Source organism: Nonlabens xiamenensis, from assembly GCF_003865345.1.
Lineage (GTDB): Bacteria > Bacteroidota > Bacteroidia > Flavobacteriales > Flavobacteriaceae > Nonlabens > Nonlabens xiamenensis.
Genome location: NZ_RMVE01000001.1, coordinates 1,038,086 through 1,095,756 on the forward strand (window position 1 = coordinate 1,038,086; position 57,671 = coordinate 1,095,756).

Here is a 57,671-nt window from a genome sequence, read left to right on the forward strand (position 1 = left end):
GATGATCAGATATTTTTTGTTTTTTTCAGTTTTTGCTTTGGTGATAATTTTATCCGCAACAAATCTTCTTTTTTCATTTGATGGCGCGTTACTAAATTCATTCAGTAGGTCGTTGTAAACTCGATCATTTCCCTTAGGTGTTTCAAGTTGTCCCCATAAGAACAGCGGTACAATTAATATTAAATAAGTGATGATGTATTTATATCGTTCCATACCTCGCAATTAATGAATCGTATTTTTTCTTTAAAAAGTCGTAAATCGTCATTTCGTATAAACGTTGTTCTGATCTGAACATCCGATTGATGCTCATGTGGATATAGCTGGCCATCAAATCCGTTATGGGTACATCAAGTTGGTTTTTCGCTTTAAGCGCTTGTATGGCCTGTACAGCCTTTGTAATTTCATGCGCGATTTGTTCTTTTTCATTTTTATTGGTCAGCAGCTGTGATTCAAGATTTTTATATTTAATATTTAACTTTTTGTTGATCACTTTGTCTACCCCAAACTCTGCTCTAAATGATGCTTGCTGCCTAGCTATGAAGTTGCCCTCTGCCTCTTGATCAAGCTCAAAAGATTTAATCAAAAATTCAATCCAAGAAAAGCAATCACAAAACCTATCTATTTCTGAGGAGTTGTTCCGTATGATTTCAACAGCTTGCAGACTGTCCCACCAAAAAATATACTCAGACAGCTCCATACTTACTTGCCCGTATCGCTCTAGCTCCCGCTGGTAGCTATTTAAAGTTAGGTTCCATATAAGACCTTCTGCCAGATGTTGGTTGAACAGCGATCGGAATTCTTGAAGTATCAGGGAGGTATCAAGTATGTTTTTTAATTTCAAGCGTACTCTCAGGTGTGGATATGGGTCTGAATAGCGTAGGTAAAACCATTGTAAGATAGTTCCATCTTTTATGACCTGTTGACAAAATGGTTCAATAATCCTGATTAAAAGATCATCTGCAGTCTGGGGCCCGCAATAAATGTGATAATAGATCCACTCATCCCCAACAAAGAATTGTCGCTGTACCATATCGCTAGTTTCCTGTAAAATCATGTTCATTGTTGACTATTTTGTTTAAATACCTGCACTGCACCTATGGATTCTGATACTGGCAGAGTATCGCTGATGGAGGGAATGTTCTGAGAGAATTTAGTCAGTCGCTCCTGATTGTAAAGGGAAAAGATGAATTCGTTGGCATAAGTATTTCCCTGAGCATCTTTAATTGGACTTCCTTTGTCATAAAATAAATATTCTTGGATATGAAAAGATTTTTTGGTCTTCACGGCATCAAGTAACATTTGCAATCCATCGATATGGGTCATTTTAACCAATAACTGATTATCTCCTTCGATCAATTGAACATATAATGGGATCTTCTTTTCTATGCGCCAGGCAAGCACAGCTGTTAAGATGTCTGCGCTTTCCATCAGCGTCTTGAAGTCCGCTGTTTTAATGGTCCAAGTGGCTTTGGCCAATATGATGTTCTTGAACCTGACTCTTGGCAGAAAATCTGCAGAGTGATAGATATTGTTCCATGAAAAGCCAACATAATCTTGCTCTTTTTGCGACTGAAGGTCACAAAGAAATCTGTATAAAGGCAGGGTGCTACCTTGGTAATTATGTGCATTCCCCAATCGTGGAAGGACAACTTTATTCCATTTTTTTGAGCGCAGCACCAACCTGTTTTCTTTAAGCGAAATCATTAAGTCAGAAATATTGAGTTGATGATTTGCGGGTAAATGCGATTGGCTCAAATAAGGAATTTCAAAACTTCTAAATGTTGGACGTTGAAGAATATTTCCAGCTTTTAAATGCGGTAGATGATTGATTTCTGCTAAGATTGCGTCGGGATTCATTTGTTGTTCCATTAAGGAAATCTTTTCGACCTGTTCCAACAATCCTTTGTTTTTTTGAGCAAATCTCCCCAGTAGGTTTACCGCACTTGTACCCGAGAAGCCTCGTAGGAATAGCGCCGAATCATATAGCTCTATCATACTTGAGAATGTATCTGGTAAGGGCAGATCCTGTTCTGGAAATTGCTCAAAATCTTTGGATGATAATTGTATTTCGTAGTCATTTCGCCCCAACGCGAGATGCAGTTTCAATTGCATCATCATATCCAATTTCGACCATTTGACGCGAATTGCAGAATTTTGACTGAAGTCAGCACCTCTTAACTCGTCCAAAAAGCCTTGACTGTCCCGAATATGTTCGCCGTATCCAATACCAGATTCTGTATCCAATACTAATCCCAATTGAACCTCTTTTGTACCATACCTTTCTAAAAATTCTTTTTTGAATTGATCAAGCACATTATTTTTTGTTCTAACTGTCGTACGGGATAAATAGTTAAACACTTCAATTAGCTCTTTCTTGAACGAATCCGCCAGTTGATTGCTATTTGTTTTTACTTCTAATTCAGTATGAAATATGCTTCTGCCTTGGTGATCCAATCCCATTTTTTTGATTTTCCCCTCCACACACTGAAACAGATTGATGACCTCAGAGTTCGATTGATTAATCTTTTCAATCTTCCTCCACAAAGGAAGAAGTGTTTCCTGGACGATTTCATTATCATGGTATTTATTGATGATCTGGCTTAGAGCGTCGGCGCCGATCGTACCCAAAGCTATATCTGGAATCAACAATTGGTGGTCCTGCAATTGTTGAATAAATGCTGCAACATCGTTTTTGTCATAGTTTTCGCCGGTGAGGATCTGAGTTAAGTTGCTCAAGCTTATTCCTTTTTTAGATTTCTCTATCACCAATCCTAAGGCTTCAGAACATTTGATGCCTTCGAGGGAGTATGATCGGGCTTCATTTTCGGCCATGTGTTCAACATACCTGTAATGATCGTAGACTTTATAAAGACTGTCGTTAGGTGTGTATCTCAACTGTTCAACCAATGCAGGGTTCTGAGACAGTTGCTGGATCATGTTAGCCATAAGGCTAAAATCTAAACGCGTATGTTTTTGATGCGAAGAGGGCGGTCCTATTATTATATGAGTATTCTCGGCGAATTCACCAGAAGAGCAACCTGCAAAAAGACCAAATGGTGTACAGCGGCTACTGATCCTTGTGAAATATTTCAGTAACGTATGTTGGAGGCGTTGAACTTGATCAGTCGATAAATCTGAATTCTTCCAGGCTTGCATACGTTTATATAAGAAAGGAGACGAGACATAAATGGACTGCTGAAAAAGTTCATCTTGTAACAGTTTATTCCAATCAGCTTTATCAAGCTCCTGTCCATCCATAAGCCGATCAAGCATCTCCAAGGGGTAAAGTGGAGTCCGCAAACAGTACTGATTGAGAAGTTGATATGTAGGGTTTGAAGAGTGCTTCAAAAGAGTTGGTTTTAGGTTTTTATATGAACTGTTTTTAATTGTCAAAATAAAGGTAGAAATTATCAGTTGCGGAATAAAAATTATCAACTGTTTTTTATGAATATGCTATCGATATTCATAAATACAGACTTTATCTACTTGTCAATAGGTGTTTTAACGCTATATCTTTAGCCTATCACAATGATAAATTTACAGATTACACACTATTACTATAAACATCAAAACAATCATAAGCATGTAGAATATTATCAAAAAGAAAGCAGTCCTTTACCAGGTAATAGGCGCTCACCGATTCGCTAAAACCAATTCAGATATTTTGATTGACCGTCTAATTGTATCTCTACAAGGTCCCGGCAGTTTGCCATCTGTATTGAAGAGTGTAAGCTAAGACACTTTAAACAGCCGTGATTACCGAAAAACGTATAGAGTAGGTACTACAATTAAATGTTAACATATGAAAATTTCAAAATATTGTCGAATATCCAAATGGATAACTGCATTTTTCGTCTTATTCGCGATTCAAATTCATGCTCAACAACAAAAATTTAGCAATGCCGATCGCTCATTCATCAAAAATGAACTTAGCATAGGAATGGCATCTTTTGTTGACGCTTTAAAACCTTATTATGAGGAGGGAATGAATGAGGAGGCCTTTGTGGAAAACCTCTTGGGTAGACAAGAGGTTAATGACATTCCTGCAGAAGGTAAAGCTCTTCTAAAAAAAGGATTCTATTATTTAGAAAAAGGGGTTGCATCAAAGGATATTATAGATACTGATCCTGGTAAAGAGATGGCGGCAGCAGTCATTTTTCTCCGTTTCAACTCAAATAAATCCGATAAGGATTTATTTGGACTAGATGAAAACGAATTCATTCAAAACAATTTATACAAGGATTCCAAAATGAAAAAGAAGTGCAGATGGTACCAGATTGGCTGTCATCTGCAAAATTTGTTCGATTTTTTGGATAGGAATTGGGATATCATAGTCCGAGTGGTAGTATTCCTAATAGAGATACTAGGGTAATTCATGCTCCTCTGAAAATTTTCAGAGGAGCTAAATTCAGCTATATGAAAAATATTAAAATTTTATTTGTCATTGGAAGTTCGTTTCTAGTTTGCTCGTGTACTTCTCTTTTGTTGATCGGTGTAGGTGCAAACCAGAAAAGGGTCAAGCCTATTCGATTGACCAATAACAGTAAGCAGGTAGTCTTTTTGCCGATGCATCATGTTGGTGTTAAATCATTTTACCAATCGGTATATACTTTAACTGACTCATTGGGTAAACAAGGTTATGAAGTTTTTTATGAAGGGACAGGTAAAAATCTAAAAACGCATCAAGATACAATTTATGAGAAAAAACTCAGAAAGCTTTTTGGGTTCGCTCTACCTAAGAATGGTTACTTGGATAGCGTTGAGCATAAATTACTGGGTCAGTTCAAGGTGCCAGAAAAATACATGAATCAACCCAAGGCCAATTTGTTGTATTCCATTAAGTCAAATCCTAAAAATGGGGATGTTAGTATACAGAAATTGATTGAAGAATATGAAAATAAATACAAAGAAATCGAATTAGACTCTTGCGATTTGATCACACCACTTTCTGAAGAGTATAGTTGCAAATCTAAAAGCGAAGATTTGAAAAAAGCACGGAAAATATTTAATCAGGAATTTATTCTGCAATACAGAAACAAAAGCTTAGCAGAGCAAATTCATCATTCACAAAGCGATAAAATCATTATCGCTTTCGGTAAGAGACATATCTCCGGTACCATTGAAGTGCTGCGGCAGTTGGATTCTAGTTGGCATGAGGATTAAAAGTTGTGTCGACATTTTTTCTCAGATTTAAATATTACGAAACCAGTAAAAATTCAAAAGTTTTTGAATCAATCTTAATTACACAAATTATAATTTATAAACCATCGTTCGTATGAAAAAGCTATTTAGATTTCAAGCACTTATTGCATTGTTTTATATTTCTACCAACCTGTGCGCTCAAACAGGGGATATTGCTACCAATGCCCGTCTCTATCAACAATTGATAAAGGAGGACAGGGGAATACATGTAGAGGGTGCAGTTGAGTATTATTTTGCGCCCAGATTTTCCGTGGAACTGGCTTTCTCTCAAGCCTGGATGGAGCAAGATGAAACTGAAACAAATTATGAATTATTCGGATTGGGCCTGAGAGGAAACTACGCATTTGCTCAATCAGAAAATATCCAACTTGAGAGTATTTTTGGATTTTCTTTCCTGCAATATCCAGATGACTTTTTAAGCGAGGATAATCAAGGGTTGGGATTGGATTTTGGAATCCAGGTACTTTTTCGGAGACAGAAAAAATTCAATTACGGATTTAGAATGCTTACTACCTATAATCACATTGCACCTGGAGGAATTTTGAACGGCGGAGTGTTCGCAAGTTTAAGGTTATGAAAAGCTGTCTCTTTGGATTGTTGGCGATCCTGTGTTCACAATTGGTGATTGCTCAAGCAAATGAAGCTTATTTGGTCACTCGATCCACAGCTGGCAAAAGAAATTTTATCGCCGCAGATTTTAATCTTAAGGATAAATATTCTACCCATATTGGTATTGGAATCAAGCAAAATGATGTGATTCAGATTTATCATGTCAATGTGGGTGCTGCGCCTGGGGAAAGTGCCTTGCAAAAGGAAGATATGCTATCATTTATTTCTGACGCAATGGTTGAGTATTACACTATCTATAAAATCAAATTACCACATGGCGAGGCTGATAGGTTGAACCTTATTTTGAAAAAATGGGAGAAGAAATTCATTTTGTTTGATCATGATTTCCGTTTGGGAAATGGGCTTCAATTCTATTGTTCGGAATTTGTAAAATTAGTGTTGGAAGAGGTCAATCCGGTAAGGTTTGCTTACCTGCCTATTAGGAAGCCGCTGACTAATTTTTATGCCAATGCCCTGCGACGAAAAGAGTTGGTTTATATACCAGTTGATTTTTTCCTCAACATGAAGGATGTTGTTATGGTGCAAAATTTCAACAAACACAGATTTTAAAGGAGTTGCTTTATAGATATGCATAGTTCGTAACCACAAGTTGGTCGTCCATTTGTTTTGTTGCGCTTTCGCGAAAGCGACAACTAGAATAAACTGTTTTTACGCCTAAAAATTAGGGTGGAGACTTTAAGATCAAGAAAAGGAATCAACCCTAGTTTGATCTTTAATCGCTAAAATCATTATTATGAAATATTCACTAACAGTAGCCGTACTGGTCTACCTGATTGGTTTGGTATGTTTAGGTCAAACTGAATTTGACGCTACATTGCATACCAATTATCAATTTGTTGAAGAAGACGCTGGTTATAATTTTGAAGGCTCTATTTCCTACCATATCAATCAGCAAGTTGCTCTAGGTGCTTATGCCGCTTACGCACAGATTTATTCGCCAATTCTTGAAAATAACTATGATTTGAACAAAGGTGGCCTTCAATTGACCTATAGATTCAACCGGGATTCTAATCTACGGGTGGAATCGGTGATTGGTATTTGTTGGGTGGCTTTTGATGACCGATTACAACTAACAAAGGATGAAGGAGGCGGGTTAGATATAGGAGCTAGGCTGGCATGGCGAACCTTCAAGAAGGTAAATTTTGGAGCTCAAGTGATTAATACCTACACCCAAGTCTCACCTGGGGCTATCACAACAGCAGGACTCTTCTTGCGCTACGAACTCAAATAATACCATAGCCTTATGAATAATTACATCGTTCGTAGCGTGTTGAGCGGATTTATCCTGTTTGAGGTGTTTGGCTTCCTCTGGATAAATGATGCCAAGGCAGAAACTCCCGTAAATCTCAAGTTTGGACTCTACTCTGATTGCCTGAGACGTGGAGGTATTTGTAGTTTTAGGATTTCCGAGGATTCTGAGCAGGCTAACGCGTTTGCTAAATACAAGGATGGTGGTACACTGGTACTAAGGCTTAGTGCCAAAACCCATGGCTTGCAAGGCGAATTAGAATATTCCGCAAAACAGGATTCTGACTCCAAATCCACTCACTTTTGGCTAAAAGAGTCTTTGGTCATAGATGCCCTGACAAGTTCCAGGCTTAAAATATCCGATAAGCCTGTGGAGATACCCGCTGGAAAATATTCAGTGGTCCGTGTAGCAAATGAGTGTTTTATCCAATTCAAAACTTTTGTGTTATGAAGTCGCTAAAGCTAATACTGATATTGATGGGTTGTATGATTGTAATGCCTTCAGCCTTTGCGGCTGAAAGTCCAGTTGATGAGGATGTCAATAAGGTAATTGCGTCGCTGATGGATGAGGTACAGGGTATACAACTGAAATTCCATCTCAAAAGAAAACCTTTATCTATAAAAAGAATTCGGCTAGAGCAAGCTTTAAGCTATAATCTGGCGGCCATTGAAAAGATTGACGTTTTATGGCAGCTCAACTACATTAAAAAGAACCTTCATCAATTGTTTGTGGATGAGCAATCTGAAATTAGCAAAGTAAGATATTTAAAAGGACTTCAAATTATCAAAATTTTGTATGAGAAGTCATTGACGCTGGATCATCATTTTGCCTCGGTAAGCACTTTTCACGAGATCAATAAACTGAGCAACCCCAACCAATATCCAGAATTCGTAAAAATGAAGGAAGAATTGGTGCAAAATCAGGATAAAAAATCTGGTTTTCAACTCAAGGGAATTTTAGGGAACAACCTTTATACGTCTGTGGTGCATTCTCTGGTTTCGCTTTTTCATCAACCTGGATCTGATAAAAGGGAAAAACAGGTTTTACTGGATGAGGTGGAATGCATTCTAGATTTTACTTTAAGAATGCATCAAGACTTAAATACCATTTATTTTGAGACTGCTTTCCTGCAAAAAAGCAATGATAATATTTTAATTGAATTACAACAGTTGTTTACTGATTATACAAAGCCGATTGATTACCCGTGGCCATTAAAGGAATGCCGGAAAACTGACGATTGGGAAAATGTCAGGGATCATTTGGGTCAGTATTTAGAACGTATGGATAGGGCATTGAGAGATCCAGACCAACAATATAAAGCCCACAAAATGCAGATTGATTTGGAATTCCCTATTGATCGTCTGTTACAATTTATCTCACTTTACAACGCACATATTGATCAAAGTGCAAAGTTCTATGAAAAATTTTCGATTATGTTGAACAGCTATGAAAATGAAGAACAATGTGCTACCAAAATCCCCATGGAATATGCCAAGATCAAAGAGAACGTTAGTATAAGTATCGAGAAGTTTAATAATGCGTACCGTCCAGTAGAAATTAATGGTAGCAAAATGAAACAGATTTTATACGGAATTAATGAGTATGATTGATAGAAGCATACCAGTCTGATTGATTGTTGTATAAGTTCTGCCTTTCCCAGTGATGTAGTTTCACCAACGGATGAGAAAACATGTAGTATATATTAGCTGCCAATTGGGGAATCTAATCGGTATTTCACGTGGCAGGGCAATCTACTTTAGAGTTTGTTTCAGATCCTGAGGGAAGTCTTGATGGTGCCGTAGAGGGCGTTAAAAATATTCCAAATATTAACTTAGAAAAACATGGGAATCACATTAAAAAGCGGAATGCTCTGATTTTTCAAAATGACTGTACTCCTTGCTATGCCTTTACCTTGGAGGTCTGCAAGAGTTTTTTACTTTGAGAAAATCTCTAAGTCAAGCCGCTGCTACAGGGGTTTCACATTCCTAAATTTTAATTATTATTTGCTGAAAAAAATGTCCGCGTCACTCCGTACGCAATGATAAATTTGTAGGAGTTGCGTAAAAATTCTGATAAATTTGGACCAAAACATCAAGCTTTATGGGTATTAATATTTCAAAATTCAATTTTTAATGCAATTGATAATGTTGTCAGAAGGACAAATGATCCTATTGAATTCGATAAAGCTTTTATGTTTAGGTGGTAATAAATAATATTTTATGCCTCTGAAAAAGCAGATGTATTGCCATCAGTTAAACATTTTTCACAATTATATGATTGATTCAGTTAACCTAGGTCATAAATATGCGATACGTTCTTATCAGGACGATATCTATCTACCTTTGGATATTTTAGCAGAAGATTTTTTCAAGAAATCCGTCAATGAAGTAATTACTATAAAATATTATAGTAGAAATGCAAGTTTCGTTGAACTTTCAGTAGATAAAGATAGCCGTGTTATATATAATATATCGTTCATAACAATCAAAGATGCTATAGTTGATAATTTTGAATTTTTAAATAATCTGACGTCCTATGGAAGAGAAAGGGAATTGATTAGATTGAATTGTAATTTTGATTATGATAATCATAATTACACTAAGGTAGATAATGAAGAGTTATCATTTATTCGTATGAATGAAACTTCTATTGCGATTGTTTTTGGCTACTTAGGACAGCCTAGTTTTTACTCACAAAATGAATTCAATAATGGGGTGGACTATTTAATCGATAGTAACGGAAGTATTGTTGGATTAATAATTGAATTTAAGAGTTCTGATTATATTACTAGTTTGGATGTTAATTAATTGATCCTATCGTACTCATCGCTAGTAGAAAGTTAACAACCTCAATGTAAAGGACGTGATTATAATTTAATTAGAATTGAAAATAATTTTAATCCGACAACTGTTACAGATGAATAAAATGAAAGTCCTTCATCTATTCTTAGTATTCTCTCAAGCATGAAAAAATACGAAGTCTAAAGAGCATTCTAGACTTAAGACTTTAAATTTTTCAAAATGAGAAACTATTTTTTTAAAATAATTAAAATACCGACCACAATTGCAGGAAATATAAAACAGCCAATTAAAGCAATAATACTATGTTGAACATCTTCGAATCGAGTATTTAAGTATTTCAGCATTAGCAAAGTGAAAATTATGAAGAAAATTACATGGTTTTTTGAAAAATAATTACCCTTGTTTAAACTCATATGATGTTGGATTAATAGGTATGAATATAAGCTCCACATTTTTTTTTCTCTTTTTTTGTGTAAATCGACTTGGTTTTACAACTCTAGTATTATCAGTTTTCACTTCAGGTCTTTCTCTATAATTAATCCCTTCTATATCAATCGATTTTATAAAATCTAAATAGCCTTGTTCTCCTAATTGTGCTTTAAGTTCATCTGATTTAACGATTGTGTAGCTTTATCACCTTCACTTATTAGTTTTCGAACTGTCTTTTTATAATTTAATTTCGTTATTTTACTATCCGAGAACTCTGATAAAAAGCCAAATATTAAATCCACACTTATCTCCATTCCATCTCCTTTATTTCTTACCCCATCATGCTCTATCGAAAAACCTATAACTGAGAGTTCGTCTGGAGTTATATCTATGCATGTACTTGCTAGAGTGGAATTTAATTTTCCAATATCCAGTTTTCCTATATAGGCATCTGCTAAATCAATGCTTAAAAATGATTCAATTGCTATCGCTTCCATATCAAAATCTCTCAAATCCTGTTTAACAAAAACGCCGTCAATCAATTCTATTCTTGAATTAATAGCCTGTTGAGATAAAAATTGCTTAGTTAATTCTCTTCTAAGTTCAACCGCCATCTGACCTTTACCAATGACAGTTCCACCAGTTACCGTATACAATAGCCACTTCTCTTATAGTTGTTTAGCTCTAATACAATTCTGCCTATCTAATTTAGAGCTCATTGTAAGTGCCACAGCTATTTCAGGAAATCGTAAAAGGCCAATTACAATACAAGGTGGGCAAAGGAGGCCTTAGGGATCACTACCAAATATCGGCATATTATTAGCGAATGAATATGGTGATTCCTCAGGCAATAATTTGGCTTTCGGATCCATTTCAACCATCTACCGAGCCTTGGATCATCACTTCTCCATGAAGATGAAAAATGTTTAACTTCACCTTTAAACTTTCTCACGCTCAAATCTATTAAACTCATAGCGATACGCGTCGCTATCCACCGATCCATGTCTATCATTCAACAGCATCCCATAAGAAGAGTACCTGATCTATTTAAAAGAACGATTTTACCGCTTTCGCGAAAGCTTAAAAATACAAGCTATACAAGAATGATCTAGTTTTTTATTAGTAAAAAAGCAAAAGCTTGCGCAAAAAAAAACCGCCTATTAAAGGTAGCTTCTCTCATTCCTTTCACTCTTACATGGTCACCTAGTACAACTCGGCGCCAGCGTGGGCCTGAGGCTTCAGAATTCTTACTCTGGCGTGCAAGCCCAGTGCAACTAGGCGCCAGCTGGGAGCGTGGTTGGAGTATTTCATAATTCAAAATCAAAAACGACTTCATTTGGACCTCCATCTCTTCCTGAGAAAAAAGTGAAAGTTTTATTATCTAAACAAACAAACTCAACAATGAATTTAAATAAGTCTCGTTCTGAGGTAGATCGTAATGAAATACTTGCCTCTTCAAGCAAATTATTTCTAAAATACAGTATCTGTTTAAGTTGTACGTTGTCGTAATTTGTTTTTGCAACGAGGGCTTCACAGCATCCACTTATGTCATCCTCATCAGACTTAGTCATAATCAGATTCTTATTTACCGAAAGATTCTGATCTATATTTTCACCAAAAAGTATAGATATTGTATCATTTTCAGTTTTTAAAAAGCATAATTCAACTTTTTCAATTGGGCTAACTTCTGACTTATTTTCAATATCCTGATCATTAATTCCACCCTTTTTACATGAAACGACTGCCAATAATAAAACTATAAGCAATAAAATGACTCTATTTCTCTTCCTGTATAGCATTAAAATAGTTTTTAATTTGTTCAATATCTTTCTTATCCTTTTTAATATCAAACTTTTGAAAATCAGTTCCTAATTCAGGTTAGGCTTAATTAGGCACGATGAAATATCTCCAATGAACACATTTCAATAGGAAACCTTAAAACTCAACATCGTAGATCAGCTCTGGAAAGATAATCACTGAAAGTGCTTTTTCGCACAAGCATTTTTTTAACAAAATCAGATATCATCAATTCCCCGCAGGAATACGATTATCACGCCCCCACCGACACCACCTTAATCTTAGCTTTGACCTCTTCGGCGAGTTCGCGAGCAGCGACTACATCATCGGCTACAATGGTCACATGGCCCATTTTTCTAAAGGGACGGGTTTCTTTTTTACCGTAAATATGCGGTGTTACGCCTGGCAAGGCTAAAATCTCCTCAATCCCCTCATAAAGTACTGGGCCGGTATGTCCTTCGGCACCAACCAGATTGACCATTACACTGCCTACCGTACTGTCTGTAGCGCCCAAAGGCAGGTTGCAAACACAACGTATGTGTTGTTCAAATTGGTCTGTATAGGCTCCCTCTATACTGTAATGTCCAGAATTATGGGGACGCGGTGCTACCTCGTTGACCAATAGTTCGCCAGTCTTGGTCAGGAACATTTCTACGGCCAGTAAACCTACGTGGTCATAGGCTTTGGAAACTTCCAGTGCCAGTGCTCGGGCTCGGTCAGAGATGTCCAGATTGATTCGGGCCGGGCAGATGACATATTCTACCTGGTTGGCCTCTGGATGAAATTCCATCTCTACCACCGGGTAAGTGGTCATCACACCACTGGCATTACGGGCCACAATCACAGCCAACTCCAGATCAAAGTCCACCATGTCTTCATAAATACATTCTTGGGCGGGTAAGTCTTCCAGGTCGGCGGCTGTTCTTATCACTTTTACTCCTTTGCCATCATAACCACCCTCGGCACTTTTCCAGATAAACGGATATTCACGATCGTGCTTGAGCTGAGGTTTTTCATACACTTCAAAAGCTGCGGTTGGAATGTCGTGGGATTGGTAAAATTTCTTTTGGATAGCCTTGTTTCTGATCGTACGCAATACGCGTGCACTGGGAGAAACAGCAACTCCTTTGTCTTCCAGGTCTTGTAGGGCTTGAACATTTATGTTTTCGATCTCGATGGTCAACACATCTACTTGTTCGCCAAATTCCATGACCGCCTCATAATCCATGATGTCCCCTTCAAAATAGACCGTACAGCCTTCAAAAGAAGGTGCCGTATCATCTTTGTCCATGACATACGTAGCTATGTCCCATTTGCGGGTGGTGTAGAGCATCATTTTGCCCAATTGGCCACCGCCCAAAATACCCAATGTAAAATCTGATGAAAATTGTGATTGTCCCATGACCCAAAAATAGGGGCTTGAGTTGAATTATATGTTGCAGCCCTCTTAAAAAGTTGTGCCTTTTTTCAGGCGAGTTGGCTGCATTGCGCCTCGTGTTCATATCCCGTATCTTTGCACCAAATCCTATAGCGGTGATCCAATTACACGATCTGTATTTCAAACCATTTTTAAGCACCCAGGAAATCAGCGATGCGGTCGATAACCTGGCCTACCAGCTCAACCGTGACCTGGCCGATAAACGCCCGGTTTTTATTGGGATACTCAACGGGAGCTATATGGTGCTGGCTGATCTTACGCGTAAGTTTCATCATGACTGCGAGGTCGGCTTCCTGACGGCCAAAAGTTATGAAGGTACCCAATCCACTGGCGAGGTGCGCATAGATGATTCGTTGGACATCGATCTACAGGGACGCACGGTCGTGGTGGTGGAAGATATTGTGGATACTGGATTGACGGTGGTATCGCTTTCGCGAAAGCTACAACAACATCAGCCCAAGGAATTGTTGATTGCCACCTTGTTTATGAAACCAGATGTGTACCAGCAGGAGCAGCGCATCGATTATGTGGGCAAGAATATCGAAAACAAATTTGTCGTGGGATACGGCATGGATTATAACAACCTCGGGCGCAACCTGCCCGAACTTTACGTACAAACTGAACGCATGAAAAACATCGTTTTATTCGGTCCTCCGGGAGCGGGAAAAGGAACCCAGGCCCAACGCCTCAAGGAAAAATACGGACTCGTACATATCTCTACGGGTGATGTATTCCGCTATAACATTAAAAATGAGACCGAACTCGGTGCATTGGCCAAATCTTATATGGATAAAGGTAATTTAGTGCCAGATGAGGTCACCATTAAAATGTTGAAGGCTGAAGTCGAAAACCATCCCGATGCCGCTGGATTTATTTTTGACGGATTCCCACGTACCGATGCCCAGGCCAAAGCATTGGACGATTTGCTCGCTTCAAAAGATACCGAGGTTGCCGGAATGGTCGCCCTTGAAGTAGATGACGAGATCTTGGTGGAACGACTCCTGGCCAGAGGTAAGGACAGTGGCCGTGCCGATGACGCGAATGAAGAAGTCATACGCGAGCGTATCAAAGTGTATTATGATCAGACTGCACCTTTAAAAGATTATTATGCCGGACAAAACAAATACCGAGGTGTGAATGGGGTAGGCCAACTGGATGAAATTACAGAGCGATTGAGTGTAGAGTTTGATCAACTCTAGAGCATGCAGCATTGAGCATGTAGATGGGAGGAATAACCATCGGCTTTTCACTCCATTGCTCTAAATGATATCAGGCCTACTGCTGAACAGGTTGTTGCGTTTCACCCAAATTGCCGATTAAGCATCCTTATCAAATGATGGGCTAAAAAAAGAAATAATGACAGAAGGAAATTTTGTAGACTATACCAAGGTACACCTGGAATCCGGTCGCGGAGGAAAGGGGAGTACCCACCTTCACCGTGAGAAATATGTGGAAAAAGGTGGTCCGGATGGTGGTGATGGAGGTCGTGGTGGTCACATTATTTTAAAAGGCAACCAAAATCTTTGGACACTTTACCATTTTAAATATAAAAGACATTTCAAAGCTGCTCAAGGAGGAAACGGAGCCAAACAGCGACGTACCGGAGAGGATGGAGAGGATATCTATATCGAACTACCTTTAGGAACGGTGGTGCGTAATTCTGATACCGGGGAAGTCATCCATGAGGTCATGGAACACGATGAGGAATTCGTTGTAGCCCAAGGAGGTATGGGCGGAAGAGGAAACTGGCATTTTAAAAGTGCTACCCGTCAAACACCGCGATATGCACAACCAGGTACTGAAGGAGAAGCCCTAGATGTAACTTTTGAACTCAAAGTGCTGGCCGATGTCGGATTAGTAGGTTTTCCCAATGCAGGTAAATCCACTTTATTATCGGTGTTGACCGCAGCCAAACCCAAGATTGCCAACTATGAGTTCACAACACTGAAACCTAATCTGGGTATTGTGGAATATCGCGACTTCAAAACTTTTGTCATGGCTGATATCCCAGGTCTGATTGAAGGCGCAGCCGAAGGAAAAGGATTAGGTCATCGGTTTTTAAGACATATCGAGCGCAATTCGACCCTGTTGTTCCTGATCCCTGCAGATGCTGATGATATCAATGCGGAGTATGAAATATTGGTCAACGAACTCAAAAAATACAACCCTGAAATGTTGGACAAGGAGCGCTTTATTGCTATTTCTAAGTCCGACATGTTGGATAGCGAACTCATGCAGCAGATGAAGGAAGCATTAGATGAAGAGGGAGCCTTTAATGGTGCGCCCTATATGTTTATTTCTTCCATCTCCCAGTTCCAATTGACTGAACTCAAGGACCGACTTTGGTCGATGTTGAATGATTAAATTCTTGGGGAATTTCTCGATGAAATAAGAACGATCACGACTGTGGGTGGTTTTTTTTCATTTTTAGTCCAGTTCTTTATATGTTTGGCATCAACCCAAGACCAACCATATGAATTCGATTAGTTATTATCCGCCTAGTCCAGCGCAAGTTCCACAACGATTTACCAAATTACCTAGCAGTTATAAAATCAAAGCTACGCTGGCTATTGCAGCAGTTATTTTGTTTTTTATGCTTTATGCTGCTTTGGTGACGGCTATGGTATGGTTACTGTATCAAGCGGTGATGTACCCAATCGTATCTATTAACAAGCTCACCATATTGTTAAAAATAGGAGCGGTAGCGGGAGCAGGAATGTTACTTGCTTTCACACTTAAGTTTATCTTCAAGCTCAAAAACATTCAACCAGATAACCGGATTCGGATTGACCTGGACAAGAATCCTGTGCTGAAGGAATTTGTGATGGAGGTGTGTCGGGAAACCGGAGCCCCAAAACCCAAACACGTCTTTGTTGATCCTGATGTAAATGCCTATGTGTCATATTCCAATCTATGGATGAGCCTGATTTTTCCAACCCGTAAGAATCTTACCATCGGACTAGGTTTGGTAGCCTGCCTGAATTTAACCGAATTCAAAGCGGTGATTGCCCATGAATTTGGCCACTTTGCCCAACGCAGTATGCGTATCGGTAGTTATATCATATCAGCCAATACCATCATTCACGATATGATCTATTCCAGGGATTCCTGGGACAATGCGTTGGATAATTGGCGACGTGCGGACCTCAGATTGGCTGTTGCTGCATGGGTGATCACTCCTGTGATCTGGATCATTCGTCAGATCTTGGCCTTGTTCTATCAATTCTTAAACCTGGTGTATTCTTCTTTGAGTCGCGAGATGGAATTTAATGCAGACAAAGTAGCCATCAGTACCACTGGAAGCGAGGCCATCATTTCTTCTCTGTGGAAATTGGATCATGGCGCTGAATGTTGGAATGCTACCTTGAATCACGCCTACCTCGCTGGGCAGAAGGGAATGGGTGTGGATAATGTCTATCACCACAATGATATCGCTTTCTCGAAAAAGAAGGCTCTAATCACAGAATCACTTTCCCAAATGCCACTGGACGAAAGAGGTGGTAAACTATACTTCAGCACGTCTGAGCACTCAAAAGTCGGTATGTACGCCAGCCATCCGCCAAATGATCTTAGAGAGACCAATGCTAAAACACCTTACGTAGAATGTGAATTGGATGAGAGGTCAGCCTGGGAATTATTTGCTGAAAAGGAAAAGATCCAGAAGCAATTGACCACTTTGGTATATGAAAAGTACCTGAATAATACCATCAAAGATCCTGTATCAGCAGATGCTTTTCAGTCATTTATAACCACAGAAAACGCTGGGGCAGAATTGTTAGAGGAATATCATGATGCTTTTGATGATCGGTTTGTATTTCCTCCTACCGAAGAAAAAATGCTTGACTTAGAGGTTGATCATCTAGATCTTAGCCAGCAGGTTTATGAATTAAAATCTCAACTCAAAACGATAATGTATCCCATCAATCAGCTAAAGGATCAATTATCTACCATCCAAGCCATGGCCAGTGGTCAAAGCAAACTCAAAACATTTGAGTATAATAATACCAGCTATCGTAAAAAAGACTTGCCCTTGGCTTACGAGGTGGTTCAAGCTGATCGCGAAGATAGACTGAACAATGATTTTAAGGATTGGGACTTGCGTTATTTTGGGACCCACTATCATTGGGCTAAAGCAAACGGTAAAGACCAGGAATTGCTAAAGAAATACGTTCAGCACGAGCGCATCACCAGTTTCTTTCAATCTGCAATCAAGGTTAGGGCTGATCTTATGCAGGAATTGGCTAAATTACAAGAGCAGGGAGAAGTGACAGAAGCCGTGCTTAATTTATACGCCGATCGGGTAGGGAGAAGCTTTTCTTCACTCAACGCTGATCTAGCCAGATTTACAGCAGAAGATTTTGTCCCTATACCAAACATTGACAGTATTGATGACCTTAAGGAATCTATTGTAACAGGCGGAGCCTTTTCAAACCCTGGTCGAAGCATGTTCCAATCTGGTAAATTTGATCAACTCATGCACGAACTTGAAATGGCAATCAACCATTTGCAACGTATCGATAAACGCAGTATGGCCAGTATTCTTCAATTCCATGAGGAATTAAAGAAGAGCTGAGCATTCAGCCATGGGATTAGTCTTTGTTAGTCAAAGCTTCAGGTAATAAATTCGATGTCCTTCAATGGGTAACCAAATAGTAGAATTAAACCCCAAATTGTCTAAAATGATGGTCCAGGTGCTTGTATTGCATGACGCCCCATTGTTCTTTTGTAAATGAACCGAATACCGGATGTGGTCGTCTATTAGTGTTGTCTCGATCGTACCAGAGTTCCTGCATCCACTGGTCCAACTTTTCTTTTTCACTTTCAAAATCCTTCTTTTTATCTACGACAAAACTGGGAACTGTTGGCGAATTTTTATGGTAGGGACGTGGACTGTACAGCATTTTCTTAAAAAAGAACTTGATCAGCCAGTTGGGTTTTAATTTCATTTTTTCTTTTCCCAGCGCAATCTGCAGTGGGTATTGGCAGTGCTTAAGCATTTGAGCAGCATCCATTTTACCCCATTGGGCCGTTGCATTGGGTCGCAAGATTTGCAATCTTTCCCGTAAATCTTCATAGGTGTGTTGGTCAAAAAAAGAGGGCATGGTCAGGTAGTTTTAATTAATCGTATAGCAGATATTTTTGTCTCATGAATAAATAATCTTTGATCCCAGCTTCCCAGGTAGCGCTAATTTCACCAGCGGTCATTCCGCTTTCGATCTGTTTTCTCAATTGTTCAGTACCGGCTAGCTTGGTAAAGAAGGAATTGAAAAAGTTGGTTTTAGTCGGCGCTTTCGCGAAAGCGTCCACTACAAAATCCAAAATCAATTTTTCTAACTTGGGGTGTTCCCTTAAATCCACACCATAACATTTTTTACCATTAAATTTTGGCCTTTTTGCGCCAAGGTTTGGCGATGGTGTAAAAGCAAAACCATCGTACCGCACCAGCGAGGGCGAGCCGTATACCTGAAACTGCATGTCGGTGCCACGACCTACACTCACATCAGTGCCTTCAAAGAAGCAGAGGCTAGGGTACAAATTAATTGCCTGATCGTTGGGTAAATTAGGGGATGGCGGGATAGGAATGCTATATGGAGTTTGGTGATTGTAATTCTCGCATTTGATCACCTGTAATTCTGGTTGCAGACCACCTTCCAACCATTTTTCTCCCTTAATCATTTGGGCGTATTCTCCCATGGTCATACCATGTACCACAGGAACCGGGTGCATGCCTACAAAACTTTGGTGTTCTTTTTCCAGAATCGGCCCATCCACATAATGACCATTGGGATTGGGGCGATCCAAAACAATCACTTTTTTGCCGTATTGTGCCGCGGCTTCCATCACATAATGCAGGGTGGAGATATAAGTATAAAATCTAGCACCTACATCCTGAATATCAAACAGAATCACATCAACATCCTCCAATTGCTCTCTGGTGGGTTTTTTATTGTTACCGTACAGGGAGATGATGGCAAGACCAGTTTTCTCGTCCACGCCATCGCTTACTTTGGCTCCGGCATCGGCGGTTCCTCTAAAACCATGTTCCGGTGCAAATACCCTGCGGATATCCACCTTGTAGCTGAGTAATGTATCTACCAAATGCGTGAATCGCAATTGAGGACTTTTATTCCAGGAATCAAACCTGATGGTATCACCAGTTTGTACGACACTGGTTTGATTGCCTACGATGGCCACACGTTTACCCCTTAAATCAGCCACCCATTTTCCAATGAGATCGGCTGCCGGAACTGGTGTATTATTCTTGGTATCCAACACAATTTCATTGGCGCTGGCATACACTTGAGGGTCCCTGGAGCTTATCGTATGCGTATCCTGAACCCTTCCATTGGAATTGCAGGCTGTACAGCAACCAACACAGGCGATTATGGTATATTTGAACAGAGAAAAGGAAAATGTGAATCTAGAGTATTTCATTGCTAAAAGGGTACGTAGTAGTACGAACTATAAAAATAGCGTAAGTGCACCGATAATTAAAATCGCGATTGCTGCCATTGCCATTGGTGTAGTCGTGATGCTTATTGCGATTGCCACTGGTGTCGGTTTGCAAAAGAAAATCAAGGAAAAGGTCAGCGCCTTCAACGGCCATGTGGGAGTTTCCCTCTTTGATCGCAACAACTCGATTACTACCATTAAACCCATTTCTATTGACCAGGACTTTTATCCTGAATTTACGGCTGTTCCAGAAGTTACCCATATCCAGGCGGTAGCCACAAAAGGCGGGATGATCCGTACTTCAACCGATTTTGAAGGTATCATCTTTAAAGGTGTCGGTACAGATTATCGTTGGGAATATTTTGCCGACTTTATTATTGAGGGCCGTGTTCCCGAAATTAATCAGGAAGACATCGGTAAAGAAATTCTGATCTCAGATGAAATTGCTGCCAGGTTACAATTAAAGGTAGGAGACAAGGCGCCTACTTATTTTATGAAAGCTAATGGGCAAGAACCAACCGCCAAAGGATTTACCATAGCCGGTATTTACGACAGCGGTCTGGAAGAATACGATAGTAAATTTATCATAGGAGATATTAAAAATGTACAACGTATCAATCAATGGGCGCCTGATCAAGTGGGGAAATTTGAAATATTTATTGAAGATTTTGATGAATTAAATGCGGTCGGAGAGCGAATCCAAATGAATACACCCTCTAACATGAATGCGATGACCATCGAACAAGAGTTGCCAGCGATTTTCCAATGGTTGGCTTTGTTGGATGGTAATATTTTTGGAATTATTGGTATCATTCTTATCGTGGGAATCATCAATATGATTACCGCATTATTAGTATTGATTCTGGATCGTACCCATATGATAGGCGTACTTAAATCACTGGGTGCAGAAAACTGGATGGTCAGAAAAATATTCTTGTATAATGCGATGAACCTCGTATTCAAAGGTTTGCTTATTGGTAACCTTATCGGTCTGGGATTGATCGCTATTCAGTATTATTTGAGTCCGCTGACGCTGGACCCCCAATCCTACCAGGTTTCTCGTATGCCGGTCTATATCTCATGGTGGCATGTGGTATTGCTCAACGTGGGTACATTTATGGTCTGTTTACTGGCATTGATGGTGCCTTCTTTGATCGTGAGTCGCATCAGTCCAGTAAAGGCGATGAGGTTTGAGTAAAATTTTTGGGTTCTACCCATCCCGATTGCCTGCATCTTTAAGTCATGATCCCCAGTAGTATTTTTCGTTTATTTGGCTCTAGAATCTTTCTGATCCTGCTGGTCAATTTGATCGGTGGTTGAGTTAACAATTTGATATTATTCTTAAGCCAGTTAAATATTGGAGTTATAGATACACCACCATAGGAATTTAGTAATATGTGAGAGGTGTGGCTCTATCATATCTAGAGGATCAGCAAAATTGGTTAAGGCAACTAATATTCCATCCAGGTAAGGCTGGAGCTAGAGAGGCATATGAGTCGTACAATTTTCATTTGAAAATAATTATCCCATGACCACTCTCCTCAATGAAGGAAATAGAGTTGTTCAAGAAGTTGTAAGTGATTTTTAGAAGCGTCTTAAGATGACTAATATGGATATGAAAACCTTCATTAAAGACAACAAAAATGAATTTAAAGGTGGGTATGAATTTGGTCCAGACCACGCTGTTAGTGAAAGTGGTTGGTATGATGGACTGTAGGAGTCGGGTTAAGAGTACCTAGAAGCTATTACAGAGGACCCTCTCGCAATCGTGATTGGTGGTATGATTTATTTAATGACGCTGACCCTTGATACTAATGGTGCAATCAATGGTTTTGATACTGAATTATCAAACATTTCAGGTAAACGATCATTACTCCTTCATCAAGCTACTGACTTAGTGGGTCTAGATAATCAAAACGTACCATAATCTAATAAAATGCAAATATTTGGACTTCATATAACAATAGATCAATACAATGAAAATAAAGAAAAACCTTAAATTCCTTTCATCACTTGCATCGGTTAGCCTGCTACTACTGTATAGTTGTAACAATTGTCCAGTAGAAAAACAAGACATAAATTTTGGGTATTATCAATCAAATAGCGTCGAAGATGATTATATAAAACTTTTACCAGATAGTAATTACATTCATATTGTTAAAAGCGTTAATTACAAAAAATCTGGACGTTGGATTAAAGGCGAAAATTGTACAATTTATTTAGAACAGTTTAGTCAGGTCATAAATAAATTTGATACGACCATTATAGACTCTTCCAAAGTAGGTTCGCATAGTTTTTTTCTTACCACAGTAGGATTAGAAACACCTGAGATTTACGAGAGTTATGAGTATATTGGAAATGAAATGAAATAAAAGATAATTCTATGTATAGATTGCTATACTGCAGTTAGAAATATTTTATGATATATACTTTTCCCAGCTGGCGAGAGCGTCTCTTTCGTGTTTCAACAATAGTTGCTCCTTCTCCAGATCCCAATTACTTTAAACCGGACGTTTTTGCCTGTAATGATTATGATCCTTACGGGATGTTACTTAATAACAGGCATGGTAGTGTGGATTCTGACGTGTATCGTTATGGCTTCCAAGGTCAAGAACGTGATGATGAAGTGAATGGTGAAGGGAATAGTTATAATTATACCATTAGGATGCATGATCCTAGGTTGGGTAGATTTTTTGCGGTGGATCCTTTGGATGCTAAATATCTTTGGTATACACCATATCAGTTCAGCGGAAATAGACCTATCGATAAAATAGAGCTTGAAGGTTTTGAAACAGCAGAGCATGGGAGCAACGTAGATCCGTATGATCAAGGTGTTAAACCACCAGGTTATGGTGGGGCAACTTTTGATGTACCTTCTAATGCTGTTCAACTAAACGACTCAAATGGTACCACACTTGGGATAATAGCATATAATAGGTTATTTACTTGGGAAGACTCTGACAAACAAACTGGTTTTGTTGATTCAAACGGTAAACATCTTTTTTACTATCAAAGGGATAATGAACGAAAAAATGAAGATGATTGGTTAACATATAATATTTGGAAACTATCAAATGAATCAGGAGGTGATATATTAGATTTAGCTGCTAATCCAGTACAGCATGGTAAAGACACTTGGAATGCGTTAAAGAATATTCATATAAGCTCTACATTAGATGCTATTGAATCTATGGGTGATGAAGAAGCGCCAGCTTTTGGAACTGCCATGGTGTACGGCATGATGAGTCGAAACCCCAAAAGATCTTTATGGACCTTAGGGAAATTGGGTGATAGAATTAAAAATGCAAGACATCGCTTTAAGCTACATGGGGCTGAGTTTCCTGATATACCAAACGCTACTCAATATGTACAAAGAGCAGCTAACTTTCTTACTAATCCGCCTAAAGTAGCTAAGTTTAAGATTACTAAAAAAGGTGATATAAGAATTTGGGATCCAGATTCGGGTATATTTGGTTCGTATGACTCAACGGGAACACCTAAAACTTTTTTTAAACCTAATCCAAAAACAGCATCAAACCCTAGAGGACATTAATTTAATAGCAATCAAGAATATTGGGACGCTCAAGCAGAAAGAGAATTTTAACTATGAGTAAGGAAGAATATAAGTGCAGGTGTTGTGGTTTAAAATACACCGAGCCTACATGGTATGACAAAAATGATGCGTCATTTGATATTTGTATATGTTGTGGTGTTGAATTTGGTGTTCAAGACACACATATTAAAAGCGTTCGAGAATATCGACTAGATTGGTTGCAATCTGGCGCTGAATGGTTTGTTAGAGAAAGTATGCCTAAAGAATGGGAAGTTTTCGATCAATTAAAAAATATTGAATCAAAATGGTTTTAATAACTTAGAAAATTAAGAATACGCCAATCTAGCTTTAGTATCTCTAGTAATGGCATCGAGAGCGTATAAGATGTGTTTGTGGTCTTCTTCAGGGAACTTTTGTATAGTGATGACACGATTAGAAATATCTTCATCAATAAGCAGTTCAGTTTTACCTACGAGATAATCTAGGGAAATATTAAATATATCAGCCAGTGTAATGGCTACCCAGCTGGCGCGAGCGTATCGCTCGTGACCAAGAGTAAACAAGGAGTGCCAAATAAAAGGAAAGCTATTGATGGTTTTCCTTTTTTAAGGGAAAGAATATTAGATTTTAATCTTTTATCCCGATGGTATCGATATTGACTCAATTGCTTGTATTTTAAGCTTTCGCGAAAGCGGTAAAATCGTTCTTTTAAATAGATCAAGTACACTTTCTATGGGATGTTCTCAAATAATAATCCGATTGCAATAATTGATGTTGGCGGAGAATTTCCTCATCCATTTTGGATGATTCCTTACATAAGGAAGCATGTCACCTCTAGAGAAGCTGCAATAAGGAGAGCAGATTCAAAGGGTCTTGAAGGTAAAGTGAGAGAAAAATTCATGTGGAAAGTAGGGTGTAATGATGGGGCTCTTAGTGTTTACGATCCAGATGAGCTTCAAAAGTCCTAAAAGAATTGCTGAAAGAAGAATAAAGATGCTGAAAGAACAAATTATACAAGGTCATTGGTTGTCAAAATCATCGGATGGCTCGAGGTTTAACGCATTACCGAGACTAATAGGTGATGAATTTGTCAATAAAGATGACTATAAATCTATTTCCATCGATCGTAATAGAGTAGAGACCTCTGCTGAAATTGAAATTTATGGTAAAGAAATGAATGTCAGTTTTAATTATTATAATAAACTTAATTTAGGCGATACGTCTGTTGACAAATCAGAGTTTCTTCACGGTGCTGATATTTCAAAACCTTATAGTGATTCACAAAATCAATCAGGTTTCTTTGTGCAACTATTGTCAGGTAAAAGAACAGCTCTTTTAATAGATGTGATAACTAGTGAGAATTTGAAATTGATAATGGATGAATTTAATAAGAAAACAGGAGGTCACTGTAATCACAAAGCAGTTCCTTTTGTTAAGTTTACAAGAGAAATTAAACAACTTCACTGAGGTATGTCAAGTGCTTAGGGTAAATATCCAGCAGTATACAATGATGAGGAATTTTCTCAAGATAAAAAGGAAAAACTCAAATCAAGTTACGATCAACTTAGAAAAAAGTTTGAAAAGGATAGTAAAAAATAGCAAAAGTTGAGAAAAATTTATATCGAAGATGATTAAAATATGTTTTAGTACGATTATCATATTATTTATAATCAGTTGTAAATCTATCAATTGTAATGAAGAGAATTCAATTGAGGAAAATATTATTTCTTATAAATGCTCCTATCTAAAAAGACAAGATGAATATGTAATATTTTTAAATGATAACCTTTTTGTTTTTAGTCCTAAATCCTCTAAGGAAAGTATTCTTAATAGTTTAAAGGGTCAAGGAGGTTATGATCTACAGATAGAATACATATCAGGCTTTTTAGAGTATATAAAAGACAAGGATATATGCTTTGAACTTACCGAAGTAATTGAAATGGACTTACCTGATTATGATTTAGTGCCTTTGCCAGGAGAGGAAAACTATAAATATATAGGTAACGCTTCGAATCGTATTTTACCAGAAAATTGTAAATGAGATTTAACACCTTCTACCGGTGCAATTATTCTATTTACAAAGATCGTAGGTTATAAAACGGCCAAGCTTACATATATGCAGCAAACTAATCTTGATCATGATGATCCAGTATATATGGATAAATATACCATCAATGATTACAATTGAAAAAATCCTAGAGCCGTAGCGATTTTAGATTTTATTTTTAATGATCCTGAACCTCTTCTTGCAGGGGACACAAATAAAGGATAATTTTGTTTGAAAATTTCATTTTGCTTGTAATTTACAATTGGCTTTATTCAGTTTGCTTTTATCTAATAATTAGACTTTTATTTAAAAACATAGAGGATATCACACCTGGGGATAAGATTTTGAGTTTTACTATGGATTCAATGGCTTTTGAGAAAGATTTGGTTGTTGGAATACCTAATAAAATCAAGAAATACAAGAATATCAAAGTTATTTTTGAGGATGGAACTTTTATTGAGTGCTTGCCAGCTCATCCAATCTGGGTAAAAGGAAAAGGGTAGTTAGTATTCAGCCAAAGAGAAGCTCAAAAAGAGTTTAAATTTGATGTGAACATTATTGAAAGTAATGATGTTGTTCTCAAAAATATTGAAAGTGTTTTAACTGATTTACGAATAGTTGGAATAGTCGATATTAATTCTCAAGATATGAATGGTACAGCTAGAGCGAAAGAGGGTAGTACCAATAATAATAATGGTGAGTCACAAAATCATGATTCACAAAGTCAAGAAGCTAAAAATAATGGAGGATCATATGATTTTAAAAAACTTACTATATGAATTTTCTTCTAATGGAGATATTGACTTATTTATTTTATTGGAAAATGAAATTTTATCAATAAAAGATTTGAAGTTGTCTAGGAAAAAATATGGAGAGGATTTAACAATCTTTAAGCAATATGAACCAATAAAAAATAAGGTTGGGTCAATTATTGAAGAAATTAAAGTTGATTGGTACGAAAGAGATTTAAGAATAAAACTATCAGATGGTAGTTTTATAACATTATTTCGTTATTCTGAAAATGAATACATGCTAGATATTTTTGAAAAATCCGAAATTGATGAAGATTTTATTGATGCATTTGAAAATGATTCTGATAGCATATTTGAAGATTAAAACTAGCTAATGTCCTAAAATGGTACTTGTAGAAAATGATTAATAATATATGTTGAATATCAATAATTTATGAATCCGACGATCCACGTCGCGCGCGATTGCATCGCTATTGTTTTAATATGGCATTTGCAATGCAAATGAATAATATAGAGAAGTCTTTACAGCTATGTAAGAGCTTTTTTCCTCACCTCTTATCCTCGCCTGCTGGCGCTAGAATGATAGCTAGTGCTAGTTTGGCATTGGTACCGAGTATGAGTAATAAGAGTATTTAATAGAAGTTTTTGTAGCGATATAAGAGCGTTTTTTCCTCACCTCTTATCCTTTCCAAAGAAGAGGAAGATACTGTAGTGGGATGAAAAATATTTTGAGATAAAGTAAAAGTGAAGTTAGAGATGGCTTCCGTTTTATTTTTATTAGAGAGTTATTGATTTGATGACACAGACTACATGCGTTTTTCCATTTTTTTTACTTTTAGTGCTTTTTGCAGATGTAATCCCCTAATATATTGAGAAAGCTCTATAGGTTTTCCTTGATCAAAAATGGTGGATACTATCAGTTTGATGAGGTTATTATAAATAATGAGAGCTCTAACGAAAATAATGGAGGATAATTTCTAAATAAAATTATGATACTGAAAAGAATATTAAATTTTATATTAAAACTACTTTTTTTAGCTTGGACACTAATCTCTTTAAATTTAATATATTATTCTATAGAACAACCAAATGTTACTCATTCACAAAAATATAATGTAGCCTCGTTATTATGGTTTTTATTAATGTTTTTTTCGGGTTTGATAATCTTGTATCTAAATCTCAATTTTAAACAATTAAAAAAAATATTAATTATAATTTACTTAATTATAATTGCATTATTAGGATTTAGTCTTGTTTAAGCTCTATCAGTTTAAACATTTACAATATTGACAAGCCTTTACAGCAAAGTAGAGGCTTTTTTATACGCTAAATCGCCCTCAACTTAGCCGCTTTAAGAAGATTGTCTAGCGCATAGAGAATCCCATTTTTATTCTCGTTAGCTAAGCTTTCAATATCCTGCCATCGTTTAAGCATTGCAGGATCTTTAAGCAATTTACTATCCTTATTTTCTCCAAGTAGATAACCTACGGTGGTGTCTAATAAATTAGCCAGTTTTACCGCAGCTTCTATACTAGGCGTCATTTCTTCACGCTCATACTTTCCTGTTATATGTTGATGAACATCTACTTTTTTAGCAAGTTACCGCTCCCGAAGCGCAAAAAAAATCCCTTCTCGATGAGAAGGGATTGTCGTTGTGGGCGCGAAGAGGACCGAACGTTCAATGGGGTGCCCCAAGGCACGCCATTAGTGAGGGGCCAGGCGGTGCGTTGGCTGTTCGAATCCCGAAGCGCAAAAAAAATCCCTTCTCGATGAGAAGGGATTGTCGTTGTGGGCGCGAAGAGGACCGAACGTGTAATGGGGTGCCCCAAAGGCACGCCATTAGTGAGGGGCCAGGGGGTGCGTTGGCTGTTCGAATCCCGAAGCGCAAAAAAAATCCCTTCTCGATGAGAAGGGATTGTCGTTGTGGGCGCGAAGGGATTCGAACCCCTGACCCCTTGGGTGTAAACCAAGTGCTCTGAACCAACTGAGCTACGCGCCCGATATAATTTAAAGTCATTTTGACTTTTACTTATCCAGGAACTGATTCCTGTCTTAGCGGGTGCAAATATACTATGGATTTGTAAATGCGCAAACATAAATTGAAAATAAATCAAAATAATTAGCTTCCGTTATATCATAGCCGCTAAAGTTGCGTTAATCCACCAGTACCTCAAAAAGACATTGTGTTTTTTTGCAGTCAGATTTTTTATGAAACCATCCCTTAAAAATAAACTCATCAGCATCGGGAGGTGGCTAGGCATCGTATTGGGTGCCGGTTTCCTGCTGTTGGTTTTGTTCATCGGCACTGTGTATATAGGTTGGTGGGGTAAACTACCGGCCAAAAAAGAACTAAGCCAACTCTCCCTATACAAAGCTTCAGAAATCTACGATGCAAAAAATCGACTGATCGGTAAATTCTATATTGAAAATCGGCAGCCGGTGGCATTAGATAGCTTACCAGATCATCTTATGCAAGCTTTAATCGCAACAGAAGATGCCAGATTTTATAAGCACTCAGGTGTAGATTACCGCAGTATGGGCAGGGTGTTTTTTAAATCCCTTTTACTTCAAGATAAATCTGCTGGAGGGGGAAGTACTTTGACCCAACAATTGGCCAAAAACCTATTCGCGCGACAGAATCAAGGTGTTTTTACACTGCCGGTGGCCAAAACCAAGGAAATCATCATCGCTAATCGCTTAGAAGCAATCTATACCAAGCCGGAGATACTCGAATTATACCTCAATACGGTTCCATTTAGCGGGAACACCCATGGTATAGAGAGCGCTTCTCGTAAATTCTTTAACAAGCCAGCAAGTCAGCTCAGTCCTAGTGAAGCCGCTACTTTAATCGGAACGCTTAAAGCCACTTCTTATTATCATCCTAAGCAACATCCGCAGCGGGCCACGGAACGACGTAATTTGGTATTGTCCCAAATGGCTAAATACAACTATTTGACTGCCGATTCATTGAAACTGTTCCAAACCGATTCACTGCAATTGGATTATGCCAAATTTGATGAACAGTCGGGTATCGCCCCTTATTTTAGAGAGCGCTTGAGGCAAGAGCTACTTACCTGGTGCAAAGAAAACAGCACCGACGAGCATCCGCTGAACTTGTATACCAGCGGACTCAAAATTTACACGACGCTGGATAAGGATCTTCAAACTTATGCAGAACAGGCAACGACCGAGCATTTGAAAAATCTTCAACCACAGATGGAGGCAGAATATGGTGATCATGCTCCCTGGGGTGATACAGGCGCAGCTTATCTCCAGGCCATGAAAAAGTCTGACCGCTATCAAAAGTTAAAAACTAATTCCCTGGACCATCAGAGAATACTGGACTCTTTGTCTCAAACGCCTTCTGAATTAGTCGTCGAGGGCACGCCTTTATCAGTGACCGACAGTCTTAAGCACCGACTAAAAAGTATCAGCACAGGAAGTCTGGTTTTGGATAACAATGGCGCGGTCAAAGCCTACGTGGGAGGTGCTGATTTTAGCCAGGTCAAATATGACCACACCAACAGCAAGCGGCAAGTAGGTTCGACCTTTAAGCCTATAGTGTACACGGCTGGATTGGAAAAAGGGATGACGCCTTGTAGTTATATTTCGGCCAGAGAAGTGGCCTATGAAAATCACAAGGATTGGAGTCCGTCCAATTCAGGAGATATTGACGAGCGATACATGAACTATAGTTTAAAAGAAGCCTTGACCCATTCCATCAATACAATTTCAGTCAAGGTGCTGGAAAAAACAGGTATTGATGAGGTAGTATCGCTTTCGCGAAAGCTCAACATTAACAATGAAATTCCCAAAGTGCCATCTCTGGCCTTAGGTACCGCAGAGCTGAGTATTGCCGAAATGGCAGGAGCCTACACTGCATTTATCAACGATCAGCGGCCTGTCAAGCCTTACTACCTCCTCAAAATAACAGATGCTGATGACCATCTGATTGAGGAATGGAAAAAGCCCGAGGTAATGGAGCCTGCCTTTTCTGCTACTACACGACAGCAAATGATTGCAATGATGGAATCTGTGGTCGATCGTGGAACGGCTACCAGAATGAGATCAGTGTACGGCTTGCGTAATGATATCGCTGGAAAGACAGGAACAACCCAGTCCAATAAGGACGCCTGGTTTATGGCAGTGACTCCTCAACTGGTGGTGGCCACTTGGGTGGGCTTTGACGATCACCGCATTGGTTTTAAGTCTACCCGGGTAGGGCAAGGTGCTAACGCAGCTCTTCCCATTTCGGCCAAGCTTTTGCAAAAAATGAATGCTGATCCAGCTATGAAACCTTATACCAGTGCGCGTTTTCCACAGGCGAGTGACCAGGTGCTCAGTTCGCTGGAATGTGAACCTACCAAAAGGGATGGCTTTTTTAAACGCTTGTTTACTAATCCAGATAAGAAAAAGAAACGCAGATTCAAAGGCGGTTAATTACACCACTTCTGCAACGGTGAATGTGCTGCCGCCCACGTAGATCAAATCACGAGGACCAGCTGCCTTACTGGCTGCTTGAAGGGCTGATTGTACACTGCGGTAGGTATCTCCCTTGAGCCCATGTGATAGCGCCGCTTCGGATAATTTTTCGGCCTCCAAACCTCTGGGAATATCCGGTCGGCAGAAATAATACATCCCGTTACGAGGAAATAGGGGTAAGATCGCATCCAAATCTTTATCGTTGACCACACCCAATACCAAGTGTAATTGATGATAATCTTCCTCTTGCAATTGTCGCATGACTTGTTGTAGACCTTCTTTGTTGTGAGCGGTATCGCAAACCGTATTTGGCGCGTGGGAAAGCCATTGCCATCTGCCCATCAATCCGGTATTTTTGACAACACTGGACAATCCTTTTTCGATATGAGTTTCCTCAATTTCCCATCCATCATTTTTTAAGATTTCCAAGGTCACAAATGCTGTTCTGGCGTTATATTTTTGATAAGATCCCTTTAAATCAAGTGAATGAGGGTAGAAGGGAGCTGCTTCCGCGAAATGTATAGGTGCTTTTCGTTCATTGGCTATATGTTCAAAAACAGCTCTGGTTTCAGCTAAGCTTTCACCGATGACCACGGGTATTTCATCTTTGATAATGCCTGCTTTTTCTGCTGCAATGGCTTCCAGGCTATTGCCGAGCATATTCATATGGTCCCAACCTATATTGGTTATGACACTCAGGACAGGGGTAATAATATTGGTGCTGTCCAGGCGGCCGCCCAGGCCTACTTCTATGACGGCTATGTCCACCTCCTGAATAGCAAAATAGTCAAAGGCCATTCCGACCGTCATTTCAAAAAATGACAATTGTTGATGGATAAGAAATTCTTGGTGTTGGTCCACAAAATCGACCACATAATCGGTAGGGCATGGCTGACCGTTAACTTTGATTCTTTCTCTAAAATCTTTGAGGTGGGGGGAAGTGTACAGTCCTACTTTGTAACCTGCTTCCTGAAAAACAGAAGCCAGCATATGGCTGGTAGAACCTTTACCGTTTGTTCCAGCTACATGTATACTTTTGAACTGATGATGTGGATGTCCCAAATAAGCATCCAGGGCATAACTGTTATCGAGTTTGGTTTTGAAAGCAATCGTACCCGATCGTTGGTACATGGGGAGTTGGCGGTAGAGCCAGTCCAGGGTTTGTCGGTAATCCACTGTTATTCTCCCACCTTGAAATTGACTTCTACAAAACCTATCTGAATAGGTTTAGCTTGGGGTGCAGCACTAAATTTATAGGTTTTGGCACTTTTGACCGCTGCACGTTGAAGGCAGTCGGCCATGTTTGTAGAACCTTTGCTGACAGCTTTGGCATTGACGACATTACCGTTACGGTCTACCTGAATTTCTACAATCACACGTCCTGTCTCAAAACAATCTGGGGAGACACCTCGTCCGGCTACTTTTCCGCGTCCAGCGAGACCATAACCCTTACCTCCTGAACCGCTTCCTGGCGCACCATAGTAGGTATTGGCATAAGGATCCCCATTGATATCACCTTTGTTTCCAGGCCCGTCTCCAGGCCCTTCACCGGTATCTGTATCTCCATCAACGGTCTCTGCACCCGTAACACTATTTAAGGCATCTAAAACAGATGAACTGGGTTTCGGCTTTGGTTTTGGTTTTGCTTCCACAGGTTTGTCCACGGGTTTTGTAACTGGATCAGTGTTTTCTGGGTCTGATGGGACACTGGGTGCATCCGTATTGTCCTGCGTCACCACATTATCTACTTGTGGCGTTTCTTGGGTGACTGGTTCTGGATTGGATTCTGGGGTTACCTTGGTGGCTTTGGCTGGTTCTACGGGGCCCGATCCTACCGCCGTATTTCCAAAATTGATCGCGATACCACTTTCTTCAGGTGGTTCGATCACATTAATTAGGGAAACAAATCTGAAAATCAGTACCAATGTAATGATCAACAATACACTGACTGTGGCAGATATTTTCTGTTCTTTGGTTTTTAGGTATCCCATAAGGCTAATTATTACGCACCGCGAGGACAATTTGTACTTTATTCCTGTTGGCTATATCCATGACTTTGACTGAGTAGTCCACCGGTGCATTCTTATCTGATCGCAACATGATGGTCGGCTTATCTTTACCTTTCAATACATCCATGATCCGAGTTTCCAAATCTTCAATGGTAGCCTGCTGGTCATTGACATAATAATCTCCTTCTTCAGAAATGCTTACGGTAACTTTCCCAGTGGTAGAGGTCTTCCCTCCCGCACTAGGAAGTAAAAGATCCAGGGCCTCTGGGGTTATCGATGGTGATGTCAACAAAAAGAATACCAAAAGCAGGAAAACAATGTCAGTCATAGATGACATTGAAAATTCCGGACTTACCTTATTTCTTCCTCTTAGGTTCATATTTATGCGGGTTCGTTCAAGAGGTCAAGGAAGTCGACAGCATTGGCCTCCATCTGGTGTACTACTTTATCTGTTTTGACCACAAGGTGGTTGTATCCGATATAGGCAATGATTCCTACAATAAGCCCTGCTACGGTCGTTATCATTGCGGTATAAATACCTCCGGCCAGATTTCCCATATCAGCACTTCCGCCAGCTTGTGCGAGGGTTCTAAAAGCCAACACCATACCTATTACCGTTCCCAGGAAACCAATCATGGGAGCTGCACCGGCGATAGTGGCGAGGATACTCACGTTCTTTTCCAATTTATAAACTTCTAGCTTTCCGGCATTCTCGATGGCGCTATTAATGTCTTCCAGCGGAGATCCTATACGACTGATTCCTTTTTCAGTCAATCGGGCTACCGGTGAATCTTCTTTTGCACATAACATTCTGGCAGCATCAAGACGGCCATTAGAGACATTATCTTTGATTTGTAGCATAAAGTTACTATCAATCTTTGAACTAGATTTGATCTTCATCAGTCGCTCAAAATAAATGTAAAGCGCAACAAATAATAAAACCGCCAGGATGATGACGATAATAGTTCCAGAAGGCCCACCAGCCTTTATCAATCCGATCAGGGATTCTGATTCCTCGTTGACCAAGGGTTTGGACTGTTCTGCAGCCGCAGCTGTTTCTTGAAGAAGTAGGTTCATTTAAAAATCAATTAATTTCGTTGATAACGCAATTTATGGTGTTTTCATTGTTTAAAGTGGCTGAGCTGTAAAACTTATCAGACTTTCTATCATCAGCCTAACTTTTGATAGACTGTATATCAAGTTTACAAATAATACCAGACACAGGCCAAGCCGACCAGGGTCAATACTATCGTATAAGGAAGTGCCATTTTAACCATGCGGCCGTAGGAGAGATTGATAACTGGTGCCAATGCCGAGGTCAATAAAAACAAAAAGGCAGCTTGTCCATTGGGCGTCGCTACTGATGGAAGGTTTGTTCCCGTATTTATAGCAATGGCCAAGTGCTTATATTGTTCGCTTGTTATACGACCAGCTTCATAGGCCGCACTTACCTCATTAATATAAACGGTGGCCACAAAAACGTTATCCGAGATCATACTCAGAAATCCGTTGGCCAGATAGAAAATGGACGGTTGATTTGCAGGGTCCTGCTCGAGTGCCCATTCAATAATAGGCGCAAACAGATGTTGATCGTGAATCATAGCGACGATCACAAAAAAGACAACGAGCAGGCCGGTAAAAGGCAAAGCTTCTTCAAATGCCTTCCCTAGACTATGCTCATCGGTAATACCCATAAATGCTGTTTGAACGACAATCAAACCCAATCCTATAAAGCCGACTGGCGCAATATGAAGTGCTAGTCCGGCTATCAATAATACAGCGGAAATCGCTTGCACAACCAATCCGTATTTCTCCTTGGCAGTACGTTCTTTGTCACGCTTTACCATCCAACCTTCAATAATCTGGCGAACCACTGGTGGCATCTTTTCACCAAAGCCGAATATTTTAGTGGTTTCCAATAAAACGGTTGTCAATATTCCAGCAACCAATACGGGAAGAGTAATGACGGACATCACTGAGAAAAACTCAATAAAATCCCAATTCATTTTAGTCCCGATCAATAAGTTTTGTGGTTCACCGACGATCGTACAAACACCACCCAACGCGGTTCCTACCACACCATGCATTACCAAACTACGCAGAAAGGAGCGGAATTTCTCCAGGGTTTCACCGCTCAATTGCTTTCTATCGAGTGTATTGTCCCCATCCAAGTCCAAATCACTAGAATGTATTTTGTGGTAGACATTGTAAAAACCAAGCCCCACACTAATCAATACTGCCGTTACTGTAAGAGCATCCAGAAACGCAGAAAGGACTGCACTAATCACTACAAAAACAAGTGATAGCAATAATTTTGATTTGACCTTGGTAAAAAGTTTAACGAAAATGTACATCAACAAAGGCTTCATAAAATAAATCCCCGCTACCATAAAAACCAATAGCAAAATCACTTCTAGATTTTGGGCGACTTCTGCATACACACCACCTAGAACATGATTTCCGGCTTCATCCAAAACCGCTTCATGCGTTTCGTGGTCAATCTTGTACATGGGATGAGTAAGTCCCAGCGCAAGTACCTGGATGGCGAGTAAACCACCAGATTGTAATGGATAACACTTCAGCGCCATGGCCAAACAAAAAATGAATTCGCCAATAAAAATCCACCCCATTGTGGTACCACTCAAAGTGTAGTATCCTACCACATTAAACAATAAAAAGGCGATCATGGTGTATTTAAACCACTTGGGACTATTCCCTAAAAAATATTTCATTAAACAAGTTGTTTTAAGGCAATTTCAAATGCCGTTGAACTAATTTGTGTTTTTGAACTGTTGTTGTTGAAGGTATTTTGGATAGCATTTCTGATCGTCATGCTGGTGTCGTTGAAAATGGCTTCATCAGTCATTTGAACCCGACGTTCCATGAAATAAGCAAAAACCCTGGCCATACCGCAATTGGATATAAAATCAGGGATCAGACTTACTTTTTCATCCGTATGTTCCATAATGGATCCAAAAAAGATTTCTTTATCTGCAAAAGGAACATTGGCACCACAAGAAATTACTTCCAATCCAGAGGCTATCATGGTGTCTATCTGCTCCTGACTAATCAATCGAGAGGCTGCGCAAGGGGCAAAGATTTCTGTCTCCAATTTCCAGATACGTTCATTGATTTCCTGAAACGGAATCATATCCTTAGCTCTTAGCGCATTTCCATCTTTGTTGAGAAAAAGTTCGGTGATCTCTTCAAAGCTAAATCCATCTTTGTTGATCAATCCGCCAGCACGGTCAATGATGCCCACAATTTTGGCCCCCATTTGAGATAAATAAAAAGCAGCTGCGCTACCCACATTCCCAAAACCCTGTACAACGGCTCGTTTACCTTTGACATCTCCTCCGTAGATATCATAGTAGTGTTTAACCGCTTCGGCGACCCCAAATCCAGTAATCATATCGGCAACGGTATATTTTCTGGAAACGTCTGGGGAGAAGCTTGGATTCTCGATTACTTTGATCACCCCTTGACGCAATTGGCCTATGCGATTGATCTTATCTGCTTCGCTAGGTGAAAAATGCCCGTTAAAAACACCTTCCTGTGGATGCCAAACCCCACTTTCTTCAGTGATCGGAATAACTTCATGAATTTCGTCCACATTGAGGTCACCACCAGTTCCGTAATAACTTTTCAGTAGTGGAGAAACCGCTTTGTACCAGCGTTCTAAGACTCCTTTTTTACGCGGATCTTCTGGATCAAAATTAATACCTGATTTGGCTCCGCCTATGGCTGGGCCAGAGACAGTAAATTTGATCTCCATGGTTTTGGCCAGAGAAAGCACCTCATTTTTATCGAGACCACTGCGCATTCGCGTTCCCCCACCTGCAGCACCGCCACGTAAACTGTTAATCACTGTCCATCCCTCGGCATCAGTTTCTGGATCATTCCAGTGGAACACGATCTCGGGATCAGCATTTTCATAACGTTTAAGCAGTTCTTTCATAGCCTTAGGTTAGTTTGCACAAATATAACATTGTCGCCCCTGTAAAGCGAATTTTTTGGATTTTCTTAAGGGACTAAAACACGTCCACTGGAATGATCCTTTTGGGCACCAGTAACACTTGAGAGACAATTGTTAGCGTGTCGCAACCTCAATACGCCTAGCAGTCCAAAAATTAAGGCTTCTTTAAATTCTACCAATTCGGATTGGGGGATAACTAGCTGGTTGAGCCCCTTGGTTTGCAGTCGCTCCAGCAGAAACCTGTTGTAGGCGCCACCTCCGGTTACTAAAACAGTGCTTGAAACAGGCAGTACCTCATAAATCTGATCTGCAATATGCTCGATAAAGGTAGCCAGGGCATCTTGAGGTCGGTCTATGGTCTCCAAAATAGGGAACACAAACTCATTGACCCATTCCATCCCCAAGGATTTTGGGGCGGGAAGTTGATAGTACGGTAAATTGTTCAATTGTTCAATGCTGGGGGAGTGTGGGGTTCCCGCTTTCGCGAAAGCGCCACCTTTATCATACTCAGTCCCTAAACGGGATGCCAATTTATTCATGACTACGTTGACCGGACAAATGTCATAGGCGATTCGATTTCCCTCATGCTCATGACTCACATTGGCAAAGCCACCTAGATTCAAACAATAGTCATAATCGGCAAACAAAAGTTGATCGCCGATAGGTACCAAAGGAGCACCCTGTCCACCCAATTCTACATCGGCTGTTCTAAAATCACATACCACACGATATCCGGTAAGCTTGGCCAGTTCCTCCCTATTTCCAATTTGAAGCGTGTAACCCAGGTCTGGTCGGTGAAAGACCGTATGACCGTGCGAGCATATCGCTAATAACTCTGTGATCTGGTGTTGTTGGACAAAATAATTGATCTGTTCGGCCAAAAACTGTGTGTAGTTCTGATCCAGTTTCTCCACCTCGGCTTTAGACAACTTTACAGCCTGGGCCAAATCTCTCTTCCAGGTATCTGGATAAGGAATTGTCGTGGTTTGGTGCATCTGAAAGGTCCAGGTGTCTTTATAGACCAAACTAATGTGCGCTATATCAATGCCGTCCAGGGAAGTGCCTGACATGACTCCTAAAACGTTATAGTACTGATGATTCATCTAAAAAAGGTGTTGAAAATCGGAGCAAATAGCATTAGCTTTGCAAAATCGTAAAATAAACAAAACTAAAGAAGAAATACATGGATTTTGGTCTTACAGAAGAGCATTTGATGATCAGGGATGCCGCAAGGGATTTCGCTAGAACCGAATTATTGCCTGGTGTAATCGAAAGGGATACCCACCAAAAATTTCCTACAGAACAGGTGAAGAAAATGGGCGAACTAGGATTCCTGGGGATGATGGCTGATCCGCAGTATGGCGGTGGTGGAATGGATACCATCTCCTATGTGTTAGTCATGGAAGAGCTCTCCAAGATCGATGCTAGTGCCTCGGTAATCGTTTCTGTCAACAACAGTTTGGTGTGTTGGGGGCTGGATACTTATGGTACGGATGCCCAAAAAGAAAAGTACCTGACCAAATTGACTACCGGTGAATCTATCGGAGCTTTTTGTTTGTCTGAACCAGAAGCGGGTAGTGATGCGACTTCCCAAAAAACAACGGCTATAGATAAAGGTGACCACTACGTACTCAATGGAACTAAAAACTGGATCACAAATGGAGGTAGCGCAGATTTTTATTTGGTAATCGCCCAAACCGATAAGGAGAAAAAACACAAAGGCATCAATGCTTTTATCGTAGAAAAGAATTGGGATGGTTTTGAAGTGGGAGTGAAGGAAGACAAGCTGGGGATACGAGGAAGTGATACGCACTCCCTTATTTTTAATGATGTAAAAGTACCCAAGGAAAATCGCATAGGTGAAGATGGTTTTGGGTTTAAATTTGCCATGAAGACCCTTTCTGGTGGTCGGATAGGTATCGCCGCACAAGCCTTGGGTATTGCTTCAGGTGCATATGAATTGGCGAGGGATTATTCCAAAGTGCGTAAAGCCTTCGGGACTGAAATCTGCAACCACCAGGCGATCGCTTTTAAACTGGCAGATATGCATACCAATATCACTGCAGCTCGTCATATGGTGATGAAGAGTGCCTGGGATAAAGATCAGGGGCGCAATTATGACATGAGTGGAGCTATGGCAAAACTTTATGCCTCACAGGTGGCCATGGATGTTACCGTAGAAGCTGTTCAGGTACATGGTGGAAATGGATATGTCAAAGAATACCATGTTGAGCGTTTGATGCGTGATGCCAAGATTACTCAGATCTATGAAGGTACCAGCGAAATTCAAAAGATCGTGATATCCAGAGGATTATTGAAGGACTAAGACTTGAATTTTTATTTTGTCATCAACGGCTATGGGAACATAGCCGTTTTTTTATGTAACATTTTCGGGAAACGCTACCTTTGTTTCCTATGAAGATATTAGTCACAGGAGGATTAGGGTTTATAGGTTCGCATGTAGTTGTTGAACTTCAAGAACAGGGGTATGAAGTAATTGCCGTCGATAATTTGTCCAATACTTCAAAAGAAGTCGTGGACCAGATCGCATCCATCACCGGTGTACAACCAACTTTTGAAGAGTTGGATCTAAGGGAAAAAGAAAGTGTAGTCAATTTCTTTGATAGACATAACGATATAGGTGGTATCATACATTTTGCGGCTTCCAAGGCGGTAGGAGAAAGTGTGGAAAATCCCTTGCTTTATTATGAAAATAATGTCAATGCGTTGGTATTATTGCTTCAACAGGTCCAGGATCGGGAGTTGGGATTCATATTTAGTTCGTCTTGTACAGTCTACGGACAGGCCGACGAGCTCCCAATCACCGAATCAGCTCCTATTAAGCCAGCAGAATCCCCTTATGGAAATACAAAGCAGATCGGAGAGGAGATCATACGTGATACCTGTCGAGTTAAACCCAATCTAAGTGCCATTGCTTTAAGGTATTTCAATCCCATTGGTGCCCATGAAAGCGCCAAAATTGGAGAGTTACCACTAGGTGTTCCACAGAATTTGGTTCCTTATATTACACAGACCGCCATTGGAGTGCGGGAGCAGCTCAGTGTTTTTGGCGATGATTATCCCACCCGAGATGGAACGGCCATCAGGGATTATATCCATGTGGTGGATCTGGCCAAAGCCCATGTGGCGGCACTTCAACGATTGATTGAAAAGTCTGCTAATGACAATTTTGAAGTGTTTAACGTAGGAACTGGTACTGGTTCTACTGTGATGGAAGTAGTTAGGGCTTTTGAAAAATCTACCGGACAACCTCTCAATTACAAAATCGTAGATCGTCGAGAGGGCGATGTAGTGGCCGCCTATGCACAAACCGATAAAGCCCAACGCGTGTTAGGGTGGAAATCTAAATATAGTTTGGAAGAGGCATTGGCAAGCGCCTGGGCTTGGGAACAGCAGGTGCGCTCCCGAAAGAATTAGTTATATATCATAGAATTCAATCACTGATGTTGATAACAACGACCGTTTGAATTCTTGGTTTTTCTTTGGCACCGGCGTCCAGCTTGAGTTTTTCCCATACATTGGATTGCCTTATTCTTTTTTGGTGGGTCAATCGCTGATGAGGAATTTGCTTGAGCCGATGAGCTTGTGTTTCCAGACTGAGGCTTACAATGTTTGCAGGCTTGATAGGCGCGTTCCAAGGCCTTTTTTAGATCTATATCTATTTTGGATTCCTTGAGGTGAAAGCATTTTTCTTTATGGTATTTAGTCCCTGTTTTGGTAACATAGACTGTTTGGGCGCCTGCCAGAAGGACAGAGGTACAAACAAAAAAGAAAGTCAACAGGAAATGTCTCATTGCCTACTTATAGCAATTCGGCTACCTGGGCGTTGATCCATTCTAGAAAACGCTCGTCTTTTTCATCAAAAGCATGAGGTGTATGGCTGTCAATATCAATTTGGCCAATATTTTTCCCATCTTTAAACAGCGGGATGACCACCTCGCTTTTTACATGTATGCTACAGGCGATATAATTATCCTGGGCGCTTACATCATCCACGACAAAATTTTGGTTGGAAACGGCAACCTGCCCACAAATTCCTTTACCAAAAGGAATGATGGTATGATCAGTAGGCTCACCAGCCTGGTTCCATAAGTGCAAAGTAGGTTCGGTGTCATGAGCCATATAAAAACCTACCCAGTCATACGTATCTACATTGGCCTGCAGTAGGTCGCAAATTCCTTGCATCTTTTCTTGCACTTCCAATTCGGGATGGCCTACCAGCTCAATGATAGTCGGTTTAAGATCGTCTAGTTTCATGCGCCTGTTTTAAAAACGCAAAGCTAGCGCAGGACTCTGGTTAAATAACTAACTTTGTCATAAAAATTACCTGTATTGAAGTCCCTCAGACCCTATTTTCCCATCTTTAAGTTTGTGGCAGTTTTTGCGGGCATCTATCTGCTTCTTTCCCTGCTGTACTATTTTTATCTACAACAAGATTGGAATGCTTATCACTTCCCTGATCCGGTAACGGCACAAATCAGTCATCAAACCAAGTTGGGCTTGGAGGTTTTCGGTTATGAAGTGCGGGCCATCAATACACCTGATTTGCCTTCGGTGACTATTTTTATGGATGAACAGGCGGTTTTTAGAGTCATAGAGGGTTGCAATGCGGTCAGTGTAATGATTTTATTTGTGTCTTTTGTGCTCGCTTTCGCGAAAGCCTGGCAAAAAACCTTGTTGTTCCTTTTGATAGGAATCGGTCTGATCTATCTGGTCAACTTGGTAAGACTGGTATTGCTGGGCATGATTTATAAAGAATACCCATTATATGCACATCAAGCACATGAGTTAGCTTTTCCAGCCGTGATTTACGGTAGTGTCATACTCTTGTGGATATACTGGATCAAAAAACCAAAAGTAGATGAAACCTAAAAACTGGTATAGTGCAGCCATGGTGGTGATGTTGGTTCTTTTGCTGGTCGCGGTAAGGGCTTTTGAAGATTGGTTGTTTGTAGATCCGCTAAAATCTTACTTTCAGGCAGGTTTCCAAACCACACCACTTCCTGAATTCAATGGATTTAGCCTACTGATGTTTACCGCTTTAAGATATTTGGTCAACATGGTGATTTCTCTTTGGATTATCTGGTTTTTGTTCAAGAAAAACGCACTGGTGGCTGCCGGACTTTGGGTTTATTTATTTGCCTTTTTAGGGCTTCTATTCACTTTTATTATTTTACTCAGCCTCGACTCTGAATGGGGCAAAATGGCGCTCTTTTACGTGCGGAGATTTTTGATACACCCTATACTCCTTTTTATATTGGTCGCAGGCTTTTATTTCTTTAGAGACCGACTGCCAGCTTCCAAGTCCTGAGTGTTCATGCGATAGCTTACGGATTCCCCTTGGTCATCAAAATAGCGGTAAATACCTGATGAATTGCCGCCTTTGATGCGCAGATAACTACCATTTTCCATTGTATTCTGAAAGTCTTGTCCAGACAGCTGGGCAAATAACCTCGGGAATATCTCTATGCTACTTTTAGCTTGTATTAATGAGGTTTTGAGGCTTTGCGGAGCCTTAACTGCATACAATGCTTGGAAAATACTATTCTTCAAACTGAGATTTTGTATAGGTTTGCTCATCGCCTGGTCGGTAGAATCAAAACCCACAAAACCACCATGGTCTGCTAAAACAAGGATTACTGCATCCGGATCTTTTTCTTCAATACTGTTCAGGAGTTTGTCTAGTTTTATATGGACAGAATCTAGTCGGTTCAAGTAAGCCAAACGCTCCTGATCCTTGCCTTGTGAACTAGCAGCATAGGTTGTCACGTGAGCAGGTTCTAAGATTTCGATAAAGAAAAATTGTGGTCCGTTTTCTGAATTTTTCCACGCTTTTTCCAAACCAGCTTGTACGTCTATCCCCTTTGAAAAAAAGGGAAAATAGGGCAGCTCATTGTCGCTGATATTCACCTGATCGTAAAATAGTGTGGGCCTGTTCAGCAGAAGGTAATTGCTTTCTAGGATGGCATGGGTCTGGTACTGGTTATTTTTGAGCGTGCGCAGAACAGGATTGGCTCCCATAATAACATCTCTGGCACTTGGGAGTTCGTTCTGAGAATGCTTTCCTTGAAAATAATGATGCTGTGCGGTAAATAAGCAGGCATTGGAAGAGAGGGTAGAAGGGTAGTTGCTGCGGTAATTCTCCTGAATGGCAAAATCTTTCTCATCCAGAAATGTCATGAACTCACCATTGTCATAAGCATAAGGTGGGTTTGATAGGGTGTTGGGTCCAACATATCCATCCGGTTGGATCACGTATATATTAGGTCGAGACTGAAAAGTCCATTTTTCAAAAGCTTGTGTTTGTGGATGCCATGCTTGCCAGGAATTTGTAAATATTTGCAATGCGAGCTGACCGATTCCCACCAGCAACATGAAGCCTAAAAGCAACACCAGTTTTTTATAATGCCTTGTCAACCAACGTGCACTGATGGCTATGATGAATATTCCTAAAACTAGGCCTTTCCACCGCCACCCCATAAATATGATCAGAGCGCCAAAAATCAGTATATGCAATAGCAAAAATACATAATACAAGTAGGCTCGTTTTTTCGGATTTATTTTTTGCAGTAGAAAGTCGAGAAGCCCTATAGCCAGTGCAGGAAGCACCATTAAGACCAACAAAAAATAAAGGAGTTGAATACCGCTGTTGATCAGACTAAAATTGTTTTGGTACAGGAAAACTAGTAAAACAGCACCCGGCAAAAGACTGACAGTCCACCAATAGTGTTTGTTGTTCTTTAGGTATGCCAGCAATTTATCCTTCATGACGTTGGAACAAAAACAGGGTTCTATGGGTACCTTTAATAGGAGTGGATTTGATCAGTTTGAAGTATTGTTGGTACGCTTTCGCGAAAGCGGACACATGATAGCCATCAAACAAATGGCGGGCGTCCCGTTTGCTGTCCAATAAAAATTGAACCCAGCTATCCTCCCGATGCGGAAATTCAATGATGAGGTAAGGACTGAATCTAGCAAAAAAAGCAGCCGTCATCTCAAACGGAAGATTGTTTCCAAGGCTCAAATGATGGATCAAGGCCAAGGCAAGGACCGCATCTGGAGCAAACTCTTCCCACCGCTTGATCAAGGCATCCCGCTCTTGGTTTTCAAACCCCAATCCAGGTGAAGGTTGGGAAAGGTCGCAAACCAGACTGGTTACTTTTCCCGTTTGAATACTTTTTTTGTAGCATTGATCGATGGCCGGCTGATCAATATCAGCCACAACCAGGTGTTCCAATTGGTTCAGTAGTTGCCGACCAAAAGTGCCATCATTCCCTCCTACATCCATGATGGTTTTGGGCTGTAATTCCTGACACCAACTGGCTATCAGATCTTTTTTTTCCTGAAAGGAATCTTCGTCATAATTGGTATGATCATAATACTGACTCCATTCGGTATTTTCCTTCATCTCCATATCACCTATATAAAGATCCAGCGCTTTCAGCATTTTGAGTTGAGAATCCTTATTGAGTGTAGCTTTATCTTGGACTTGAGCATGTTGTTGTAAGGTGCCCACTTCGGTTTTTGCAAGCAAGTGTACGTGTGGATATAGGACAGGATGGAACCTACTTAAAAGTCCCAAGTGGCTTTTTACTTCCTTGAGTGGCACACCTTCAATACGGTATAGTAAGGATTTGAGTGCATGTGAGCCTTGGCGCTGTGCGAGCAACAAAGGTCCCAAAAAATGCTGGTTGAACTGAAGTAGCGCCTTCCAGGGTTGGTCTTGCTGATAGGGTTCAATACTCAATGTATCCAGGTGGATAGCTTTACCTTGATAAAAACTAATATTAAAGGCACTGGCATCTTTGAGTGAACAATTCCTTTTCAATAAAAAAGATTGTATTCTTAAGGTAAGTTGAGCGGCGTGTTTGTATTGGGTAAAACTCCATTCATAAGGATAGGTAATCAATTCAATTTTTTGAGGGCAAATGATAATGCTTTGGTCATCCCTTGATATTTCCTCATGCGGAATCAACCAAGCCTTATCAAATAGCGATTGATATATTCCCTGATCATTGAGCTGGTCATAGGTTTCAAAGTATGACGGAAGGATTTTGCGATAAAGCTTACCCTGATCCATAAAGACATAACCCGAAGGGTCCCTGAATGAAGAAGGGTGCCTTTGCATCAATTATCTTTTTCGGTGTCATACACATCATCAAAATCAGCTTTATCCTTTTTAGGTTGGATCCCCAGCCAGGACTTGACGGTATGAAGAACAGTTTTGTAGAAAATAGCTACTCCAGCAGCAGCTGCAATACCTGCTTGTGCAAGCATCGCGCCTATTCCTGGATCGATGTAGAGCAATTCATTCATGATGGCAATTTACAAATAAACAAATGATCGTAATCGCAGATTTTTAGAATAAAAAAAATCGGCTGAGGTTGGCAGCCGATTTTTAACGTTTAAGATGTCGATTAAGATCGAGGATCCAAAATCATATCAATGCGTTCCACCAAGTCTTCCAAGTGAATGCGGGACAGGCGGTCTGAAGTACGACGGGCCGCTCTACTGGCGTCCGCTTTCAATTGTTTTAGTTCTGCACGTACTACAGGTCTTATATCACTCTGTACAACGTCTATACTACTTTGACCTGCGTAGGCTCTAAACTGTGCGGGTAACTGGCGTTGCTCGTTATTCATAATATATTCCAGTCGCTCTACGTAGGCGCGCTGTAAATTACGACGATAGCGGTCTATGCTACGACCACGAGTTAATTCCTGAAACAAGCCTTTTCTCAAATCAGTCATCATATCGAGTAGACCATAAGCTTGATCTTCATTGACTTCTTCATTTTCCATCAATCTCGCCATACGACCAAAATCCAGTAAGTTATTTAAGGTACGTACCTGAATGCTGCGTATTCTTTCAATCGCACCATCTGATTCAAACTTATTGAAAATCTCTTGGTCAATGAGCCATTCTGGAGTTTCAAACAATTGCTCATTCAGGAATTCCATGGCGCGTTGCTGTTTGTCAAGACTGTTGTGCTCATAAACAGCACCTTCTTGACCATAAGCTTTGTAAGTTTCTTTAACGCCGCCGATATTACTGGTAACATGTCCCATATAGCGATTGTATTGACCTACCAACTGGCCGTACATATTTTCCAGCTCCTCATAATCCTCTCCTTCTTCTCCTGTCCATTCGATCAGATTGGGAACAATACGCTTTAAATTTTTTATTCCGTACATGCTGGCAATCATGGAGTCGTCTCCCAGGTCTTCGGTCTGGCTTGTGTGGTCAATCACCCCAAACTGCTGACGGCCGAATCTATATATCGGATCACCTGCTTTTTCTAGAATCCATTGGTCCAAAATCGGCTTTTCTTCTTTACCTTCTTTATCCAAAATAGGTTTATACCCCCACTTGATGGCATATTTATCATAGGGTCCGATATTGGGCATCAAGGCTACATCACCATCTTCTGGTTGAGCCACGTAATTGAATCTTGCGTAGTCCATGATGGATGGTGCGGTACCGTACTTCCTGGTAAATTTAGGATCACGTAATTTTTCAACGGGATAAGCTACCGAACTTCCCATATTATGTGGTAAACCTAAGGTGTGTCCTACCTCGTGTGCACTCACAAAACGTATCAGTCTTCCCATCACTTCCTCATCAAATTCGTTCATGCGGGCATCTGGGTTGATAGCTGCGGTTTGGATAAAGAACCAATTGTGCAACAATGTCATCACATTGTGGTACCAGTTGATATCACTTTCAAGGATTTCACCAGATCTAGGGTCACTCACGTGAGGTCCGTTGGCATTAGGAATAGGTGAAGCCAGGTAGCGAACTACCGAATAGCGAACATCCTCCGGACTCCAGTCTGGGTTTTCCTCTTTGGTAGGGGCGTCTTTGGCGATAATGGCATTTTTAAAACCTGCTTCTTCAAAGGCCACTTGCCAATCTTCAATACCTTGTTTGATATATTTCCTCCATTGCACGGGAGTAGCTGGATCAATATAGTAAACAATAGGCTTTTTGGGTTCAACCAATTCGCCAGCTTTGAATTTATCACGGTCCTCTTCTTTAACTTCCAGTCTCCATCGATCTAAATAGGTTACCGTTTTTGTTTTTTGGTCGTCCAAACCGTAATCCTGTTGACCTCTGGCAAACCAACCCACGCGTTGGTCAAAATATCTGCGCTCCATCTGCTCTTTGGGAAGCAAGATCATGGAGTTGCTCAGTTCAAGAGAAATGGACTGAACACTGCTATTGGAAGGCGGTTCAGAAGCTTGATAGGTTTTTACGTGTCTGGATTCAATGTTGAGCGGGTAGGATCGTAGCGTGTCGATATAAGATCGCTTGCTATCCAAACGACTTATTTTATAAGACTTTCTTCTGGACTGTGGGAAGCCAATGGCCTTCACATCATCTGTAAAGAAGTCGGTGACGTCAATTACAGTATTGTTATTGATGCTATCTTTTTTCACAGCTTTGACTGGAAATGAATACAAAATAGGCTCAAAGTTTGAATTTTCTACAGCAATACTTACCGGAAGAGAATCTGCGGCCACAACCTGGTGGGATACGACGCGTAATAATACATCGTTTCCTTTTTTCTGCCATCGCAGGGTTTGGGTGTTTTGTTTTCCCCCACCAAAGCCTATGCCTGAAGCAGTTTTGGCGATACGTGTAACCATTAGCATTTCTCGGTCAAAGAGACTGTCTGGAATTTCATAAAACCAATTGTCGTCGACCTTATGAACAGTAAAGAGGCCTTCATCGCTTTTGGCATCCTTGGTAATTACTTTGGAATAAGGTTTTAGTCCATCCTTTTTTTCTGGTTTTTTAGCGCTGGCAGTTGTGGCAGTGCTTTTCTTTTGGCCCTGAAATACAGAGCAACTGGTTATTGCTCCGAGACAAAGCAAGACCATCAGCAGGTGTTTAATTATTCTCATTTAAAAATTGTTAATTGAATGCCCTAATATATTATGAAGCATTTTAAGTTTTCTTAACAAGGCGTTAACTACATGTTGAAGTATGGGCATATTTTGGGTCATTTAAAATGTTTTGGCAATAAAAAAGCCCGATGACAAAATGCCATCGAGCTTTTAATGGATTAAACACTCACGCTTTTCATGAGTTTAGGTTGGCTAATCCATACTTTATTCGAATGCCCAAATATCTACATCCAATAGGTGACCTCCTTGAGCGTTAATTGCAGCTTCATAGTTTTCTCTATTTGTTTGTCTTTCAGAGATAGGATAAAGGAAACGTCTAGGAACAACAAGGCTTGGGTTTACGCTCGCTACAGCATCTGGACTAGGCGTTAGGTCTGGATAACCAGTTCTTCTAAAGTCATTCCATGCTTCAATTGAAGAGTTACCGTAAAAGGCTTTGTACTTTTCAGTGACGATAGCTTCAATTTTATCTTCTGTAGTACCTGATATCGCTAATCCAGCTGTGTAAGCATCAATGTCTGCCTGAGCAACACCGATGAATTGCATGTTGGCTTCGACAGCCTCTTGCATAGCTGTAAGTGCATCAGCATCTGATCCTCCTGTCCGCACAATAGCTTCTGCTTCAATAAATTTTACTTCCCAGTAGGAAATTAGTGGAGTTGGTGAATCTGGTTGTCCCCAGAATAAACCATCCGCATTTGCAAAGTTAGTACCATTAGTGGTGTAGAAAGGTAACCTAGGATCGCCCGTCATTCTATTGGTAAGTGTAGTTGCAATTCCTAAGGTAGCAGGGCGCTGACTTTCAAAGCCAAATAAAGGATTGGCGTTCTGTACTGGATTTGAAAATACAAAAACAGGCGCCTCATCATTTGAGTCAAATGCCATCTGTGCCTCACTCAAAGCGGATGCCGCAGCTGCATTTCCCTGTCTTTTAGTTAAGTGCAGGAAATATCTAGCTTTAAGAGCATGAGCAGTTTTTTCCCAATCTGCACCAGTACTACCTGCACCAGCAAATTCACCTACACCAGAAGCTACACCATCTGCGATAGCTTCATCCAAAAGCGTTTGAATGGTCGTGTACAAGGTCTCCTGATCATCGTAGGTCGGCGTAAAGTTTCCTTGGTCTCCGGTGAACGCATCGCTGTATGGCGCATCACCCCACATTGAAGTTGTCATTCCCAGGTTGGCAGCCATATAAAGTTTAGCCAACGCAGCGACTTCTCCCTCATTCCCGTTGATAATGGAAAAACAATCTGTCATGGCTCCACCTCCATAGAGGCCTCCATCCCAGTAGTCGTCGGTATCACTTTCGGTGATATTATATTGATCGTAAGCCAACTGCTGGGCATCTAATCCATCATAATGTTGCACCACAATACCTGCTACACGTGCATTTACGGCAACTAAATTTTTGTGACTTTGGGTGATCATTCCAGGGTAAATAGCCCCAGCGTTTACTTGGTCTCCATTGGGGTTGTTTGGATCTGTGTTGTCATCTGTGATTGTACACGATATCGTGGACATCAGCAGTACTCCAACTAATATTTTTAAATTTTTCATTTTAATGCTTTTTTTAGAAGTTAACTCTCAAGTTCACACCATAACTCTTGGTGTTGGGCTGGTTAAAATAATCTAATCCGATTCCATTGCTATCCCCTGCCAGGTTCGTTTCAGGATCTACACCTGGATAATCGGTACTTAACCAAAGGTTTCTACCATAAACAGAGATTTCTGCGCTGGAAATAAACGTATTATCCAAAAATGAAGCTGGAAGGTTGTATCCTAATGTAACTTCTCTCAAGCGAACCCAAGATCCGTCATAGATACTGCTTTCAGAAAGACCTCCAAATCCATATCTTCTCCAGAAGTTGTTGTTTTCAGAGATCGTTGGATCAAATAATGGAACTGATTGCGTGTTAGGCTGACCTGTAGCTGCAACTGTACCTTGGAATACACGGCTCTGGTCTCTAGCAAGGGTACTTGCAGAAGTTCCAAAAAAGTCAATGATTCCACAAGTTCCACACCAGATATCGCCACCTTGTCGGATATCAACCAAGAAGGATAAACTTAAGTCTTTATAAGTAAATGTATTGCTTATACCTGCTTGCCAATCTGGAGTAGGGTCTCCTACTACGCCATCTGTAGATTCTGCCAAAGGATAACCATCGGCATCAATTAAGAAACCACCGTTTTCATCCCTTTGGAAACGACTTCCGTAAATAGCGCCGTAAGGTTGACCAGCAACAGCAGTCGAACGAGTACTGGAGAAACCAGCCAATGTAATTTCTTCTACACCAGGTGCTAATTCCTCTACAATGTTCTCATATTTCGTCCAGTTCACGTCAATATTCCAATTGAAATCAGCCGTACGTACTGGGGTTCCAGACAATACCATTTCCACACCTTTATTGGAAATTTCAGCAATATTCTCAAATTTGCTAGTAAAACCAGATCCAGAAGATACACTTACTGGGATAATTACATCTTCAGATGTTTTGTTGTAGTAGGCAAAATCAAACCTCAACCTATTGTCCAACATTTTTAATTCAATACCTGTTTCAAATTCTTTCAAGCTCTCAGGCTTCAAAGCTGGGTTTCCTGCTACTACAGATCTCTCATAAGAAACGCTGTCGTAAGCTGGGAATTGAGTTCCCTGTATGAAACCGTCGCCACCGATGAAACTTCCTCCGAAAACTGTGCTTGTAGCAAATAACGGAGCATCGCTACCCACACTACCGTAAGAAACCCTGAATTTACCATAGTCAATAAAACTATCGCTATTATCAACGAGTTCTGTAAACACGAAACTAGCACCGACTGAGTAGGATTGGAATGAATTTTCTCCTACTGGTAAGGTAGAGGACCAGTCATTTCTAAAGGTAGGAGTTACATAAATCATCTCCTTGAAGTTTAAAGTAGCTTGTGCATAGGCACCGATCAAGGTTTTTCCTTGCTGACCTACCTCAAACGCATTTACGGACCCTGCATTGCTGATGTCAAAGAAACCAGGTATAGTCAGTCCATCCCCGATTACACTTCTCCTAGAAAATCGAGTTCTATATCCATCATAACCTGCAAGGTATGTTACTCCTAAATCTTCATTGAATTGCTTAGACCCGTTTAGAATAACGTTCCAGTTCAAATCTTGGTTGCTGATGTTGTCATTGATAACCCTTCCTTCACCAAATGATGCGTCAATCACGTTAAAACCTGTTTTTCTTACGTCATTATAACGATCTACAGAAAGATTAGCCTTAATGGTGTTATTGTCATTTAGTTGATAAGAAAGCCCCATTCTTCCAATGATCCTACTAACCGCATCACGATTGATGTTTTGAGCTACACTGAAATATGGGTTGTTGTAGATTCCATCTCGGTAACTACGTTGGCCTGGAAGCTCCTGACCTGGAATGTTATAAAAGTAGGTATCGGGGTTGTCAGCGGCATCCTGGCCTGACAAACCGTTTCCGTTGTCGAAAGTAGGCGTACTTCTTATCAAGCCTAGCATGATACCAGAAATATTAGAACCACGCTGTACTCTATTTCCTCCAGATTCTGAATATTGACCAGAAACTTCTAGGTCAAAGCGATCACTTAATTCAGCGTTAATATCCGCACGGAATACGTTTCTACCGAACTCTTCATTGGGAGAAATTCCAGTCTGGGTTAATCTTCCGATGTTTCCTCTAAATTGAACTTTTTCAGAACCACCACTTACGGAAAAGTTATTGTCCTGAATGATCCCTGTTTTATAAAAATCATATTGATCGTAAGCGTTGGCTGCTTGACCATTTCCTGTACCAGCAGGAACCAGTCGTCCATTTCTGTCAAATGGGTAATCAGTAGCACCATCAAACTCTAAAGTTGATATTTCAGGTCCCCAGGAATCACCTTCAAAAGTTTCTGGCCCAAGATAGGTTTGGGTATCCGCTACACCATCATTATTGGTGTCAATGACACCCCCTTGGGAGTAGACTTTTTGAAGTTCAGGAACCTTATTGTATTCTGAAAAAGTGGTATTAGAGGTAAAAGTAACTCGAGTTTTTCCAGCTTTTCCTTTTTTTGTAGTAATCAGAACAACCCCATTAGCAGCACGAATACCATAAAGTGCTTGCGCAGATAAACCTTTAAGTACGGTCACCGATTCGATGTCAGCCGAGTTGAGATCCACTGCTCTGTTGGAAAAGTCAGTACCACTTAGCGGCGAGTTTGCAGGATCCGCTGGATCTTCACTTGTTGAGGAGTTATCAATAGGAACACCATCTACGATAAATAGTGGACCATTATTACCCAAAATCGAAGTGTTACCACGAATACGAATATTGGCAGATGCACCCACAGATCCAGAAGACGAAGTCACCTGGACCCCAGCAGCTTTAGCGCTTAATGCATTGACGACATTGGTTTCTTTGGCGCGAGTTACTTCATCAGAAGTTACGGTTTGAACCGAGTAGGATAGCGATCTAGGCTTAGCCTTTACACCTTGCGCTACAACAACTACTTCTCCCAAAGCTTCGGCATCAGTTTCCAAAGTAACATTAAGTACTGATTCGCCAGCATAAGTAACTTCTTGGGACTTCATTCCTAAATAGGAAAATACCAATACATCTCCGCTATCGGCGCTAATGGTGTAATCACCGGAAATATCGGTTTGAGTTCCAGTATTTGTGCCTTTAATCAATACACTTACTCCCAGCAAAGGCTCACCAGAAGTATCTGTGACTTTTCCCGTAACTACACTGTTTTGAGCTAGGGAAACTTGAACGATCAGCAGTAGCAGTAATACCAATCGTCGTTGCAGAAAAAATTTCATACGTTACTAATTTATTTGGTTTAGGCTATAAAATTATCACAAGACTCTAACAAAACCTTAAGATTTTTGACTTTTTTCCTATCTTTCCTGTAGGGAAGTAGGTTAACATACGATAACGTACAGATTATCAATTGTTCAGCAGTATGTTAAAATTTAGGGGTTTAATCAGATGGTTGCTCAAAATTTACGATTAAGTAAAGAAATCCGCTTTTTTTGAGAAATCCGCGCTTTTCCAATGTGTTCTGTTAAAGCTTAACCTTGAGGTAACTTAGTTAGATCGCATGAGTAATACTTTTAAAAGCGAAAAAATATAACTTACCATGACTAAAATTTTCCTCTTCTTCAGCCTGTGTCTGATGTTTTTCACCCAAGCACAGATTCCTACTTATTACGACAATGTCAACTTAAATCTTACTGGTTCAGCGCTCAAAAGCGAACTCGCTGGTAAAATCAGCTCTGGAACGACTAGTGTATCCTATACACCAGGTGTATGGAATGCATTAAAACAAACTGACTTGGATCCTACAAATTCCAGCAATGTATTGTTGATCTATGGATATAATGACAATGACGGGCAAACTACAACTGATCGCTCTAGGAATAAAGAAGACAATGGCGGGAACACTGGTGATTGGAATAGGGAGCATGTCTATCCCAAATCTTTAGGTAATCCTAACTTAGGGACTTCAGGGCCTGGAAGTGATTTACATCACCTGAGACCCGCCGATGTCAGTTGGAATGGCACCAGGGGAAGTCGCAAATTTGCCAATGGAAATGGCAATGCCGGCATTACCGCCCAAGGGCACTGGTACCCAGGTGACGAGTGGAAAGGCGATGTAGCCAGGATGATGATGTTTATGTATCTGAGATATGGTAATCGATGTGATGGTACCAACGTTAGCGTCAGTTCCAGTGTTTCTTCTGACCCAGGTATGGTTCAATTGTTCCTGGAATGGAATGCCCAGGATCCAGTAAGTGATTTTGAGCTGCAGCGCAATCCCATTATTCAAAATCTCCAAGGGAACAGAAATCCATTTATTGATAACCCGGCTTTTGCTACTGCAATCTGGGGCGGCCCGCAAGCCGAGGATCGTTTTGGAAACACCGATGGTGGTGCAAGTTGTGCAAATGAAATCACCGCGCTACCCTATACAGAAAGTTTTGAAAGTAATTTTGGTAAATGGTCCAATGTCTCCAATGATGACTTTGACTGGGTCAGGAATTCTGGGGCTACTCCTTCTAGTAACACTGGGCCTAGCTCTGCCAGTCAGGGAAGTGATTATATCTTTATGGAATCCTCTTCTCCCAATTACAGTGCAAAACGCGCCATTCTTAATAGTCCTTGCCTTAGTCCTAGCAGCTCGACCAGTTTTAGTTTTAAATATCATATGTATGGAGCAAGCGATATGGGTAGTCTTTCGCTTCAAGCGAGCACTGACGGAACTTCTTGGTCATCATTATGGTCAAAATCAGGTAATCAAGGTAATTCATGGGCCACAGCCACGATTGATCTAGGTTCATTTGCCAATCAAAACCTAAGGTTAAGGTTCAATGGTGTCACCGGTACCACCTGGCAGGGGGACATGGCGCTTGATGATTTCCAAATCACCGGCGGGTCTACTTCTAACACGCTAGTAGACATCAACATACGTCTGAATTTTGATGAATACCCAAGTGAAACCACCTGGGAGCTGCGCAATGGGAGCGGCCAACTCGTTTATGCAGGAAGTAATTATGGCAATCAAGCTAGTGGTAGTACGTTGAATCTGCAACGATCCTTGGAGGAAGGTTGTTATTCATTTACCATCAGGGATGCTTACGGCGATGGTATGTGCTGTCAATACGGAAATGGCGGTTATATTCTTTATAGGCTGGATAACGGGAATACCATCACTTCTGGTGGCTCATTCTCAGATTCCCAAACCAGAAATTTTTGTTTAAGCGATACAAAATCGGCAAGTGTAGGACCGGCCAATCAAAAAGAAGAATTGGATTTTTCGGTTCAGTTTTATCCCAACCCTGTACAAGATGTACTTCAAATAAGTACTTCAAATGATCAGAAAATATCTAGGGTACAGGTGTTCAATCTCAATGGACAAGAAATGATGACTGGACAAGTGAACAATAATCGTCTATATGTATCCGATCTGCCCTCGGGTGTGTATATGGTGAAGATGCAAATCAATGATCAAATGATCATCCGGCGTGTGATCAAGAAATAGAGTTTATCGCTTTCGCGAAAAAAAAATCCATCCCAATCAAATTCGTTGGGATGGATTTTTATATTGGATAGAGGCGTTATTTACATCATACCGCCCATGCCGCCTGGCATACCACCTGGCATACCACCTCCAGCAGGTGCATCTTCCTTGATTTCTACCAAGGCACACTCTGTAGTCAGGATCATTCCAGCAACAGAAGCCGCATTTTCCAAAGCTACACGTGTAACTTTCTTAGGGTCGATGATTCCTTCTTTCAACATGTCGACATATTTATCATTTTTGGCATCGTATCCGTTGTTTCCTTTAGTTTCCAAGACTTTGGATACAACCACACTTCCCTCTCCACCGGCGTTTTCAACAATAGTTCTCAAGGGAGACTCAATCGCTCTTGCCACGATAGAAATACCTGTTTCCTCGTCTGTGTTGCTAGCTTTAACTTTGGTGAGAACGGATTTTGCACGTACCAAGGCAACTCCACCACCGGCTACAATACCTTCTTCTACTGCTGCTCTTGTAGCATGAAGCGCATCGTCCACACGGTCTTTCTTTTCTTTCATCTCCACCTCGCTGGCAGCACCTACATAAAGTACAGCTACACCACCGGCCAATTTGGCTAGGCGTTCTTGAAGTTTCTCCTTGTCATAATCAGAAGTCGTGTTTTCAATTTGGGATTTGATTTGTCCCACGCGCGCTTTGATATCTGTGTTCTTTCCGCTTCCGTTTACAATGGTCGTATTGTCTTTGTCGATATCCACTTTCTCTGCGGTACCCAACATATCGATGGTGGTATTTTCAAGCGTAAAGCCTCTTTCTTCAGAAATAACTGTTCCGCCTGTAAGAATCGCAATGTCTTCCAACATAGCTTTTCTGCGATCACCAAATCCTGGTGCTTTCACCGCAGCTATTTTTAGGGAGCCTCTTAACTTATTAACTACTAAAGTGGCCAATGCTTCTCCATCTACATCTTCGGCGATGATAAGTAAAGGTTTTCCAGTCTGGGCAACAGGCTCCAATACTGGCATCAACTCTTTCATGGTAGAGATTTTCTTATCAAAAAGAAGTATATATGGATTCTCGAGCTCTGTGGTCATCTTTTCGGAATTGGTCACAAAGTAGGGAGAGAGGTAACCGCGGTCAAACTGCATTCCTTCTACCACATCCACGTATGTTTCCGTTCCTTTGGCTTCTTCGACAGTGATCACACCTTCTTTACCAACTTTGCCAAAAGCTTTGGCGATCAAGTCACCTACGACTTCATCGTTGTTAGCAGAGATTGAAGCTACTTGCTTGATCATCTCGCTAGAATCACCCACTTTTTTAGCTTGTTTTTCAAGGTCTTTGGTCAATGCTTCAACAGCTTTATCGATACCGCGCTTAAGATCCATCGGATTAGCACCTGCCGCAACATTTTTTAAACCTTCTTTAACGATGGCTTGCGCCAAAACAGTAGCGGTGGTCGTCCCATCACCAGCAAGATCATTGGTTCTGGAAGCGACTTCCTTTACCATTTGCGCGCCCATGTTTTCCAATTCGTGCTCCAATTCTATTTCCTTGGCCACACTTACTCCATCTTTAGTAACAACCGGTGCGCCAAAGGACTTACCGATGATCACATTACGCCCTTTAGGACCTAGAGTTACTTTGACTGCATTAGCAAGAGCATCTACACCACGCTTGATGCCGTCTCTTGCTTCAATATCAAATTTTATATCTTTTGCCATTATTCTTGAATTTTTAAAGGGTTGGAACATGTGCCATATTCGGCCAGACTTCCAGAACCCAAATGTTTAGTTTATTTTTTTATGATGGTTCCAGCTTGACTACCTGAATACAAGGTTGAACAAGCTGTTGCACAATTTCTGCTAGAGACTATTAAATGATGGCTAGAATATCGTCCTCACGCATGATGAGATAGTCATTACCTTCAAGTTTTAACTCGCTACCACTGTACTTACCGTACAAAACAGTGTCACCCACTTTGACGGTCATTTCATAGTCTTTTTTTCCTTTGCCTACGGCGACTACTTTTCCCTGCTGCGGTTTTTCCTTGGCCGTGTCCGGGATGTAAATTCCAGAAGCAGTTTTTTTCTCTGCAGCTTGTGGTTCAATAACCACACGGTCAGATAAAGGTTGAATATTTAATGCCATTTTTAAAAATGTTTTATTGATTAATTTGGTAACGCATTGAGCGATAAATATGCCAATACGCTTGGACTGACAAAACTGCCGTAAATAAAAATATCCAGCCCTTAAGGCTGGATATTTTGTCAGTTGTATGGCCTAATTATATTAAAGGCTGTCATTGGTATTGCTAGTTTCATCTGGCGTCGTAGCCGGAGGAGTCGCTGGAGTTTCTATAGTCGCATCTGGGTCAACGACTTGAATCTCTTTATCTGATTTGTTTTGGATCAATGTAGTACTCGCAAGTAATATGAGTACAAGTAATGCTGTGGATAAAACCCAGGTACTTTTATCTAGAAAATCTCCTGTTTTCTTTACACCACCAAGTTGCTGGGTGCCACCTCCACCAAAACTGGAAGAGAGTCCGCCGCCTTTAGGATTCTGAACCATGATTACTACTATCAGTAGAAATGCTACCAAAACGATGAGTCCTAAAAAGATATAAAATGTCGTCATTATGAGTTGTTACTTTGTAAATTCTTGATTTCCTGAATTTGGTCTGCAAATAAACCACTTTTTTCTGGATGCTGCAATATTAAAATTTCATAGGCTTTGATGGCCTTGGCATAATTGTTTTGTGCGAGATAAACCCTCGCCAATGTTTCTGTCATCAAGGTATGCTGCTCATTGCTTTGATCCGCTAGATTAAATGTTCCTCCACTGCTTTTTCTGGGTTTAATTTTTGGCTTTTCAGAAAGGAATTGAT

55 protein-coding genes and 1 tRNA gene (2 of these 56 running past the window's edge) are annotated in these 57,671 nt (G+C 40.4%); 27 read left to right on the forward strand and 29 right to left on the reverse strand.

The genetic code is table 11. The features are described from left to right. The 3 genes in view from EGM47_RS04585 to EGM47_RS04595 are tightly spaced (each overlapping or abutting the next) and all read right to left on the reverse strand, a layout consistent with a single transcriptional unit that may run on beyond the window. Positions 1 to 213, reverse strand: the 5' portion of a protein-coding gene (locus EGM47_RS04585) for a helix-turn-helix domain-containing protein (RefSeq protein WP_124979559.1). The gene continues 1,527 nt to the left of window position 1, outside the view; only the first 213 of its 1,740 coding nucleotides appear in the window; the start codon lies at positions 211 to 213; the stop codon falls past the left edge of the window. Next, a complete protein-coding gene (locus EGM47_RS04590; protein ID WP_124979560.1) occupies positions 200 to 1,060 on the reverse strand; it encodes a thiopeptide-type bacteriocin biosynthesis protein in 861 nt (286 codons plus the stop codon). Before EGM47_RS04590 ends, EGM47_RS04585 begins: the two co-directional genes overlap by 14 nt. After that, positions 1,057 to 3,273: a lantibiotic dehydratase family protein gene (locus tag EGM47_RS04595; protein WP_317126863.1), complete on the reverse strand. Its 2,217-nt coding sequence runs from the start codon at positions 3,271 to 3,273 to the stop codon at positions 1,057 to 1,059. Before EGM47_RS04595 ends, EGM47_RS04590 begins: the two co-directional genes overlap by 4 nt. Positions 3,274 to 3,802: 529 nt before the next feature. Between EGM47_RS04595 and EGM47_RS04600 the strand changes: the two genes are divergently transcribed. From EGM47_RS04600 to EGM47_RS04635, 8 genes are all read left to right on the forward strand, one after another. Further along, a complete protein-coding gene (locus EGM47_RS04600) occupies positions 3,803 to 4,372 on the forward strand; it encodes a hypothetical protein (RefSeq protein WP_124979562.1) in 570 nt (189 codons plus the stop codon). 44 nt (positions 4,373 to 4,416) lie between these two features. Continuing rightward, a complete protein-coding gene (locus EGM47_RS04605; RefSeq protein ID WP_124979563.1) occupies positions 4,417 to 5,163 on the forward strand; it encodes a hypothetical protein in 747 nt (248 codons plus the stop codon). Between the two features lie 112 nt (positions 5,164 to 5,275). Further along, entirely contained in the window at positions 5,276 to 5,779 is a 504-nt protein-coding gene (locus tag EGM47_RS04610; RefSeq protein ID WP_124979564.1) for an outer membrane beta-barrel protein, read from the forward strand. Beyond that, positions 5,776 to 6,381, forward strand: coding sequence for a hypothetical protein (locus EGM47_RS04615; protein ID WP_124979565.1), 606 nt, complete (start codon positions 5,776 to 5,778; stop codon positions 6,379 to 6,381). Before EGM47_RS04610 ends, EGM47_RS04615 begins: the two co-directional genes overlap by 4 nt. 184 nt (positions 6,382 to 6,565) lie before the next feature. After that, a complete protein-coding gene (locus tag EGM47_RS04620) occupies positions 6,566 to 7,063 on the forward strand; it encodes a hypothetical protein (protein ID WP_124979566.1) in 498 nt (165 codons plus the stop codon). A 12-nt stretch (positions 7,064 to 7,075) separates the two neighbouring features. Then, positions 7,076 to 7,531 carry a hypothetical protein gene (locus EGM47_RS04625; RefSeq protein ID WP_124979567.1) on the forward strand — a complete coding sequence of 152 codons (456 nt, stop codon included), beginning with the start codon at positions 7,076 to 7,078 and terminating at the stop codon, positions 7,529 to 7,531. After that, positions 7,528 to 8,691, forward strand: a complete 1,164-nt coding sequence (locus EGM47_RS04630; RefSeq protein ID WP_124979568.1) for a hypothetical protein — start codon at positions 7,528 to 7,530, stop codon at positions 8,689 to 8,691. Before EGM47_RS04625 ends, EGM47_RS04630 begins: the two co-directional genes overlap by 4 nt. A gap of 663 nt (positions 8,692 to 9,354) precedes the next feature. Then, positions 9,355 to 9,888: a hypothetical protein gene (locus EGM47_RS04635; RefSeq protein WP_124979569.1), complete on the forward strand. Its 534-nt coding sequence runs from the start codon at positions 9,355 to 9,357 to the stop codon at positions 9,886 to 9,888. Positions 9,889 to 10,469: 581 nt separating this feature from the next. Here the strand turns inward: EGM47_RS04635 and EGM47_RS04640 are convergent. From EGM47_RS04640 to EGM47_RS04650, 3 genes are all read right to left on the reverse strand, one after another. Continuing rightward, positions 10,470 to 10,967 (reverse strand): hypothetical protein, encoded by a 498-nt coding sequence (locus tag EGM47_RS04640; protein WP_124979570.1) that lies wholly within the window; start codon positions 10,965 to 10,967, stop codon positions 10,470 to 10,472. A 651-nt stretch (positions 10,968 to 11,618) separates the two neighbouring features. After that, positions 11,619 to 12,110 (reverse strand): hypothetical protein, encoded by a 492-nt coding sequence (locus tag EGM47_RS04645; protein ID WP_164510817.1) that lies wholly within the window; start codon positions 12,108 to 12,110, stop codon positions 11,619 to 11,621. A 251-nt stretch (positions 12,111 to 12,361) separates the two neighbouring features. After that, entirely contained in the window at positions 12,362 to 13,510 is a 1,149-nt protein-coding gene (locus EGM47_RS04650; protein WP_124979572.1) for a 5-(carboxyamino)imidazole ribonucleotide synthase, read from the reverse strand. 131 nt (positions 13,511 to 13,641) lie between these two features. On the opposite strand from EGM47_RS04650, the gene EGM47_RS04655 reads away from it, so the two are divergent. The 3 genes from EGM47_RS04655 to EGM47_RS04665 all read left to right on the forward strand — a co-directional run bounded on the left by EGM47_RS04655 (position 13,642) and on the right by EGM47_RS04665 (position 18,119). Further along, the gene (locus EGM47_RS04655) at positions 13,642 to 14,745 is read left to right on the forward strand and encodes an adenylate kinase (protein ID WP_124979573.1); all 1,104 of its coding nucleotides are present in this window, start codon (positions 13,642 to 13,644) and stop codon (positions 14,743 to 14,745) included. Between the two features lie 157 nt (positions 14,746 to 14,902). Beyond that, positions 14,903 to 15,910 (forward strand): GTPase ObgE, encoded by a 1,008-nt coding sequence (gene obgE / locus EGM47_RS04660; protein WP_124979574.1) that lies wholly within the window; start codon positions 14,903 to 14,905, stop codon positions 15,908 to 15,910. A gap of 109 nt (positions 15,911 to 16,019) precedes the next feature. Next, complete coding sequence (locus tag EGM47_RS04665) at positions 16,020 to 18,119, forward strand: M48 family metallopeptidase (protein WP_124979575.1); 2,100 nt, start codon at positions 16,020 to 16,022, stop codon at positions 18,117 to 18,119. A gap of 85 nt (positions 18,120 to 18,204) precedes the next feature. Here the strand turns inward: EGM47_RS04665 and EGM47_RS04670 are convergent, their stop codons facing one another. Next, positions 18,205 to 18,648, reverse strand: a complete 444-nt coding sequence (locus EGM47_RS04670) for a DUF1569 domain-containing protein (RefSeq protein ID WP_124979576.1) — start codon at positions 18,646 to 18,648, stop codon at positions 18,205 to 18,207. A gap of 16 nt (positions 18,649 to 18,664) precedes the next feature. Beyond that, complete coding sequence (locus tag EGM47_RS04675; RefSeq protein WP_124979577.1) at positions 18,665 to 19,981, reverse strand: exo-beta-N-acetylmuramidase NamZ family protein; 1,317 nt, start codon at positions 19,979 to 19,981, stop codon at positions 18,665 to 18,667. Between EGM47_RS04675 and EGM47_RS04680 the strand changes: the two genes are divergently transcribed. The 4 genes from EGM47_RS04680 to EGM47_RS04695 all read left to right on the forward strand — a co-directional run bounded on the left by EGM47_RS04680 (position 19,932) and on the right by EGM47_RS04695 (position 23,866). Then, a complete protein-coding gene (locus EGM47_RS04680; protein ID WP_240642232.1) occupies positions 19,932 to 21,197 on the forward strand; it encodes an ABC transporter permease in 1,266 nt (421 codons plus the stop codon). The two genes, EGM47_RS04675 and EGM47_RS04680, sit on opposite strands and share 50 nt — an antisense overlap. 778 nt (positions 21,198 to 21,975) lie before the next feature. Then, entirely contained in the window at positions 21,976 to 22,371 is a 396-nt protein-coding gene (locus EGM47_RS04685) for a hypothetical protein (protein ID WP_124979578.1), read from the forward strand. Positions 22,372 to 22,418: 47 nt separating this feature from the next. Beyond that, on the forward strand, positions 22,419 to 23,552 hold the full coding sequence (locus EGM47_RS04690; RefSeq protein WP_124979579.1) for an RHS repeat-associated core domain-containing protein: 1,134 nt from the start codon (positions 22,419 to 22,421) through the stop codon (positions 23,550 to 23,552). 53 nt (positions 23,553 to 23,605) lie between these two features. Beyond that, positions 23,606 to 23,866 carry a hypothetical protein gene (locus EGM47_RS04695; protein WP_124979580.1) on the forward strand — a complete coding sequence of 87 codons (261 nt, stop codon included), beginning with the start codon at positions 23,606 to 23,608 and terminating at the stop codon, positions 23,864 to 23,866. A gap of 12 nt (positions 23,867 to 23,878) precedes the next feature. On the opposite strand, the gene EGM47_RS04700 is transcribed toward EGM47_RS04695, so the two are convergent. Further along, positions 23,879 to 24,115, reverse strand: a complete 237-nt coding sequence (locus EGM47_RS04700; protein ID WP_124979581.1) for a hypothetical protein — start codon at positions 24,113 to 24,115, stop codon at positions 23,879 to 23,881. Positions 24,116 to 24,289: 174 nt separating this feature from the next. Here EGM47_RS04700 and EGM47_RS04705 point away from each other — a divergent pair, with 174 nt between their 5' ends. From EGM47_RS04705 to EGM47_RS04730, 6 genes are all read left to right on the forward strand, one after another. Next, positions 24,290 to 24,520: a hypothetical protein gene (locus EGM47_RS04705; RefSeq protein ID WP_124979582.1), complete on the forward strand. Its 231-nt coding sequence runs from the start codon at positions 24,290 to 24,292 to the stop codon at positions 24,518 to 24,520. Between the two features lie 25 nt (positions 24,521 to 24,545). Further along, a complete protein-coding gene (locus tag EGM47_RS04710; RefSeq protein WP_124979583.1) occupies positions 24,546 to 25,019 on the forward strand; it encodes a hypothetical protein in 474 nt (157 codons plus the stop codon). A 160-nt stretch (positions 25,020 to 25,179) separates the two neighbouring features. Then, positions 25,180 to 25,593, forward strand: a complete 414-nt coding sequence (locus EGM47_RS04715; RefSeq protein WP_124979584.1) for a hypothetical protein — start codon at positions 25,180 to 25,182, stop codon at positions 25,591 to 25,593. A 233-nt stretch (positions 25,594 to 25,826) separates the two neighbouring features. After that, complete coding sequence (locus tag EGM47_RS04720; RefSeq protein ID WP_124979585.1) at positions 25,827 to 26,102, forward strand: hypothetical protein; 276 nt, start codon at positions 25,827 to 25,829, stop codon at positions 26,100 to 26,102. A 45-nt stretch (positions 26,103 to 26,147) separates the two neighbouring features. Beyond that, positions 26,148 to 26,378 (forward strand): hypothetical protein, encoded by a 231-nt coding sequence (locus EGM47_RS04725; RefSeq protein WP_124979586.1) that lies wholly within the window; start codon positions 26,148 to 26,150, stop codon positions 26,376 to 26,378. Further along, a complete protein-coding gene (locus tag EGM47_RS04730) occupies positions 26,353 to 26,715 on the forward strand; it encodes a hypothetical protein (RefSeq protein WP_124979587.1) in 363 nt (120 codons plus the stop codon). Before EGM47_RS04725 ends, EGM47_RS04730 begins: the two co-directional genes overlap by 26 nt. Before the next feature lie 962 nt (positions 26,716 to 27,677). Here the strand turns inward: EGM47_RS04730 and EGM47_RS04735 are convergent. Both EGM47_RS04735 and EGM47_RS04740 read right to left on the reverse strand, forming a co-directional pair. Beyond that, a complete protein-coding gene (locus EGM47_RS04735) occupies positions 27,678 to 27,893 on the reverse strand; it encodes a hypothetical protein (RefSeq protein WP_124979588.1) in 216 nt (71 codons plus the stop codon). Positions 27,894 to 28,275: 382 nt separating this feature from the next. After that, positions 28,276 to 28,350, reverse strand: a tRNA-Val gene (locus EGM47_RS04740). Between the two features lie 209 nt (positions 28,351 to 28,559). Between EGM47_RS04740 and EGM47_RS04745 the strand changes: the two genes are divergently transcribed. Then, entirely contained in the window at positions 28,560 to 30,791 is a 2,232-nt protein-coding gene (locus EGM47_RS04745) for a penicillin-binding protein 1A (protein ID WP_124979589.1), read from the forward strand. Here the strand turns inward: EGM47_RS04745 and EGM47_RS04750 are convergent, their stop codons facing one another. The 7 genes from EGM47_RS04750 to EGM47_RS04780 all read right to left on the reverse strand — a co-directional run bounded on the left by EGM47_RS04750 (position 30,792) and on the right by EGM47_RS04780 (position 37,921). Continuing rightward, positions 30,792 to 32,009 (reverse strand): bifunctional folylpolyglutamate synthase/dihydrofolate synthase, encoded by a 1,218-nt coding sequence (locus EGM47_RS04750; protein WP_124979590.1) that lies wholly within the window; start codon positions 32,007 to 32,009, stop codon positions 30,792 to 30,794. It lies immediately after the preceding gene. Between the two features lie 2 nt (positions 32,010 to 32,011). Continuing rightward, positions 32,012 to 32,824: a TonB family protein gene (locus EGM47_RS04755; RefSeq protein WP_124979591.1), complete on the reverse strand. Its 813-nt coding sequence runs from the start codon at positions 32,822 to 32,824 to the stop codon at positions 32,012 to 32,014. A gap of 4 nt (positions 32,825 to 32,828) precedes the next feature. Beyond that, positions 32,829 to 33,221, reverse strand: coding sequence for an ExbD/TolR family protein (locus tag EGM47_RS04760; protein WP_124979592.1), 393 nt, complete (start codon positions 33,219 to 33,221; stop codon positions 32,829 to 32,831). Between the two features lie 2 nt (positions 33,222 to 33,223). Beyond that, positions 33,224 to 33,919: a MotA/TolQ/ExbB proton channel family protein gene (locus EGM47_RS04765; RefSeq protein WP_124979593.1), complete on the reverse strand. Its 696-nt coding sequence runs from the start codon at positions 33,917 to 33,919 to the stop codon at positions 33,224 to 33,226. Positions 33,920 to 34,044: 125 nt separating this feature from the next. Then, positions 34,045 to 35,574, reverse strand: a complete 1,530-nt coding sequence (locus EGM47_RS04770) for a Na(+)/H(+) antiporter NhaB (protein WP_124979594.1) — start codon at positions 35,572 to 35,574, stop codon at positions 34,045 to 34,047. After that, positions 35,574 to 36,800: a Glu/Leu/Phe/Val dehydrogenase dimerization domain-containing protein gene (locus tag EGM47_RS04775; RefSeq protein ID WP_124979595.1), complete on the reverse strand. Its 1,227-nt coding sequence runs from the start codon at positions 36,798 to 36,800 to the stop codon at positions 35,574 to 35,576. The genes EGM47_RS04770 and EGM47_RS04775 overlap by 1 nt, the downstream gene beginning before the upstream one ends. Before the next feature lie 65 nt (positions 36,801 to 36,865). Then, positions 36,866 to 37,921, reverse strand: a complete 1,056-nt coding sequence (locus tag EGM47_RS04780; protein WP_124979596.1) for an anhydro-N-acetylmuramic acid kinase — start codon at positions 37,919 to 37,921, stop codon at positions 36,866 to 36,868. An 80-nt stretch (positions 37,922 to 38,001) separates the two neighbouring features. Here EGM47_RS04780 and EGM47_RS04785 point away from each other — a divergent pair, with 80 nt between their 5' ends. Both EGM47_RS04785 and galE read left to right on the forward strand, forming a co-directional pair. After that, entirely contained in the window at positions 38,002 to 39,144 is a 1,143-nt protein-coding gene (locus tag EGM47_RS04785; RefSeq protein ID WP_124979597.1) for an acyl-CoA dehydrogenase, read from the forward strand. Between the two features lie 89 nt (positions 39,145 to 39,233). Then, positions 39,234 to 40,256, forward strand: a complete 1,023-nt coding sequence (gene galE, locus EGM47_RS04790) for a UDP-glucose 4-epimerase GalE (protein ID WP_124979598.1) — start codon at positions 39,234 to 39,236, stop codon at positions 40,254 to 40,256. Positions 40,257 to 40,640: 384 nt separating this feature from the next. Here the strand turns inward: galE and EGM47_RS04795 are convergent, their stop codons facing one another. Continuing rightward, the gene (locus tag EGM47_RS04795; RefSeq protein ID WP_124979599.1) at positions 40,641 to 41,096 is read right to left on the reverse strand and encodes a GAF domain-containing protein; all 456 of its coding nucleotides are present in this window, start codon (positions 41,094 to 41,096) and stop codon (positions 40,641 to 40,643) included. Between the two features lie 75 nt (positions 41,097 to 41,171). Between EGM47_RS04795 and xrtF the strand changes: the two genes are divergently transcribed. Continuing rightward, complete coding sequence (xrtF, locus tag EGM47_RS04800) at positions 41,172 to 41,711, forward strand: exosortase family protein XrtF (RefSeq protein ID WP_124979600.1); 540 nt, start codon at positions 41,172 to 41,174, stop codon at positions 41,709 to 41,711. Further along, the gene (locus EGM47_RS04805; RefSeq protein WP_124979601.1) at positions 41,701 to 42,150 is read left to right on the forward strand and encodes an exosortase F system-associated membrane protein; all 450 of its coding nucleotides are present in this window, start codon (positions 41,701 to 41,703) and stop codon (positions 42,148 to 42,150) included. The genes xrtF and EGM47_RS04805 overlap by 11 nt, the downstream gene beginning before the upstream one ends. Here EGM47_RS04805 and EGM47_RS04810 read toward each other — a convergent pair. The 6 genes from EGM47_RS04810 to EGM47_RS04835 all read right to left on the reverse strand — a co-directional run bounded on the left by EGM47_RS04810 (position 42,111) and on the right by EGM47_RS04835 (position 52,562). Continuing rightward, the gene (locus EGM47_RS04810) at positions 42,111 to 43,607 is read right to left on the reverse strand and encodes a hypothetical protein (RefSeq protein WP_124979602.1); all 1,497 of its coding nucleotides are present in this window, start codon (positions 43,605 to 43,607) and stop codon (positions 42,111 to 42,113) included. The two genes, EGM47_RS04805 and EGM47_RS04810, sit on opposite strands and share 40 nt — an antisense overlap. Further along, positions 43,597 to 44,967, reverse strand: coding sequence for a class I SAM-dependent methyltransferase (locus EGM47_RS04815; protein ID WP_124979603.1), 1,371 nt, complete (start codon positions 44,965 to 44,967; stop codon positions 43,597 to 43,599). The genes EGM47_RS04810 and EGM47_RS04815 overlap by 11 nt, the downstream gene beginning before the upstream one ends. Beyond that, positions 44,967 to 45,155 (reverse strand): hypothetical protein, encoded by a 189-nt coding sequence (locus EGM47_RS04820; RefSeq protein WP_124979604.1) that lies wholly within the window; start codon positions 45,153 to 45,155, stop codon positions 44,967 to 44,969. The genes EGM47_RS04815 and EGM47_RS04820 overlap by 1 nt, the downstream gene beginning before the upstream one ends. Positions 45,156 to 45,256: 101 nt before the next feature. Further along, complete coding sequence (locus EGM47_RS04825) at positions 45,257 to 47,746, reverse strand: zinc-dependent metalloprotease (protein ID WP_124979605.1); 2,490 nt, start codon at positions 47,744 to 47,746, stop codon at positions 45,257 to 45,259. Positions 47,747 to 47,953: 207 nt separating this feature from the next. Then, positions 47,954 to 49,309: a SusD/RagB family nutrient-binding outer membrane lipoprotein gene (locus EGM47_RS04830; protein ID WP_124979606.1), complete on the reverse strand. Its 1,356-nt coding sequence runs from the start codon at positions 49,307 to 49,309 to the stop codon at positions 47,954 to 47,956. A 13-nt stretch (positions 49,310 to 49,322) separates the two neighbouring features. Further along, positions 49,323 to 52,562, reverse strand: coding sequence for a SusC/RagA family TonB-linked outer membrane protein (locus EGM47_RS04835; protein WP_124979607.1), 3,240 nt, complete (start codon positions 52,560 to 52,562; stop codon positions 49,323 to 49,325). A 320-nt stretch (positions 52,563 to 52,882) separates the two neighbouring features. On the opposite strand from EGM47_RS04835, the gene EGM47_RS04840 reads away from it, so the two are divergent. Next, positions 52,883 to 54,784, forward strand: a complete 1,902-nt coding sequence (locus EGM47_RS04840; protein WP_124979608.1) for an endonuclease — start codon at positions 52,883 to 52,885, stop codon at positions 54,782 to 54,784. 80 nt (positions 54,785 to 54,864) lie between these two features. Here EGM47_RS04840 and groL read toward each other — a convergent pair whose 3' ends face one another. The 4 genes from groL to EGM47_RS04860 form a co-directional block, all read right to left on the reverse strand. Continuing rightward, positions 54,865 to 56,505 (reverse strand): chaperonin GroEL, encoded by a 1,641-nt coding sequence (gene groL / locus EGM47_RS04845; protein WP_124979609.1) that lies wholly within the window; start codon positions 56,503 to 56,505, stop codon positions 54,865 to 54,867. 151 nt (positions 56,506 to 56,656) lie between these two features. Then, positions 56,657 to 56,932, reverse strand: a complete 276-nt coding sequence (locus EGM47_RS04850) for a co-chaperone GroES (RefSeq protein WP_124979610.1) — start codon at positions 56,930 to 56,932, stop codon at positions 56,657 to 56,659. A gap of 141 nt (positions 56,933 to 57,073) precedes the next feature. Then, entirely contained in the window at positions 57,074 to 57,421 is a 348-nt protein-coding gene (gene secG, locus EGM47_RS04855; protein WP_124979611.1) for a preprotein translocase subunit SecG, read from the reverse strand. Continuing rightward, a protein-coding gene (locus EGM47_RS04860) for a tetratricopeptide repeat protein (RefSeq protein WP_124979612.1) crosses the window boundary here: on the reverse strand, positions 57,421 to 57,671 show its final stretch. It continues 616 nt past the right edge of the window; 251 of the gene's 867 nt are visible here — the last part of the coding sequence; its start codon lies beyond the right edge, outside the window; it ends in the stop codon at positions 57,421 to 57,423. The genes secG and EGM47_RS04860 overlap by 1 nt, the downstream gene beginning before the upstream one ends.

What these genes read in the sequence shown, in the direction of transcription:
- EGM47_RS04715 (WP_124979584.1), top strand. Translation starts at nt 25,180, where the DNA reads ATGATTAAAATATGTTTTAGTACGATTATCATATTATTTATAATCAGT.
- EGM47_RS04690 (WP_124979579.1), top strand. Translation starts at nt 22,419, where the DNA reads ATGATATATACTTTTCCCAGCTGGCGAGAGCGTCTCTTTCGTGTTTCA.
- EGM47_RS04600 (WP_124979562.1), top strand. Translation starts at nt 3,803, where the DNA reads ATGAAAATTTCAAAATATTGTCGAATATCCAAATGGATAACTGCATTT.
- galE (WP_124979598.1), top strand. Translation starts at nt 39,234, where the DNA reads ATGAAGATATTAGTCACAGGAGGATTAGGGTTTATAGGTTCGCATGTA.
- secG (WP_124979611.1), bottom strand. Translation starts at nt 57,421, where the DNA reads ATGACGACATTTTATATCTTTTTAGGACTCATCGTTTTGGTAGCATTT.
- EGM47_RS04675 (WP_124979577.1), bottom strand. Translation starts at nt 19,981, where the DNA reads ATGAAATACTCTAGATTCACATTTTCCTTTTCTCTGTTCAAATATACC.
- groL (WP_124979609.1), bottom strand. Translation starts at nt 56,505, where the DNA reads ATGGCAAAAGATATAAAATTTGATATTGAAGCAAGAGACGGCATCAAG.
- EGM47_RS04730 (WP_124979587.1), top strand. Translation starts at nt 26,353, where the DNA reads ATGATTTTAAAAAACTTACTATATGAATTTTCTTCTAATGGAGATATT.
- EGM47_RS04630 (WP_124979568.1), top strand. Translation starts at nt 7,528, where the DNA reads ATGAAGTCGCTAAAGCTAATACTGATATTGATGGGTTGTATGATTGTA.
- EGM47_RS04785 (WP_124979597.1), top strand. Translation starts at nt 38,002, where the DNA reads ATGGATTTTGGTCTTACAGAAGAGCATTTGATGATCAGGGATGCCGCA.
- EGM47_RS04650 (WP_124979572.1), bottom strand. Translation starts at nt 13,510, where the DNA reads ATGGGACAATCACAATTTTCATCAGATTTTACATTGGGTATTTTGGGC.
- EGM47_RS04665 (WP_124979575.1), top strand. Translation starts at nt 16,020, where the DNA reads ATGAATTCGATTAGTTATTATCCGCCTAGTCCAGCGCAAGTTCCACAA.
- EGM47_RS04850 (WP_124979610.1), bottom strand. Translation starts at nt 56,932, where the DNA reads ATGGCATTAAATATTCAACCTTTATCTGACCGTGTGGTTATTGAACCA.
- EGM47_RS04815 (WP_124979603.1), bottom strand. Translation starts at nt 44,967, where the DNA reads ATGCAAAGGCACCCTTCTTCATTCAGGGACCCTTCGGGTTATGTCTTT.
- EGM47_RS04830 (WP_124979606.1), bottom strand. Translation starts at nt 49,309, where the DNA reads ATGAAAAATTTAAAAATATTAGTTGGAGTACTGCTGATGTCCACGATA.
- EGM47_RS04795 (WP_124979599.1), bottom strand. Translation starts at nt 41,096, where the DNA reads ATGAAACTAGACGATCTTAAACCGACTATCATTGAGCTGGTAGGCCAT.
- EGM47_RS04605 (WP_124979563.1), top strand. Translation starts at nt 4,417, where the DNA reads ATGAAAAATATTAAAATTTTATTTGTCATTGGAAGTTCGTTTCTAGTT.
- EGM47_RS04595 (WP_317126863.1), bottom strand. Translation starts at nt 3,273, where the DNA reads ATGCTTGATCGGCTTATGGATGGACAGGAGCTTGATAAAGCTGATTGG.
- EGM47_RS04710 (WP_124979583.1), top strand. Translation starts at nt 24,546, where the DNA reads ATGCTGAAAGAACAAATTATACAAGGTCATTGGTTGTCAAAATCATCG.
- obgE (WP_124979574.1), top strand. Translation starts at nt 14,903, where the DNA reads ATGACAGAAGGAAATTTTGTAGACTATACCAAGGTACACCTGGAATCC.
- EGM47_RS04770 (WP_124979594.1), bottom strand. Translation starts at nt 35,574, where the DNA reads ATGAAATATTTTTTAGGGAATAGTCCCAAGTGGTTTAAATACACCATG.
- EGM47_RS04825 (WP_124979605.1), bottom strand. Translation starts at nt 47,746, where the DNA reads ATGAGAATAATTAAACACCTGCTGATGGTCTTGCTTTGTCTCGGAGCA.
- EGM47_RS04620 (WP_124979566.1), top strand. Translation starts at nt 6,566, where the DNA reads ATGAAATATTCACTAACAGTAGCCGTACTGGTCTACCTGATTGGTTTG.
- EGM47_RS04645 (WP_164510817.1), bottom strand. Translation starts at nt 12,110, where the DNA reads ATGCTATACAGGAAGAGAAATAGAGTCATTTTATTGCTTATAGTTTTA.
- EGM47_RS04840 (WP_124979608.1), top strand. Translation starts at nt 52,883, where the DNA reads ATGACTAAAATTTTCCTCTTCTTCAGCCTGTGTCTGATGTTTTTCACC.
- EGM47_RS04755 (WP_124979591.1), bottom strand. Translation starts at nt 32,824, where the DNA reads ATGGGATACCTAAAAACCAAAGAACAGAAAATATCTGCCACAGTCAGT.
- EGM47_RS04805 (WP_124979601.1), top strand. Translation starts at nt 41,701, where the DNA reads ATGAAACCTAAAAACTGGTATAGTGCAGCCATGGTGGTGATGTTGGTT.
- EGM47_RS04835 (WP_124979607.1), bottom strand. Translation starts at nt 52,562, where the DNA reads ATGAAATTTTTTCTGCAACGACGATTGGTATTACTGCTACTGCTGATC.
- EGM47_RS04820 (WP_124979604.1), bottom strand. Translation starts at nt 45,155, where the DNA reads ATGAATGAATTGCTCTACATCGATCCAGGAATAGGCGCGATGCTTGCA.
- EGM47_RS04775 (WP_124979595.1), bottom strand. Translation starts at nt 36,800, where the DNA reads ATGAAAGAACTGCTTAAACGTTATGAAAATGCTGATCCCGAGATCGTG.
- EGM47_RS04635 (WP_124979569.1), top strand. Translation starts at nt 9,355, where the DNA reads ATGATTGATTCAGTTAACCTAGGTCATAAATATGCGATACGTTCTTAT.
- EGM47_RS04615 (WP_124979565.1), top strand. Translation starts at nt 5,776, where the DNA reads ATGAAAAGCTGTCTCTTTGGATTGTTGGCGATCCTGTGTTCACAATTG.
- EGM47_RS04590 (WP_124979560.1), bottom strand. Translation starts at nt 1,060, where the DNA reads ATGAACATGATTTTACAGGAAACTAGCGATATGGTACAGCGACAATTC.
- EGM47_RS04705 (WP_124979582.1), top strand. Translation starts at nt 24,290, where the DNA reads ATGTTCTCAAATAATAATCCGATTGCAATAATTGATGTTGGCGGAGAA.
- EGM47_RS04745 (WP_124979589.1), top strand. Translation starts at nt 28,560, where the DNA reads ATGAAACCATCCCTTAAAAATAAACTCATCAGCATCGGGAGGTGGCTA.
- EGM47_RS04685 (WP_124979578.1), top strand. Translation starts at nt 21,976, where the DNA reads ATGAAAATAAAGAAAAACCTTAAATTCCTTTCATCACTTGCATCGGTT.
- EGM47_RS04610 (WP_124979564.1), top strand. Translation starts at nt 5,276, where the DNA reads ATGAAAAAGCTATTTAGATTTCAAGCACTTATTGCATTGTTTTATATT.
- EGM47_RS04670 (WP_124979576.1), bottom strand. Translation starts at nt 18,648, where the DNA reads ATGCCCTCTTTTTTTGACCAACACACCTATGAAGATTTACGGGAAAGA.
- EGM47_RS04680 (WP_240642232.1), top strand. Translation starts at nt 19,932, where the DNA reads ATGGTATATTTGAACAGAGAAAAGGAAAATGTGAATCTAGAGTATTTC.
- EGM47_RS04765 (WP_124979593.1), bottom strand. Translation starts at nt 33,919, where the DNA reads ATGAACCTACTTCTTCAAGAAACAGCTGCGGCTGCAGAACAGTCCAAA.
- EGM47_RS04695 (WP_124979580.1), top strand. Translation starts at nt 23,606, where the DNA reads ATGAGTAAGGAAGAATATAAGTGCAGGTGTTGTGGTTTAAAATACACC.
- EGM47_RS04760 (WP_124979592.1), bottom strand. Translation starts at nt 33,221, where the DNA reads ATGAACCTAAGAGGAAGAAATAAGGTAAGTCCGGAATTTTCAATGTCA.
- EGM47_RS04780 (WP_124979596.1), bottom strand. Translation starts at nt 37,921, where the DNA reads ATGAATCATCAGTACTATAACGTTTTAGGAGTCATGTCAGGCACTTCC.
- EGM47_RS04810 (WP_124979602.1), bottom strand. Translation starts at nt 43,607, where the DNA reads ATGAAGGATAAATTGCTGGCATACCTAAAGAACAACAAACACTATTGG.
- EGM47_RS04735 (WP_124979588.1), bottom strand. Translation starts at nt 27,893, where the DNA reads ATGACGCCTAGTATAGAAGCTGCGGTAAAACTGGCTAATTTATTAGAC.
- EGM47_RS04625 (WP_124979567.1), top strand. Translation starts at nt 7,076, where the DNA reads ATGAATAATTACATCGTTCGTAGCGTGTTGAGCGGATTTATCCTGTTT.